General features: G+C 69.2%; 51 protein-coding genes and 1 pseudogene (2 of these 52 only partly in view). 31 read left to right on the forward strand and 21 right to left on the reverse strand.

Annotation, left to right across the window (positions count from 1 at the left end):
• Together ACPCUW_RS17970 and ACPCUW_RS17975 are read left to right on the forward strand one after the other, a co-directional pair.
• On the forward strand, window positions 1-611 hold the 3' portion of the coding sequence (locus tag ACPCUW_RS17970) for a hypothetical protein (RefSeq protein ID WP_423426020.1). It extends 520 nt beyond the left edge of the window; the window shows 611 of its 1131 coding nt (coding positions 521-1131); its start codon lies off the left edge, out of view; it ends in the stop codon at window positions 609-611.
• Between the two features lie 135 nt (window positions 612-746).
• Window positions 747-1256: a hypothetical protein gene (locus ACPCUW_RS17975; protein ID WP_423426022.1), complete on the forward strand. Its 510-nt coding sequence runs from the start codon at window positions 747-749 to the stop codon at window positions 1254-1256.
• Window positions 1257-1367: 111 nt separating this feature from the next.
• Here the strand turns inward: ACPCUW_RS17975 and ACPCUW_RS17980 are convergent, their stop codons facing one another.
• The 4 genes from ACPCUW_RS17980 to ACPCUW_RS17995 all read right to left on the reverse strand — a co-directional run bounded on the left by ACPCUW_RS17980 (window position 1368) and on the right by ACPCUW_RS17995 (window position 6262).
• Entirely contained in the window at window positions 1368-1742 is a 375-nt protein-coding gene (locus tag ACPCUW_RS17980; protein WP_063910789.1) for a cobalamin biosynthesis protein, read from the reverse strand.
• A gap of 112 nt (window positions 1743-1854) precedes the next feature.
• Window positions 1855-3480 carry a cobyrinate a,c-diamide synthase gene (locus tag ACPCUW_RS17985; protein ID WP_423426023.1) on the reverse strand — a complete coding sequence of 542 codons (1626 nt, stop codon included), beginning with the start codon at window positions 3478-3480 and terminating at the stop codon, window positions 1855-1857.
• 13 nt (window positions 3481-3493) lie between these two features.
• Window positions 3494-4108: a cob(I)yrinic acid a,c-diamide adenosyltransferase gene (gene cobO, locus ACPCUW_RS17990; RefSeq protein ID WP_030513141.1), complete on the reverse strand. Its 615-nt coding sequence runs from the start codon at window positions 4106-4108 to the stop codon at window positions 3494-3496.
• Between the two features lie 117 nt (window positions 4109-4225).
• Window positions 4226-6262 carry a magnesium chelatase subunit D family protein gene (locus tag ACPCUW_RS17995; RefSeq protein WP_423426025.1) on the reverse strand — a complete coding sequence of 679 codons (2037 nt, stop codon included), beginning with the start codon at window positions 6260-6262 and terminating at the stop codon, window positions 4226-4228.
• 202 nt (window positions 6263-6464) lie between these two features.
• Here ACPCUW_RS17995 and ACPCUW_RS18000 point away from each other — a divergent pair, with 202 nt between their 5' ends.
• Complete coding sequence (locus ACPCUW_RS18000; protein ID WP_423426026.1) at window positions 6465-7241, forward strand: EI24 domain-containing protein; 777 nt, start codon at window positions 6465-6467, stop codon at window positions 7239-7241.
• 75 nt (window positions 7242-7316) lie between these two features.
• Here the strand turns inward: ACPCUW_RS18000 and ACPCUW_RS18005 are convergent, their stop codons facing one another.
• Together ACPCUW_RS18005 and mqo are read right to left on the reverse strand one after the other, a co-directional pair.
• The gene (locus ACPCUW_RS18005) at window positions 7317-7766 is read right to left on the reverse strand and encodes a GNAT family N-acetyltransferase (protein WP_030513138.1); all 450 of its coding nucleotides are present in this window, start codon (window positions 7764-7766) and stop codon (window positions 7317-7319) included.
• 21 nt (window positions 7767-7787) lie between these two features.
• The gene (gene mqo / locus ACPCUW_RS18010; RefSeq protein WP_423426029.1) at window positions 7788-9305 is read right to left on the reverse strand and encodes a malate dehydrogenase (quinone); all 1518 of its coding nucleotides are present in this window, start codon (window positions 9303-9305) and stop codon (window positions 7788-7790) included.
• 191 nt (window positions 9306-9496) lie between these two features.
• Between mqo and ACPCUW_RS18015 the strand changes: the two genes are divergently transcribed.
• Window positions 9497-10510, forward strand: coding sequence for an alpha/beta hydrolase (locus ACPCUW_RS18015; protein WP_423426030.1), 1014 nt, complete (start codon window positions 9497-9499; stop codon window positions 10508-10510).
• Between the two features lie 88 nt (window positions 10511-10598).
• On the opposite strand, the gene ACPCUW_RS18020 is transcribed toward ACPCUW_RS18015, so the two are convergent.
• From ACPCUW_RS18020 to ACPCUW_RS18040, 5 genes are all read right to left on the reverse strand, one after another.
• Window positions 10599-11159: an alpha/beta hydrolase gene (locus ACPCUW_RS18020; RefSeq protein ID WP_423426031.1), complete on the reverse strand. Its 561-nt coding sequence runs from the start codon at window positions 11157-11159 to the stop codon at window positions 10599-10601.
• A gap of 142 nt (window positions 11160-11301) precedes the next feature.
• A complete protein-coding gene (locus ACPCUW_RS18025) occupies window positions 11302-12894 on the reverse strand; it encodes a cobyric acid synthase (RefSeq protein ID WP_423426033.1) in 1593 nt (530 codons plus the stop codon).
• A 1-nt stretch (window position 12895) separates the two neighbouring features.
• Window positions 12896-13759, reverse strand: coding sequence for a type I methionyl aminopeptidase (gene map / locus ACPCUW_RS18030; protein WP_062962466.1), 864 nt, complete (start codon window positions 13757-13759; stop codon window positions 12896-12898).
• 60 nt (window positions 13760-13819) lie between these two features.
• Window positions 13820-14251, reverse strand: a complete 432-nt coding sequence (locus tag ACPCUW_RS18035) for a hypothetical protein (protein ID WP_030513131.1) — start codon at window positions 14249-14251, stop codon at window positions 13820-13822.
• Between the two features lie 279 nt (window positions 14252-14530).
• On the reverse strand, window positions 14531-15145 hold the full coding sequence (locus tag ACPCUW_RS18040) for a TetR/AcrR family transcriptional regulator (protein WP_064903965.1): 615 nt from the start codon (window positions 15143-15145) through the stop codon (window positions 14531-14533).
• A 75-nt stretch (window positions 15146-15220) separates the two neighbouring features.
• Here ACPCUW_RS18040 and ACPCUW_RS18045 point away from each other — a divergent pair, with 75 nt between their 5' ends.
• A complete protein-coding gene (locus tag ACPCUW_RS18045) occupies window positions 15221-15775 on the forward strand; it encodes a peroxiredoxin-like family protein (protein WP_423426036.1) in 555 nt (184 codons plus the stop codon).
• Window positions 15772-16392 carry a YHS domain-containing protein gene (locus tag ACPCUW_RS18050; RefSeq protein ID WP_063014923.1) on the forward strand — a complete coding sequence of 207 codons (621 nt, stop codon included), beginning with the start codon at window positions 15772-15774 and terminating at the stop codon, window positions 16390-16392. The genes ACPCUW_RS18045 and ACPCUW_RS18050 overlap by 4 nt, the downstream gene beginning before the upstream one ends.
• A 15-nt stretch (window positions 16393-16407) precedes the next feature.
• Here ACPCUW_RS18050 and ACPCUW_RS18055 read toward each other — a convergent pair whose 3' ends face one another.
• Complete coding sequence (locus tag ACPCUW_RS18055) at window positions 16408-17166, reverse strand: pirin family protein (RefSeq protein ID WP_064903961.1); 759 nt, start codon at window positions 17164-17166, stop codon at window positions 16408-16410.
• Window positions 17167-17344: 178 nt separating this feature from the next.
• Here ACPCUW_RS18055 and ACPCUW_RS18060 point away from each other — a divergent pair, with 178 nt between their 5' ends.
• The gene (locus tag ACPCUW_RS18060) at window positions 17345-18208 is read left to right on the forward strand and encodes a helix-turn-helix domain-containing protein (protein ID WP_062962471.1); all 864 of its coding nucleotides are present in this window, start codon (window positions 17345-17347) and stop codon (window positions 18206-18208) included.
• Window positions 18209-18229: 21 nt separating this feature from the next.
• Here ACPCUW_RS18060 and ACPCUW_RS18065 read toward each other — a convergent pair whose 3' ends face one another.
• Together ACPCUW_RS18065 and ACPCUW_RS18070 are read right to left on the reverse strand one after the other, a co-directional pair.
• Entirely contained in the window at window positions 18230-19051 is an 822-nt protein-coding gene (locus ACPCUW_RS18065) for an ABC transporter permease (protein WP_082857051.1), read from the reverse strand.
• Window positions 19048-19881 (reverse strand): ABC transporter permease, encoded by an 834-nt coding sequence (locus ACPCUW_RS18070; RefSeq protein ID WP_423426040.1) that lies wholly within the window; start codon window positions 19879-19881, stop codon window positions 19048-19050. Before ACPCUW_RS18070 ends, ACPCUW_RS18065 begins: the two co-directional genes overlap by 4 nt.
• 180 nt (window positions 19882-20061) lie before the next feature.
• Between ACPCUW_RS18070 and ACPCUW_RS18075 the strand changes: the two genes are divergently transcribed.
• Together ACPCUW_RS18075 and ACPCUW_RS18080 are read left to right on the forward strand one after the other, a co-directional pair.
• On the forward strand, window positions 20062-20580 hold the full coding sequence (locus ACPCUW_RS18075; protein WP_063014929.1) for a peroxynitrite isomerase: 519 nt from the start codon (window positions 20062-20064) through the stop codon (window positions 20578-20580).
• Between the two features lie 167 nt (window positions 20581-20747).
• Complete coding sequence (locus tag ACPCUW_RS18080; RefSeq protein ID WP_156055460.1) at window positions 20748-20903, forward strand: hypothetical protein; 156 nt, start codon at window positions 20748-20750, stop codon at window positions 20901-20903.
• A gap of 117 nt (window positions 20904-21020) precedes the next feature.
• Here the strand turns inward: ACPCUW_RS18080 and ACPCUW_RS18085 are convergent, their stop codons facing one another.
• The 3 genes from ACPCUW_RS18085 to ispG (ACPCUW_RS18095) form a co-directional block, all read right to left on the reverse strand.
• Complete coding sequence (locus ACPCUW_RS18085; RefSeq protein WP_423426042.1) at window positions 21021-22826, reverse strand: penicillin-binding transpeptidase domain-containing protein; 1806 nt, start codon at window positions 22824-22826, stop codon at window positions 21021-21023.
• 81 nt (window positions 22827-22907) lie between these two features.
• A complete protein-coding gene (locus ACPCUW_RS18090) occupies window positions 22908-23768 on the reverse strand; it encodes a GNAT family N-acetyltransferase (RefSeq protein WP_082857053.1) in 861 nt (286 codons plus the stop codon).
• Window positions 23769-23876: 108 nt separating this feature from the next.
• Window positions 23877-25010, reverse strand: a complete 1134-nt coding sequence (ispG, locus tag ACPCUW_RS18095; RefSeq protein ID WP_423426136.1) for a flavodoxin-dependent (E)-4-hydroxy-3-methylbut-2-enyl-diphosphate synthase — start codon at window positions 25008-25010, stop codon at window positions 23877-23879.
• Between the two features lie 264 nt (window positions 25011-25274).
• On the opposite strand from ispG (ACPCUW_RS18095), the gene nfi reads away from it, so the two are divergent.
• The 6 genes from nfi to ACPCUW_RS18125 all read left to right on the forward strand — a co-directional run bounded on the left by nfi (window position 25275) and on the right by ACPCUW_RS18125 (window position 33712).
• Window positions 25275-26048, forward strand: coding sequence for a deoxyribonuclease V (nfi, locus tag ACPCUW_RS18100; RefSeq protein ID WP_423426044.1), 774 nt, complete (start codon window positions 25275-25277; stop codon window positions 26046-26048).
• Between the two features lie 514 nt (window positions 26049-26562).
• Window positions 26563-26823, forward strand: coding sequence for a three-helix bundle dimerization domain-containing protein (locus ACPCUW_RS18105; protein ID WP_423426045.1), 261 nt, complete (start codon window positions 26563-26565; stop codon window positions 26821-26823).
• Between the two features lie 12 nt (window positions 26824-26835).
• Window positions 26836-27759: a polyphosphate kinase 2 gene (ppk2, locus tag ACPCUW_RS18110; protein WP_423426046.1), complete on the forward strand. Its 924-nt coding sequence runs from the start codon at window positions 26836-26838 to the stop codon at window positions 27757-27759.
• A 31-nt stretch (window positions 27760-27790) separates the two neighbouring features.
• Window positions 27791-30586, forward strand: coding sequence for a cation-translocating P-type ATPase (locus tag ACPCUW_RS18115; RefSeq protein ID WP_423426048.1), 2796 nt, complete (start codon window positions 27791-27793; stop codon window positions 30584-30586).
• Between the two features lie 9 nt (window positions 30587-30595).
• Complete coding sequence (locus ACPCUW_RS18120; protein ID WP_423426050.1) at window positions 30596-32302, forward strand: SulP family inorganic anion transporter; 1707 nt, start codon at window positions 30596-30598, stop codon at window positions 32300-32302.
• 21 nt (window positions 32303-32323) lie between these two features.
• Window positions 32324-33712: a diacylglycerol/lipid kinase family protein gene (locus ACPCUW_RS18125; protein ID WP_423426052.1), complete on the forward strand. Its 1389-nt coding sequence runs from the start codon at window positions 32324-32326 to the stop codon at window positions 33710-33712.
• Here the strand turns inward: ACPCUW_RS18125 and ACPCUW_RS18130 are convergent.
• The gene (locus tag ACPCUW_RS18130; RefSeq protein ID WP_064908327.1) at window positions 33696-34919 is read right to left on the reverse strand and encodes a M50 family metallopeptidase; all 1224 of its coding nucleotides are present in this window, start codon (window positions 34917-34919) and stop codon (window positions 33696-33698) included. The two genes, ACPCUW_RS18125 and ACPCUW_RS18130, sit on opposite strands and share 17 nt — an antisense overlap.
• Before the next feature lie 21 nt (window positions 34920-34940).
• Entirely contained in the window at window positions 34941-36080 is a 1140-nt protein-coding gene (gene dxr, locus ACPCUW_RS18135) for a 1-deoxy-D-xylulose-5-phosphate reductoisomerase (RefSeq protein WP_423426054.1), read from the reverse strand.
• A 162-nt stretch (window positions 36081-36242) separates the two neighbouring features.
• On the opposite strand from dxr, the gene ACPCUW_RS18140 reads away from it, so the two are divergent.
• Window positions 36243-36527, forward strand: coding sequence for a DUF2631 domain-containing protein (locus ACPCUW_RS18140; RefSeq protein ID WP_104363070.1), 285 nt, complete (start codon window positions 36243-36245; stop codon window positions 36525-36527).
• A gap of 48 nt (window positions 36528-36575) precedes the next feature.
• On the opposite strand, the gene ACPCUW_RS18145 is transcribed toward ACPCUW_RS18140, so the two are convergent.
• Entirely contained in the window at window positions 36576-37310 is a 735-nt protein-coding gene (locus ACPCUW_RS18145; RefSeq protein ID WP_423426056.1) for a LysR substrate-binding domain-containing protein, read from the reverse strand.
• A gap of 193 nt (window positions 37311-37503) precedes the next feature.
• Here ACPCUW_RS18145 and ACPCUW_RS18150 point away from each other — a divergent pair, with 193 nt between their 5' ends.
• The 3 genes from ACPCUW_RS18150 (at window position 37504) to crcB (ACPCUW_RS18160) (ending at window position 39165) form a co-directional block, all read left to right on the forward strand.
• Window positions 37504-38151: a phosphatase PAP2 family protein gene (locus ACPCUW_RS18150; RefSeq protein WP_063014946.1), complete on the forward strand. Its 648-nt coding sequence runs from the start codon at window positions 37504-37506 to the stop codon at window positions 38149-38151.
• Between the two features lie 136 nt (window positions 38152-38287).
• Complete coding sequence (gene crcB, locus ACPCUW_RS18155; protein ID WP_423426058.1) at window positions 38288-38806, forward strand: fluoride efflux transporter CrcB; 519 nt, start codon at window positions 38288-38290, stop codon at window positions 38804-38806.
• Entirely contained in the window at window positions 38803-39165 is a 363-nt protein-coding gene (crcB, locus tag ACPCUW_RS18160) for a fluoride efflux transporter CrcB (protein ID WP_030513106.1), read from the forward strand. Before crcB (ACPCUW_RS18155) ends, crcB (ACPCUW_RS18160) begins: the two co-directional genes overlap by 4 nt.
• A 30-nt stretch (window positions 39166-39195) precedes the next feature.
• On the opposite strand, the gene ACPCUW_RS18165 is transcribed toward crcB (ACPCUW_RS18160), so the two are convergent.
• Complete coding sequence (locus tag ACPCUW_RS18165; RefSeq protein WP_423426062.1) at window positions 39196-40338, reverse strand: PucR family transcriptional regulator; 1143 nt, start codon at window positions 40336-40338, stop codon at window positions 39196-39198.
• A 179-nt stretch (window positions 40339-40517) separates the two neighbouring features.
• Between ACPCUW_RS18165 and hpnC the strand changes: the two genes are divergently transcribed.
• From hpnC to ACPCUW_RS18225, 12 genes and pseudogenes are all read left to right on the forward strand, one after another.
• Complete coding sequence (hpnC, locus tag ACPCUW_RS18170) at window positions 40518-41372, forward strand: squalene synthase HpnC (RefSeq protein WP_423426063.1); 855 nt, start codon at window positions 40518-40520, stop codon at window positions 41370-41372.
• A 2-nt stretch (window positions 41373-41374) separates the two neighbouring features.
• A complete protein-coding gene (hpnD, locus tag ACPCUW_RS18175; RefSeq protein ID WP_423426137.1) occupies window positions 41375-42277 on the forward strand; it encodes a presqualene diphosphate synthase HpnD in 903 nt (300 codons plus the stop codon).
• The gene (hpnE, locus tag ACPCUW_RS18180) at window positions 42274-43776 is read left to right on the forward strand and encodes a hydroxysqualene dehydroxylase HpnE (protein WP_423426065.1); all 1503 of its coding nucleotides are present in this window, start codon (window positions 42274-42276) and stop codon (window positions 43774-43776) included. Before hpnD ends, hpnE begins: the two co-directional genes overlap by 4 nt.
• Window positions 43773-44789, forward strand: coding sequence for a polyprenyl synthetase family protein (locus ACPCUW_RS18185; protein WP_423426067.1), 1017 nt, complete (start codon window positions 43773-43775; stop codon window positions 44787-44789). The genes hpnE and ACPCUW_RS18185 overlap by 4 nt, the downstream gene beginning before the upstream one ends.
• Before the next feature lie 2 nt (window positions 44790-44791).
• Entirely contained in the window at window positions 44792-46759 is a 1968-nt protein-coding gene (gene shc / locus ACPCUW_RS18190; RefSeq protein WP_423426069.1) for a squalene--hopene cyclase, read from the forward strand.
• A 478-nt stretch (window positions 46760-47237) separates the two neighbouring features.
• Complete coding sequence (gene ispH / locus ACPCUW_RS18195) at window positions 47238-48239, forward strand: 4-hydroxy-3-methylbut-2-enyl diphosphate reductase (protein ID WP_423426138.1); 1002 nt, start codon at window positions 47238-47240, stop codon at window positions 48237-48239.
• On the forward strand, window positions 48240-49241 hold the full coding sequence (gene hpnH / locus ACPCUW_RS18200) for an adenosyl-hopene transferase HpnH (RefSeq protein ID WP_030513098.1): 1002 nt from the start codon (window positions 48240-48242) through the stop codon (window positions 49239-49241).
• Between the two features lie 48 nt (window positions 49242-49289).
• Entirely contained in the window at window positions 49290-51083 is a 1794-nt protein-coding gene (locus ACPCUW_RS18205; RefSeq protein WP_423426070.1) for a 1-deoxy-D-xylulose-5-phosphate synthase, read from the forward strand.
• A complete protein-coding gene (gene ispG, locus ACPCUW_RS18210) occupies window positions 51080-52198 on the forward strand; it encodes a flavodoxin-dependent (E)-4-hydroxy-3-methylbut-2-enyl-diphosphate synthase (protein ID WP_423426071.1) in 1119 nt (372 codons plus the stop codon). The genes ACPCUW_RS18205 and ispG (ACPCUW_RS18210) overlap by 4 nt, the downstream gene beginning before the upstream one ends.
• A 110-nt stretch (window positions 52199-52308) precedes the next feature.
• On the forward strand, window positions 52309-54519 hold the full coding sequence (gene efeU, locus ACPCUW_RS18215) for an iron uptake transporter permease EfeU (protein WP_423426073.1): 2211 nt from the start codon (window positions 52309-52311) through the stop codon (window positions 54517-54519).
• 36 nt (window positions 54520-54555) lie between these two features.
• On the forward strand, window positions 54556-55791 hold the full coding sequence (efeB, locus tag ACPCUW_RS18220; RefSeq protein WP_030513094.1) for an iron uptake transporter deferrochelatase/peroxidase subunit: 1236 nt from the start codon (window positions 54556-54558) through the stop codon (window positions 55789-55791).
• Window positions 55792-55853: 62 nt separating this feature from the next.
• Window positions 55854-56972 (forward strand): annotated as a pseudogene (locus tag ACPCUW_RS18225) (MFS transporter) (it continues 169 nt past the right edge of the window).

The raw sequence follows: 56972 nt of genomic DNA on the forward strand, positions 1-56972 counted from the left end.
ACCCCGACGTCTGGATGGGGACCCGCGACCGGTCCTGGGGTATCCGGCCGGTCGGTGAGACCGAACCACCCGGGCGCGATGCGAGCGAACCGGCGGCCGGATTCTGGTGGCTGTATGTTCCGCTGCGCTTCGACGACTTCGCGATCGTGGTGATCGTGCAGGAGAATCCGGACGGCTTCCGCACCCTCAACGATGCCGTGCGGGTGTGGCCGGACGGGCGGGTCGAACAGCTCGGCTGGCCCCGCGTGCATATCGAATACCGTTCCGGCACACGCATTCCGGTGTCCGCGCGGCTCGATATGACCGCCGGCGACGGCTCGCCGCTCACCGTGGAGGTCCGCGCCCACACCTGCATTCCGCTGCATATCGGCTGCGGCTACGGCGGCGATCCGGATTGGCTGCACGGCCAGTGGAAGGGCCGCGACTGGTCGTCGAGCAGCAGCTACGACCTGACGGATCCGGCGGTGGCCGGGCGCATTCCGTGGGGTGTGATCGACCACGTCGGACAGGCACGGTGCGGCGACGCCGAGGGCTGGGGACTGTTCGAACACGGCAGCCTCGGCCGTCACGACCCCACCGGCTTCGCCGATTGGACCTCGGTCGCGCCGTAACTCGCGTCCGCTCCGCGTACCGCAATGTCGGGGCAGCTCCGCGTGGCGTATCCGATGTGAGCTGGATCTCAGGTACCCTCCGACGGATCGACGCCGGGCCGTCGGCCCGGGACGGCACAGCGAGAGGCAGGCACGATGAGCGGATTCCGTGTTTCGCGTGGTTCCTCCCAGGATTTCCCGGGCCCGGCGCTGTCTTCCGGGCGGGCGTGGCGCGCACGTACGCGTGCCGGGTTGGTCCTGGCCGCCGGTGCGCTGATGGGCGCGCTGCTTCCGGTCGTGGGAGCGGCCCCGGCCGGTGCGACGGTGGCGCCCACGATCTCGGTATCGATGTCCGGGTCGGCGCTGAGCCCGGTCAGCGGCGCGCTGGTGGGCTGCGCCCAAAACGCGGTGGCGACGGTACGCAACCCCGACGGCAGCCCCGTCACCCACGGCAACGTCGACTTCTTCAGTCACCTTTCCGGGATCAGCGGCAATATCGTCGGCACCGCGCCGGTGGTCAACGGGGTCGCCAGCATCGGCTGGGTGCCCGACCGGCCGGGCGAGCACGTCGTCAGCGCGGTGTACTACGACGGCCTGCCGGAACTGTCACCGGTCGCCGGATACACCATCGTCACGACGGCGGCCCTCGGCGGTGCCTGCGTGTAACGCACTTCCGGACAACAGCTTTCGCGACCACTCGGCCGAATCCGCACCTTTTGGGATTCGGCCGAGCGTCGTCGGAGCCTGCTCGCGGGGCCGCAACGGCCGGGCCCGTGTTCATACTTGCTCGGCGACAGCGACCGTGATCGTGCCGACGACCGTCTTGGGCACGATCAGCCGCCCGCGCCCTCCCCAGCGGCGCCACGCGAGAAGCGCGGCCGCTTCGGCGACACTGGGCGTGCCGATCGCGACCGCCGCGCGGTGACCCGGATGGGGGACGTCGACCCGGGCCAGTTCGTCCGCACCGAATCCGATCACCGGCACCCCGAATGCGGCGGCGGCCGCGACGGTTCCCGGCTCCTCCGCCCGCCGATCGATCGTCGCCAGGCATCGAATCGTGCTGTTCCCCAGAACTTTCCGCACGGCCGCCACAATGGCTTCCGCTGTGGGATCCGGCCGCGCCCCCAAACCCACGACCACCGCCTCGCTCATCGGGGCCCCCTCGCCCGGCCGCCGCAATGATCGTCGACCCGCCCGGCACGCCGCGACGCCGGATACAGCGGTCCGCCGGCGGCTCGTTCGGCCGGGAACTCGCCCATCGCCGTCACACGCCGGCGTGCGCCGCGTCGAACTGTTCGCATATCGCGACGAAACGAACTGTGGCCGTGGGGTTTCCGGCGGGATGAGTGTGCAGATAGGACGCATGCACCTGGTGGGCCACCGCACCTTCCCGGACCGCGGCGTCGTCGGTGCGCCATCCCCAGGCGGGTGGGTGCGATCCCGTGCTGACCAAGCGGGTGCGGTGGAATTCGTGGCCGCGCACGCGTTCTCCCGTGCGCCACAGCACCGAATCGGCCAATGCCACCGCATCCCGGTAGCCGAGGGTCAGGCGCGGTCCGAATTCGGCGGTGGCGTCAAGGACTCCGGCCATGCGGTGGCCGTCCAGCGAGCGGGTCAGATAGAGCAGGCCCGCGCATTCGGCATGAATCGGCATGCCTCGGGCGGCGGCCTCGGCGACCGCGGTCAGCAGTGGCGTATTCGCGGCCAGATCGGCGGCATGCTCCTCGGGGAAGCCACCGGGCAGGACCAAACCGCCTGTCCCCAAGGGCAATTGCTCGTGCAACGGATCGAAGACCGCGACCCGCGCTCCGGCCGCCACCAGCAGTTCCCGATGTTCGGCGTAGCCGAAGGTGAACGCCGGGCCGCCCGCCATCGCGATGATCGGCGCGGGCTCTCGCACTCCGCCGCCCGAGGCGGACATCGGTATCGGCGTCTCCGGCTCGCCCGACTCTTGCTGCCCCGCCGTCTCCGCCGAGATCCGCGACGTGCCGATCTCAGGCGCCGAGCTGTCAGACCTGCCGGCCGGACGCGCCGTGCTGTCAAAGGGCAGCGTTGATCCGGCGCGGCCGGTGTCCTCGCCCGGCTCCGGGCCGTCGAGGGCGGTCCGGCTCACGCCCGGACCCCGCCACTGTAGGTGCGGGGCCGCCGCGACTTCGCCGATCGGATCCCACGCGGGCCCGTCCACGTCGGCCGCGGCCAGTCGCGCGACCGCGCCCACATCGATGTGCGCGCCGACCAGTTCGGTCATGGCCTCGACCGCCGCATGCGCCGCGGAGCCGTGCTCGACCGCCGGGACGAGCCCGAGATGCCGTGCGGGAACCGATAATTCGTCCATTCGCGGCAGTGCGCCCAGCACCGGAAGGCCGACCCGGGCGCAGGCGCCGCGTAGCACCTGTTCGTGGCGCGGACTGCCGACACGGTTGAGGATCACGCCGCCGAGCCGGATACCGCTGTCGTAGGTCGCGAAACCGTGCAGCAGGGCGGCCAGGCTCTGACTGTGGCCGCGCGCGTCGACGACCAGCAGCACCGGCGCGCCGAGCAGCGCGGCGACCTGCGCGGTCGAGCCCTCGGCGATGGGGGCGGGGTTCTCGGCGTCGATCCGGCCGTCGAACAGGCCCATCACGCCCTCGACCACGGCCAGGTCGCAGCCCGCGCTGCCGTGCCGGTACAGCGGCACCACCCGCTCGGCACCGACGAGAACCGGATCCAGGTTGCGTCCCGGCCGCCCGGCCGCCAGGCCGTGATAGCCCGGATCGATGTAGTCGGGCCCCACCTTGAACGGCGCGACGCGATGTCCGGCGCGGCGCAGCGCTCCGATCAAACCGGTTGCCAGCGTGGTCTTTCCGCTGCCCGAGGCGGGCGCGGCGATCACCACGGCCGGAGTGGTCATCGGCCGGCCGCCGTCACCACTCGATACCTCGCTGGCCCTTGCGCCCGGCGTCCATCGGATGTTTCACCTTGCTCATCTCCGTGACCAGATCCGCCGCGTCGACCAGCGCCTGCGGTGCGTCGCGGCCGGTGATCACCACGTGCTGATTGCCGGGCCGGTTCCGCAGCGTCTCGACCACCTCGTCGACGTCCACCCACCCCCATTTCAGCGGATAGGTGAACTCGTCGAGCACGTAGAAGCGGTGCTGTTCGGCGGCCAGCCGGCGCGCGATCTCCCGCCAGCCGGCCAGGGCCGCCGCGGCATGGTCGTCCTCGCTGCCCTGTTTGCGGGTCCACGACCAGCCCTCGCCCATCTTGTGCCATTCCACCGGACCACCGGTGCCGGTCTCCTCGTGCAGCCGACCCAGGGTGCGGAAGGCGGCCTCCTCGCCGACCTTCCACTTCGCGCTCTTCACGAACTGGAAGACCGCGATATCGAAACCCTGGTTCCAGGCCCGCAGCGCCATCCCGAACGCCGCGGTCGACTTCCCCTTGCCGGGCCCGGTATGCACGGCGAGCACCGGCTGATTACGCCGCTGGCGAGTGGTCAGCCCGTCGTCGGGAATCGTCTCCGGAACGCCCTTCGGCATCGCTGCATCCTCCTGGTCGAGCACCTACGCATCACATTCGCACATCCGCGCACCCGCCCGGCCGCGCGGGTCCGGCCGTGCCACGATCGGAACGGTCGCCGATGGTGGCACGAGCGTTCACGCCGCCAGGTGATGCGGCAATCCGGACTTCACCGCGGCGGCGACCGAATCGCCGGTGAGCTCGCCGAGGCGCAGGTAGGTGGCGCGCAGCTCCCTGGCGAACTCGGCGGCCAGACCCAGCCGGACCATGCCGCCTTCACAGTCCACGACCACGCCGGCCACGCCGTCGCGGGCCAGCAGGCGGGCGGCCGCACGGGCCCGCGGGATCGGGTCGGCACCGCCGGTGGCGCGGCCGTCGGTGAGCAGCACGACCATCGCGCGGCGCTGCGGATCGCGGACGTGTTCGCGGGCCACCACCTCGCGCGCCTTCAGCAATCCTTGTGCCAGTGGGGTTTTGCCGCCGGTGCGCAGGCCGGCGAGGCGGCGCACCGCGATATCCACCGAGGAGGTCGGCGGCAGCACCAGTTCGGCCTCGCTGCCGCGCACGGTGATCACGGCGACCTTGTCGCGGCGCTGATAGGCGTCGCGCAGCAGAGCGACCACCGCTCCGGTGACGGCCGAGAGGCGGTCGCGGGCGGCCATCGATCCGGAGGCGTCGACGACGAACACCACCAGATTGCCTTCGCGCCCTTCGCGATACGCGCCACGCAGATCGGTCGCCTCGAGTGTCAGCGGGCCCTCGACGCGGCCACGGGCATGCTGATGCGGCGCGGCGGCGAACAGCGTGCCCAGCAGATGCAGGCCCGCGGAGGTGTCGGTGACCGATCGCACCACCCGGCCGTGCCGGGTGTGGGCGCGTGATCGGCGCCCGGGAGCACCCTCCCCGACTCCCGGTATCTCCCAGTGCGGCGGGCGGGCGGCGGATTTCGCCGGCGCCCCCGCACTGCCCTCGCGGGTGCCACCGCGCGGGCCGCCGCCCGGTGAGTCGGGGCCGTCGTCGTCGGGTCCCCGGTCGTCGGGGCCGCCGTCGGAACCGTTGTTCTCGGGGCCTGCGTCGGTGCCCGTATCGCCCTCGAACTCACGCTCGAGGTCGCTGTCCGAATCGGCTGCGCCGCTCGCAGACTCGTTCTCCGCACGGCTCTGCTCGGAGCGGGCCCGCTCGGCCTCCTGTTCGGCTTCCCGCATGGCGTCGTCGAGTTGTTCGTCGGTGATGCCCGGTTCGTCGAACGGATCGCGCCGGCGGCGATGCGGCAGCGCCAGTTCCGCGGCGATCCGCACGTCTTCGGCTGTCACGCAGTCACTTCCGCGCCAGGCGGCGTGGGCCGTCGCGGTCCGCGCCACCACCAGATCCGCGCGCATGCCGTCGACGTCGAAGGAGGCGCACAGTGCGGCGATCCGGCGCAGTTCGATATCGTCGAGCGCCACCTCGGCGAGGCGTTCGCGGGCGGCGAGAATGCGCTCGGCGACATCGCGATCGGCCGCGGCGTAGGCGGCGGCGAAGCCGTCGGGATCGGCCTCGTAATCGAGCCGGCGGCGCACCACCGCCATCCGCACGTCCACATCGCGCGAAGCCGCGACGTCGACGGTGAGGCCGAACCGGTCCAGCAGCTGCGGGCGGAGTTCGCCCTCCTCCGGATTCATGGTGCCGACCAGGACGAACCGGGCCGGATGCGAATGCGACACGCCGTCACGTTCGATATGCACCCGTCCCATCGCCGCCGCGTCGAGCAGGACGTCGACCAGATGGTCGTGCAGGAGATTCACTTCGTCGACGTACAACACACCGTGATGGGCCGCCGCCAGCAGTCCCGGTCGGAACGCCTGCTCCCCGTCGCGCAGCACCCGCTCCAGATCCAGCGATCCCACGACACGGTCCTCGGTCGCACCCACCGGCAACTCCACCAGGCGGGCCGGCCGCGGCCCACCCTCGTCGGTCACCGGCGGCAACAACTGCGCCAGCGCCCGCACCACGGTCGATTTCGCGGTCCCCTTCTCTCCGCGCACCAGCACGCCGCCGATCCCCGGATGCACGGCGCACAGAATCAGCGCCAGCTGCAGCTGCTCCTGCCCCACGACCGCCGAGAACGGAAACCCCGCCTCACCGTCACGATGCGCGGACACGGCCGATGCGGATTCACCTCGGAAATCGGACACGCCCCCACTGTATGCGCGCCCCATTCCGCCCCCGCACCGGGCTGCCCTGTCGCGCTACAGCCGCCGCCCCGCCGCGATCTGCCGCACCACCAGTGGCAACACCACATGCTCGGCCTCGAGCACCCGCGCGGCCAAGGTCTCGGCGGTGTCGTCCGCGAGCACCGGAACCTCCCCCTGCCCGCCCGCCGAATACGCTGGGCGGGTGCGGGATGTGGTGCGGGGCTTCGGATATCTGGTGCGGGGGCAGCGGTGGGCCGCGGCGCATCGGCGGGAGCTGGGGCTGGGGTTGCTGCCGGGGGTGATCTCGATGGCGCTGTATCTGGGATTGCTGGTGGCGCTGGTGTGGTTCGCGGGGGATCTGGTGGCGTGGGCGACGCCGTTCGCGGCGCACTGGACGTCGCCGTGGCCCGGGCTGCTGCGCGGCGGCCTCGCCGTGCTGCTGGTGCTGCTCGGGATGTTCCTGGCGGTGATCACGTTCACCGCGGTGACGCTGGTGATCGGCCAGCCGTTCTACGAGGCCCTGTCGGAACGGGTGGATCGGTCGCTGTCGGCCGACGGCCTGGCGCCGGAATCGGGACTGCCGCTGTGGCGCGAGGTGTGGATCGGGGTCCGCGACGGGGTGCGCATTCTGATCCGGGCGGCGGTGTGGGGCGTGGTGCTGTTCTGCGCCGGATTCCTGCCGGTCGTGGGGCAGACGGTGATCCCGGTACTCGGAGTCTGCGTGGCCGGGTTCTTCCTGGCTCAGGAACTGACCGCGGTCGCGATGCTGCGCCGCGGAATCGAGCTGCGCGAACATCTCACGATGCTGCGGTCACATCGAATGCTCGTGTGGGGCTTCGGCATTCCGCTGGCGGCCGCATTCCTCGTGCCGTTCGTGGCCGTCGTCCTCATGCCGGGCGCGGTCGCCGGCGCCACGATGCTCGCCCGCGAATTGTGTGGTGCGGACAGCGGTCCGGCGACGAATCCGTTGCGCGACTGACTTTCCCGCGACACGAGAGGGCCCCGCACCCGACGAAGGGGTACGGGGCCGAAATCTCCGTGGTGGATTCGCTACTCAGCCCCGGCGCATGGGGATGTGCGCGATCCCGTCCTCCTCGTACTCCTCGCCGTCGGGCTTGAACCCGTGCTTGGTGTAGAGGTCGACCAGATAGGTCTGGGCGTTCAAACGCACTGTCGCCGAACCGGCTTCGGCGATGGCGGCCTGCAGGACCCGGGTGGTGTAGCCGTGACCGCGCGCCTCGGGAGTGGTGCACAGCCGGCCGATGCGGAACGACTTCACGCCGTTGTTGTGCTCCTCCAGCAGCCGCAGGGTGCAGATGATCTCACCCTCGTCGTCGAGCCAGAAGTGGCGTGTCTCGGGGAGCAGATCGAGCCCGTCCAGTTCCGGATAAGCGCATTTCTGCTCCACGACGAACACTTCGACGCGCAGTTTCAACAGCTTGTACAGCGTCGCGGTATCGAGATCCGCGGCCCACGACCGTTTGAGCGCAACCGTTGACATCATCGCGTCTTGCTATCACATGATTCAGCTGTGCGCGACCCCTGCGGCGATCGGCGTGTTGCCGACCCGGCCGCTGCCGTTGAGATGCAGTGCCTTGGTGGACCAGTCCCACACCTCGTGGAACAGCGCTTGGTTCTCCGACAGCTTCACACCCAGCGACGGCACCATTTCCTTGAGTTTCGGTGTCCAGTCGGCGTATTCGCTCGGGAAGCAGCGCTGCAACACGTCGATCATCGCGCTGACACAGGTGGAGGCGCCGGGCGAGGCGCCGAGCAGTCCGGCGATGGAGCCGTCACCGGCGGTGATCACCGCGGTGCCGAGCTCCAGCACGCCGCCGACGCCCTTGCGCCGGATGATCTGCACGCGCTGACCGGCGGTGATCAGCTCCCAGTCGTGGCCGTCGGCGCGCGGGATGAACTCCTCCATGGTGTTCACCTTGCCCGACGGCGACTTCAGCAGTTCGCTGACCAGGTACTTGACCAGGCCGAGTTCGGTGACGCCGACACCCAGCATCGGGGTGACGTTGCCGGCCCGCACCGACTTGAGCAGGTCGCTGAACTTGCCGTCCTTGAGGAACTTCGGGGTCCAGCCGGCATAGGGGCCGAACAGCAGGCCCGGCTTGCCGTTGATGACCCGAGTGTCCAAGTGCGGCACCGACATCGGCGGCGCGCCGACGGCGGCCTTGCCGTAGACCTTGGCGTCGTGCTGGGCGATGAGCTCGGGGTTGGTGCAGCGCAGGAACTGGCCGCTGACCGGGAATCCGGCGAAGCCCTGGATCTCCTTGATGCCGGCCTTCTGCAGCAGCGGCAGCGCATACCCGCCCGCGCCGACGAAGACGAATTTGGCGTTGATCGTGCGCGAGGTGCGGGTGCGGGTGTTGCGGACCTTGACCGTCCAGCTGCCGTCGGACTGCTTGGACAGGTTGCGCACCTCGTTGCCGAACGCGATCTCCACGCCCGAGGAACCGAGGTAGGCCAGCAGCTGCTTGGTCAGCGATCCGAAGTCGATATCGGTACCGGTCTGGGTCCAGTTCAGCGCGACCGGCTCGGAGAAGTCGCGACCCCGGGCCATCAGCGGCAGGCGCCGGGTGAACTCGTCCGGGCTGTCGATGAATTCCATGCCCTCGAACAGCGGGTGCCGGGCCAGCGCCGCGTGGCGCTTGCGCAGATACTCCACGCCGTCGGCGCCGTGGCAGAAGCTCACGTGCGGAATGGGATTGATGAAGCCCGAGGGGTCGGCGAGCACGCCGTTCTCGGCGCCGTAGGCCCAGAACTGGCGCGACACCTGGAAGCGCTCGTTGATATCGATCGCCTTGGTGATGTCGACCGAACCGTCGGCGGCCTGCGGCGTGTAGTTCAGCTCGCACAGCGCCGAGTGGCCGGTGCCCGCGTTGTTCCACGGGTCGCTGCTCTCGGGCGCGGCCGCGTCCAGCCGCTCGAACATGGTGATCGACCAGTCGGGCTGCAACTGGCGAAGCAGTGCACCCAGGGTGGCACTCATGATGCCGGCACCGATGAGGACTACATCGGTCTTTTCAGTCATCGCAGCGTTCGGCACGGGGTGATCGACTTCCTTGTCCAGCGCGGGCACTTGGTGGGCGGGTAATGAGGTTACCCGCCGTTCACTTCAACTTGATTCTGCCCCTCACCATGCCCGTTTCCGAAACCCTCACACATGCACCTTCGGCACGGCTCGCCGTGCAGGCCCCTGAGCGGGTCGAATATCGTGAAGCTGTGACGAACGAGACGCCGCTGGCCCCGTCGACCACCCACGCCTGGCAGCCCGATGTCCTGGGCGAGGGATATCGGCAGCTGACCATCCCACTCGGCCCCGATCCCGACGGTGAGGGGGTCGTCGAGGCCACCCTGGTCCGCCACGAGCCCGACATCGCCGAGCCGGCCGCCGGCGCCGTGCTGTACGTGCACGGTTTCACCGACTATTTCTTCCAGAAGCACCTCGCCGAGCACATGAGTGCGCGCGGCTACCGCTTCTACGCCCTCGACCTGCGCAAGTGCGGGCGCTCCCGACGCCCCGGGCAGACCGCGCACTACGTCAGCGACCTGCGGCTCTACGACGCGGAACTGGACCGCGCGGTCGAGATCGTGCGCGAGGAGACCGGGTTGCCGGTGCTGCTGATGGCTCACTCCACCGGCGGTCTGGTGCTGCCGCTGTGGCTGAACCGCCGCGACGCCGCCGCCCAGGGCATCACCGGCCTGGTGCTCAACAGCCCGTGGTTCGATCTGCAGGGCCCGGCTTACTACCGCCACATCGGCACCGCCGTGATCGGCGGTGTCGGCCGGTTGCGCGCGATGACACGCCTGCCCGGCGGTGAGCTGAGCACCTACGGCGACAGCCTGCACACCAGCGTCTCCGGCGAATGGGACTACAACCTGGATTGGAAGCCGCTGGGCGGGTTCCCGGTCCATCTGGGCTGGTTGCGCGCCATCCGCAGGGGTCACGCGGAACTGCATCACGGACTCGACGTCGGCGTTCCGGCGCTGATCCTGCGGTCGAAGGTGACGAAGTTCATGCGCGAGTACGGCCCCGCCGCCGATGTGTCGGATGTGGTGCTCGACGTTCGCCAGATTCAGCGCTGGTCGGGATGTCTCGGCGGCCGCACGAACATCGTGCCGATCGAGGGCGCCCGCCACGACGTGTTCCTGTCGGCGCCGGAGGTGCGCGCACACGCGTTCACCGAACTGGACGCCTGGCTGGGCTGGTTGCGGGATTTCCGCGGCGCACACTGAATCACGTTGCCGCGCGGGGTGTTCGCCGATGCGTGCCGTACCGGCGGCGTCAGCGGCACCTTTGACGGGTGCTATCGCGAGCCGGCGCTCACCACAGACCGGAGCGCAGCACGATCTCGGTGGCGAATTCGTGATCGGCCTTGATCGGCACATCGGCGGTGTCGACCTGGGTGACGCGGAATTCGCCGAAGACGTGGCGACCGCAGGAATCGGCGACCGCGCGCGGCAGGTCCTCGGTGGCGATGACGGTGGTGGGCAGTTCCACGGCGGGGCAGGTGGCATCGGCGGCGGTCCCGTCCACGGCGACGGCCGGATGCGGCCGCCCGGCCACCACCAGTCCGACGAAGCGGCCGAAGCCGCGCGCGCCCAGCTGCCAGGCCAGTTCCGCGCCCGCGCCGTACCCGGCCAGGTTGGCCCAGGCCACGCCGAGATCGTCGAGGATCGCATACACCGCGGCCTTGTCCAGGCCGTCGATCGACTCCACCGTGACGGTGCGCAGATCGGAATTGTGCAGTCGCTCGCACACCTGGTCGTAGACGTCGGCCGGAGCTCCGGCGTCGGGTAGCAGCAGCACCGTATGCCTGGACTCCGGCCCGCCGACTCGTACGGTCCAGGCGCGGTCACCGACCGCGATTTGCCGGGTCTCCATGCCGATCCACGCTACACGGGAGCGGGCGGGCGCACGCCATGTCCTCGGCCACGTTCCTGGCCGGTGATGACTCGGATCGCAGCACTGTGAGGTGGGTGGCGCGGGCCCTGATTCGGCCCGCGGGCACACCCGGCGGCCGTGCTCAGCGGCCCACGGTCACCGAGGGCAGCCCCGGGGGCGCCCCGCCGCTGATCAGCCGCTCGAGAGCCGCGACGTCGAGGTGTTTCTCGATGAGGTCGGCGAGCAGGTCCAATTGCGCGGTCCGCACCGCCTCCACACTCGTGTCCGGCGCGACGGCGAATCCGGTGCGCCCGGCCTGCTCGGCGGCCTCGCGCAGCCAGGCGCGGCGGAACTGGTCGGATTCGAGCAGTCCGTGCAGGTGAGTGCCCCGTACCGCATCGCGCACACTGCCTTCGGCGACGCCGCCGGGGTCGTCGTCCGAGCCGGCTCCGGCTACCTCGACCCAGGCCGGATCGCCGCTGCGCCGGACGCGGCCGTGGTGAATCTCGTAGCCCGACAGAGACATTCCGGCCACCGCGCCGCCGGTGGTCGCGCCTCGGCCGGCGCTGCGGCGCAGGACCTTGGGTTCGGTGAACTCGATATCGAGGTCGAGCAGCCCGAGGCCCGCGACCTGCCCGGCCGAGGACTCGACCTCGTCGTCGATGCGGCGACCCAGCATCTGATATCCGCCGCAGATCCCGAGGACCGGCTTGCCCGCCGCGGCGTGCGCGCACACGGCATCGGCGATTCCGGTGCGGCGCAACCAGTTCAGGTCCGAGACCGTGGATTTGCTGCCGGGCACGACGACGACGTCGATTCCGGCCAAGCGCGACGGATCGCTCACCCAGCGCACCGAAACCCCCGGCTCGCACGCCAGCGCCTCGATATCGGTGGAATTGGAGATGCGCGGCAGTCGGATGGCGCCGACGGTCAGCCATTCGGTGCCCACCGGCGGGCGAGGCCGCCCGACCGGGGCGTCGGCGACGGTGCCCAGAGAGTCCTCCGCGTCGATCCACAGCTCGTCGCTGAAGGGCAGGACACCGAGCGTCGGGCGGCCGGTGAGCGCGGTCAGCTGCTCCAGGCCCGGGCGCAGCAACTCCACGTCGCCGCGGAACTTGTTGACGATGTAGCCCGAGATCAGCTGCTGATCCTCGGGGTCGAGAATCGCCACGGTGCCGAACAGATGTGCCAGCACCCCGCCGCGGTCGATATCGCCTACCAGCAGCACCGGCAGCTCCGCCGCGCGCGCGAGACCCATATTCGCCAGATCCGTTGCGCGCAAATTGATCTCGGCGGGCGAGCCGGCGCCCTCGCAGATCACGACATCGAAGTCGGCGCGCAGGGCGGCCAGTTCCCCGGCGACGACCTCGCGCAACCGACGCCGGTGCCGGAAATAGTCGCGGGCTCCCACGGTGTCGACGGCGATGCCCCGCACCACCAGTTGCGAGCGGCGATCGCTGCCGGGTTTGAGCAGGACCGGATTGAACCGCACGCTGGGTTCGAGTCCGCAGGCGCGCGCCTGCAATGCCTGCGCCCGGCCGATCTCGCCCCCGTCCAGGGTGACGACCGAATTGTTGGACATGTTCTGCGCCTTGAACGGCGCCACCCGCACGCCGCGCCGCGCCAGCATGCGGCAGATCCCGGCCACCACCACGCTTTTGCCGGCATCGGAGGTGGTGCCGGCGACCAACAGCGCGCCGTTCACCGCATCACCGCGACGGCCACACCCGCGCATCTCATGGGAGCGTGAGGATTTCGGCGCCTTCCTCGGTCACGACCAGCGTGTGCTCGAATTGCGCGGTCCACTTGCGGTCCTTGGTGACGACGGTCCAGCCGTCGTCCCAGATCTCGTAATCGATGCCGCCGAGGTTGATCATCGGCTCGATGGTGAAGGTCATGCCCGGCTCGATGACCGACTCGATGGCGGGCTGGTCGTAGTGCAGGATCACCAGGCCGCTGTGGAAGGTGGGGCCCACGCCGTGGCCGGTGAAGTCGCGGACCACGCCGTAGCCGAAACGGTTCGCATACGACTCGATGACGCGCCCGATCACGTTCAGCGCCCGCCCCGGTCGCACCGCCTTGATGGCCCGCATGGTGGCCTCGTGGGTGCGCTCCACCAGCAGCCGGGCCTCCTCGTCGACGTCACCGGCGAGAAAGGTGGCGTTGGTATCGCCGTGCACACCGTTGATGTAGGCCGTGACGTCGATATTGACGATGTCGCCGTCCTCGATCACGGTGGAGTCCGGAATGCCGTGGCAGATCACCTCGTTCAGCGAGGTGCAGCAGGATTTGGGGAAGCCCTTGTAACCCAGCGTCGACGGGTAGGCGCCGTGGTCGCAGAGATATTCGTGCACGACCGCGTCGAGGTGATCGGTGGTGACGCCCGGGGCGACGGCTTTACCGGCCTCCTGCAGCGCCTGGGCGGCCAGCTTGCTCGCCAGCCGCATCTTCTCGATGGTCTCCGGCGTCTGCACCCACGGCTCGCGACCCTCGTTGACGGTCTTCTTCCAGGCGTACTCCGGCCGTTCGATCGAGCGCGGCACCTCGCGGACGGGCGAGAGCGTTCCGGGGACGAGCGGCTTGCGGGTGCGCACAGACATGCATTCAGACTATCCGCCCCCGGAGGCGCCCACGGCGGCGACGCCCGCTGTGCGCTGCGGTTACCGGGCGGGCGGCGTGGCGACGCCGCTGACGAGGTCGGTGTAGCCGTCGACCAGTTCGGCGAGGTGGTACCAGTGCTTGTGGGTGGTGTCGCTGCGGGCGCCGTCGCGGTCGATGGCGCGGTTGGCGGCGACCCAGCTGCCGGCCATGCGGTCGACCATCGGCCCGAGGACATCGGTGCGCAGCGCGACGCCGGTGCGATAGCCCGGCAGTTCGCGTTCGACCCATTCGTTGATGTCGTCGATGAGTTCACCGCGGCGGCAGTCGATTTCCGCGATGAGAATCGGGTCGGCGATCTGCGCGCGCCGGGTGTGCAGCTCGGCCAGCGCCCGGGCGGATCGCAACAGTTCGCGGTCCTGGAATCGCCGACCTTGGAAGGCGCACAACAATTGCGGGGCTGCTGGTAACGCACTGGCAATCGAAGTCGTCATCGTCGCACCGTCATCACTGATCTCCGGATTTCGCTCGTCCGTAGTTCGGATCGAATGTGGCGAATCTAAGGGTAGATCGGATTCTGCTCTTGCATATGCAAGAACGCAAGATTGCGTCTGCATTGCCGGAATCACGGTGTGGTCACAGTCTTCCCGAACAAGGATACGCCTGCGACGTGCGGTGATGTCTCGAGAACGACTGTGCCGGCAATCATTTCACGGGGCTGCCGTGGGTGGCCGGAACCCGCGACGGCGCGTCGGCGAGCTCCCGCGGCCCGCTCAGTGCGGCGCTAAACCACGCAAAACGATCTCCATACCTTCTCGAAATTCCTCCTCGGCCGAGATTTCCCGGGCCTGCGTGGCGGTTTCGATGAGATAGGGATAGTCGGCCGAGGGCAGCGACGCGATCGCCGCGGTACCGGCCCCGCCGATCGCCGCATAGTGTTCGTTCTCCAGACAGCCGAGCAGGAAGGCCACCAGCGTCCGCTGAGCTATCACTCGCTCCCGCCCCGTGAAGCCGCCGGCGGTGAGGGCGGCGAGGGTGGCGTCCATCCAGCGCAGCGCGGCCGGACTCGCGTGCCGATGCCGCGGCACCAGCGGAGCCGTCGCCGGGTGCGCCGCGACCGCCGCCCGCATCCGCTCTAGCAGTAACGCCAGTTGCGCCCGCCACGGCGCGTCGACGGGGGTGGACACGTCGACCTCACCGAGCACCCGATCGACGATCAGCACTTCGAGGGCCTCACGGTCGGCGACGTAGCGGTACAGCGCCATGGTGGCCATGCCCAATTCGGCGGCCACCGCACGCATCGTCAGCCCGGGCAGACCCGCGCGGTCGATGACCGCCAGGGCTGCCGCCGACAGGTCCGCGGTGGTCAGCGAGCGAGGACGGGGCACGGATTGACAGCGTACAAGATACGCGCATACTGGTTCGTAGGCGTACTAGGTACACCTACGTAGTGAGGAGCATTAATGTCGCCACCCACCACCGTCGCGAGCCGGACCCTGACCGCGGTCACCGGCACCGAGATTCCCGTCCCGGATCCCGACCGCCTGATCCACCTGCAATTCCGCCGGTTCGCCGGATGTCCCATCTGTCACCGGCATCTGCGCAGCTTCGTCACCCGACACGCCGAGATCGCCGCCGCCGGCATCCGCGAGGTCGCCGTATTCCATTCCCCGGCGGACGAATTGACCGACTACGCCGCCGATATCCCGCTGGAGCTGATCGCCGATCCGGACAAGGCGCTGTATCGCGAATTCGGTGTGGAATCCGCACCCCGCGCACTGCTGCATCCGCGGGCGTGGCCGGGTATCGCGCTGGCGGTCGGCAGCGCCGTCGGCCCGATGGCACGCGGCGAACAACCCACGCCCCGCGGCACGCCGCAGGGCGGTCGCCTCGGCCTGCCCGCCGACTTCCTCATCGCCTCCGACGGCTCCATCGCCGCCGCCCATTACGGCTCACACACCGACGACCAATGGTCGGTCGACGAATTGCTCTCCTACGCAAAGGAATTCCGCTCATGATGACCATCGAACTGTTCGTCTCCGGGTCCACACCGACGCGCGAGCGCCGCGCCGCCCTGGCCGAACGCATCCTGCACGCCCTGACCACCGGCGAATCCGCACCCGAGCAGGTCCTCGCTCGCGCCCGGGAGTTGACCCACGTGCTGATCCACACGCCGGAGGTGTGGGCGACCGGCGGTCCCGATCCCTCGACCGCACCGCGTTATCTGGCCCGCGTGACGGTGCCCGGGTCCTGGAGCAACACGGAAGGATTCGGCGCGCACCTGATCGCGGCGATCACCGAGGCCGTCGCCGCGACCGAACCGGATCCGGACCGGCTGTCCCGGGACCCGCATTGCCTGGTGCAGATCATCGGCCTGCGCGAGGGCAATGTCGGCACGCTGGGACATGCGACCTCCGGAACCGAGATCACCCGGCTGATCACCCAGGACTACCACCCGGCCGAGGATCACCGGGACGTGCCCGACGGCCATGTGATCGATCCGGTGTGCGGTATGACCGTGGAGTGGGCGACCGCGCGCTTCACCCTGACGCACGACGGTGTCGACTACGCCTTCTGCGCGCCGGGCTGCCGGAAGGCCTTCGCCGAGGAGCATTCGATCACCGCAGGCGGCTGAACCGGTCCGGCCGGATCAGCTCGTACTCGCGTGCATCTCCCAGATCAGCACCTCACTCGGCGCCACGGCCGTGATGCGCTGCCCGCCGGTGCCCGTGGTGCGTACCGCGTCACCGGCGGACAGGGTGGTCCGCTCGTCCGGGCCCTCGAAGGCGACTGTTCCGCGGGCCACGAAGACATGACCGAACGGCGCCTCCGGCACCAGCACCGAACGGCCCGGGTCCAGCCGTGCGACGTGGAAGGCCGCGTAGCGGTTGCCGAGGGTGATCGCCGTCTCGGCGCGATGGCGAGGTATTCCGGATGCGACGGTGACCAGCTCGTTGCGTGACAGGTCGGCCTCGACGTCGGATTCCTGATAACCCGGCGCGCGGCCGGCCTCGTCCGGCGGTATCCACATCTGCACCACGTGCAGGTTCGCCCGCTCGCCGTACCCCGCACCGTTGCGTTCGGAATGCAGGATTCCGGTTCCCGCGCTCATGCGCTGGGCCAGGCCCGGACGGATCAGGCCCGAGTGCCCCTCCGAATCCTGGTGCACCACAGTGCCTTCCAGCACCCAGGTCACGATCTCGGTATTCAGATGCTGATGGGTGTCGAAACCGGCACCGGCCTCGACGACATCCTCGTTGTGCACCAGCAACATTCCGTGCGCATGGGCGGCGAGATCGAAATTCCCGGTCGCGGGAAACGACTGCCGGGAATCGAGCCATTCGTTCCGCCAGCCGTATCGCTGGCCGGATCGTACGATCCGCACCGCCTCCGCTGCTGTCGGCGCCATGGCGATCGACCTCCGTTCCACCCGTGTTCTCCTGCTGCAATCCCCGGGCAATCGTGGATATTCCCGGGTGGGAACGACCGCGCCGGAACCCGCGGGACGGGCGGTATGCTCGCCCGACCGTTCCCGAATCCGTGGAACGTGCTCGAGCGTCCCGAATCTCACGAGGAGTACGCGCGCGATGGCAGGTAAACGCACGGTGCTGACGGTTCAGTTGCGGCGGTTGGCCGCACTGCTGTCGGAGATGCGTGAGCAGGCGGGGATCAGCAAGGAGGTGGTCAGCGCCCGCACCGGCATCAACGTCACCACGCTCTACCGGATCGAAACCGCGCAGGCGCGCCCGCAGCGGCGCACCCTCACCGCGATGCTCGACCTGTACGGCATCGGCGAACCGCAACGCTCCGACGCGGTGCAGTTGCTCATGGAAGCGCAGAAACCGGGCATGTCGCGGCCGTTCGAGGCGGCCGTCTCGGAGGTCTACGCCGCCTACATCAATTTCGAGACCGAGGCGCTGTCGGCGCGACTGTTCCAGACCTCGTTCATCCCCGGCCTGTTGCAGACCGAGCGCTACGCGTGGGCGGTCCTGGATACCGCGATGCCCAAGGTCGAGACGTCGGTGATCGAACAGCGCCTGCGGGCCCGGGTGGAGCGTTCGAAGGTGCTGACCCGCGACGGTAATCCCCTGGAGTTGTGGGTGGTCCTCGACGAGGCCGCGATCCGGCGGGTCGTCGGCGGGCCCGAGGTGATGCGCGAACAGTTGCTGCGGCTCACCGAGGACACCGACAAGCGCAATGTCATCCTGCAAGTGCTCCCGTTCGGCGCGGGTGCGCACCCGGCGATGGTCGGCTCCTTCGTCGTCCTCGACTTCCCCGATCCGGCCGACCCCGAACTGGTCTACGTCGAGGGGATCGCCGGCGACGATATCGTGGAGGGCCACAACGAGATTCGTCGCTTCGGCGTGATGTTCGACCAGCTGCGCGCGATGGCCCTGAGTCCGCGCGACTCCGCGGAGATGATCAACGAGATCGCCGAGGGCCTGCGCTGAGCGATGCCGGCGCGGCGCCGGTCACTGCCGGCTGGCGCGCCGGAATCCGACCGCCGCCGGCACGGCGAAGACGACCATCGCACCGACCGACCATCCCACCGTCGCCCACAGCGGCCCGCGCGCCGGCTCGCCGAGCGCCAGCGCGCGCATCGAGTCGATCGCCGTGGACATCGGCTGGTGTTCCACGATCGGCTGTGCCCAGCCGGGATAGGCCTCCAGTGGAACGAATCCGGTGCTGAAGAACATCAGCAGCGAGGAGCCGAGCGAAATGGCCTCCACCACGAACGTCTTCGCCGAATACACCGCGACGGCCGTCACCATCGTGGCGAATCCCAGTCCGTAGAGCAGCGGCACGCCGAGCACCGCGAGCGCGGCGGCCGGACGATGGAACCGGAAACCGAGCGCCATACCCACCGCGAACAGCACCACCGTGCACAGCACGATCCGGGCGACCTCGGCGAGCAGCCGCGACAGCAGTCCCGAGGCGCGATGGACCGGCAGCGCCCAGAAGCGGCCCAGCAGACCCGCATCCCGTTCGCGGCCGAGCGTCACCGCCCCCGCCAGCGATCCCGACATCACCGACACCACGGTCACCATCGGAACAGAACCGTAGAGCGCGTCGACGCCTGAGAACGAGGAGATCTGCCGACCGAGCACCGTATTCAGCATCACCAGCAGCAGCGCCGGGAAGACCAGGATCTGCGCCGTCGTGAGCGGATCGCGGCGCCAGCGCCGCAACAGCCGGCCGGTCTGCACCAGGGTCTGCGGCAGCAGATATCGCCAGCGCTCGGTATCCACCTGCACGGTCGCCAGTTCGCGCACCGCGGTGTCCGCCCGCGTCATCGCTGCCGCCGCACGGCCAGCACCACCGAACCGCCGCCGAAGACCAGCAGCCCGGCGGCCGTCCACACCACACCCGGTCCGACCGTCGACCGGTCCACCGCTGTCGCGAAACCCGGCTGGTCACCCGCGAGCGCCCGCATCGCGTCGACGAATTGCGACACCGGCTGATTCCGCGCGAAACCCTGGATCCACGGCGGGAATTGGGAGGCCGGCGCGAACCCGGTGGACACCATGCCGAGGATCAACTGCGGCAGCATCAGCACCTGGGTGGTGGCCTCCGGCGATTTCGACAATGCCCCCAGCAGATCGCCGAACAGTCCCAGCATCAGCCCGACCGACACCGCGAACAGGCCGAAGCCGACTGTTTCCCAGAAGCTTCCGCCGAACCGGAAGCCGATCACGTGCGCGGCCAGCAGCGCCGCCACCAAGGCGATCGTGATGCGGTATCCGGTGGCGGCGGTGCGGGCGACCAGCGGCGCGATCGGCGGAATCGGCATGGTCGCCAGCCGGGCGTCGAGACCGTCGCGGGCGTCGACCGCCGCGCGCAGCGCGGCCGCGGTCGCGCAGAACGACACCGCCTGCATGACGATCATCGGCATCAGGAACTGGGCGTAGCTGCTCGCGCCGTGCCCGGCGAAGCTCATCACCCGATTCAGCGGAACGTAGAAGCCGACGGTGAACACCGTCGGCGCCAGCACCGCGGTGAGCACCTCACCGTTGCGCAGCGAGGGCCGGATCTGGCGGCGGGTCAGCACCCAGCACGGCAGCCACCAGCCGCGCAGCACGGCATGCGTGCCCCGCCGCGGCACCGGCTGGATTCGCACTGTCATTGCCTGCTCCGTTCGCACGCGGTCGGCATCCGTCCATCACACCAGACACCGGGCCGCCGCCGCGCGATCTCGGCGCGAGCGGGGCCCGATTCGCGGTGTATGTCGCGGCTTACCCCGTCTCGTCCCGGACGAACCGGACTCTGCCGCGTGGTCGTCCCACCCTCGGCACCGCGGGGAACTATGCTGTGCGCCGTGCTCGAACCCCAACCCGCCGTCGCGCCCCATCCGGATATCGCCCATCTGGCTCCGCTGCTGGGCACCTGGCGGGGCTCCGGCCACGGGGAGTATCCGACCATCGAGCCGTTCGACTATCACGAGGAGATCCGATTCGGCCACGTCGGCCGGCCGTTCCTCACCTATCGGCAGCGCACCCGCCACGCCGGCGACGGCCGCTCGCTGCACGCCGAAACCGGCTACCTGCGCTCGACCGGCGCGGACCGGGTGGAGCTGATCCTCGCGCACCCCACCGGTATCACCGAGATCTGCGAGGGGCGCATCGCGGTCGTCGAGGACGGACTGCGGCTCGAGCTCGATTCCACTCATATCGGCACCTCGAGTACCGCGAAATCGGTCACCGCGCTGGGCCGCTCGATTCATCTGTCCGGGGACACGATCGACTACAAGCTGCGAATGGCGGCCGTCGGGCAACCGACGCAACATCATTTGTCGGCCAGCTTGCGCCGAGCTGAACAGAATTAAGAATTGACGGTATAACCAGGCTTTTCGTGGTCTCTTCCGCTGCGGGTTCCGGCGCAGGGGGTTGTCGGCGCGCGGCTCTCCGGTTTACGGTTTTCCGGGTCGGCTAATAGTCGGCGAACCGATGGTTCGATGCCAGTGGCTCTCACTCACCGATAAGGGAGAAGACCATGAAGCGTTCGACGCTCACGCTGATCACCGCGGGGATGATCCTCGCCGGGACCGGGGCCGTGGAGATTCTGGGAGACGGTTCGGCCGGGGCGTCACCCCCGACCGAGCACGCGACCTCGGCCACCGTCGGTGGAACGGAGGTGCAGGGACAATAAACGGCTCACGAACGTCACCGCTTTCACCCCCGTGACCGGACGCCACCGAGCGTCCGGTCACGTGTATTCAGGGGGCTCCCGAAAATCTTCGTCCGCACGGCGCGCACACGCCCCGGCTCAGGCACTCCCCGGTGGCAGAGCAGCCAGCATATCCCTGGTGACCGCGACCGCATTGTCCGAACTCCCGCCGCGGACCAGCAGCGTCGCCCACGCGAGATCGCCGCGATAGCCGATGAACCACGAATGCGATCCGCCGTCGACCTCCGCCTCACCGGTCTTGCCGAACACCTCGCCCTGGTCGGCGATCCGCTCGGCGGTACCGCCGGTGACCACCTTGCGCATCATCGCCTGCAGGCCCTCCACCACCTGCGGCGACAGGCTCGGCCGGTCGCCGTGGACGGCCGTCTCGTGCCCGGAGATCAGATACGGCGTCGGCGCCGACCCGTGCGCGACCGTCGCCGCCACCAGCGCCATGCCGAACGGGCTGACCACCACCCTGCCCTGGCCGATCCCGTCCTCGGTGCGAACCACCTCGTCGTCGGCGCGCGGCACCGAACCCGACACGGTCGGCAACCCGGCCACGGTGTAGTCCGGGCCCACCCCCATCCGCGCCGCCGCGTCGGTCAGGGCCGCACCGGGCAGTTCGCTGGCCAATTTCGCGAAGGCCGTATTGCAGGACCGCTCGTACGCCGTCGACATCGGCACATCGCCGAGGGAGAACAGGTCGTAGTTGGGAATTGTCCGCTCCCCCACCACGATTCGGCTCGGACACGGCACGACGGTATCCGGATTCGCGATGTCCGCGGTCATCGCGGCCGCGGCGGTGACGGTCTTGAAGGTGGAGCCGGGCGGATACAGTCCGGTCGTCGCGACCGGCCCGTCGGTGTCGGCGGCCTCGTTCTGCGCCACCGCGAGGATCGCTCCGGTGGAGGGCTGGATCACCACCATCATGGTCTGCTCGCGGCGCGGGTCGACGGCCCGCTGCGCGGCGTTCTGCACGGTGCGGTCGATACTCAGCGAGAACGACGGGGCCGGTTGCGGCGCAACCTCTTTCAGCACATCGGTATCGACGCCGTCGGCATTGACGGTGACCACACTCCAGCCCGCCTTGCCGTCGACCTCGTCGATGACGGTCTTGCGGATCTGCGTCATCAGATCGGGCGCGAAATGCCGGTCGGTGGGAAGCAGATCCCACTGCCGGTCGGTGGTCACTCCGGGCAGGCCCAGCAACTGTCCGCTGACCTGGTCGAATTCCCAATCGCTGAGGCCCAGGACGAGAGTGGGACCGTGTTGTTTCCGGGCGGCGGCCAGGATCGCGTCGGTGGTCAGGGTGTCGTCGAACTGTTTGAGCGCGGCCGACAGCGCTCCGGCCACATAGCCCGGATCCGGGGCGTCGGACACCGCGAACGAAATCCGGTGCACGACCCCCGGAACCAGGACGTCGCTGCCGGATCGTTCGTTGACCCGGGCCCGCGGAGCCGCAGTGGTGCGCAGGTGCAGGCTTTGGGTGTCACCCAGTTTCGGATGGATGTCCGAGGCGCTCCAGCGCACCTTCCACTGCCCGTCGCTGCGCCCCATCTGCAACTGGCCGGAGTAGCTCCAGGCGCGGTCCCTCGGCAGTGTCCACTCGTAGGTGTAGTCGACGGTGGCGGTGTCGCCGGTGACGCGCGCGGATCCGGTGTGCGCGGTCAGGTGCTGCGCCTGCAGGTTCTGCCACGCCGAAGCCAATGCCGCCGAGGCCTTCTCGGGCTGCGTGGTCAGATCGGCGGCGTGCGCCGCGTCCTGCCGGGCGAAGGCGGACAGGAAGGAGTCGGCGGCGGCGACCGGACCCTGCGGTCCGGAGGAACACGCGCTCGCCGTCACCACGACGGCGGCGGCCGCACCCAGCACCAGTGCGCGCGGCGCACATCTCGACTTCCACATTGCCACCGATGGTAGCCAGCCGGTCGCTGGTAAACGTTGCGACACACTGGTTTTGCACAGTAAGCGGGGAATCCCGCGCGCTCAGTCCACGAGGATCGTCGCGAATGTCGCGACCTGATGGAAGCCGACCTTGGCGTACGCGCGGCGGGCGACCTCGTTGTAGGAGTTCACGTACAGGCTCGCGGTGCGCCCGGCCGCGACCACCGCGTCGGCGACCGCGGCCGTCCCGGCGGTGCCGAGACCGCGACCCCGCCACTGCGGATGGACCCACACGCCCTGGATCTGACCGGTCCGCCGCGACATCGCCCCGACCTCGGCCTTGTAGACGACCTGGCCGTCCTCGAAGCGCGCCCACGCGCGGCCCGCCTCGATGAGGCTCGCCACCCGGCGCCGGTATCCGCGCCCGCCGTCGCCGGCCCGCGGATCGACGCCGATCTCCTCGGTGAACATCGCGACCGCGGCGACCAGATACCGTTCCAGCTCGTCGCTGCGCACGCGACGCACCTTCGGATCGGGAATGGCGCGGGCGCGGCCGTCGAGGGCCAGCAGCGGCTGATCGGCGCGGATCTCACGCGGCGGACCCCACCGCTGTTCCAGCGTCTCCCACAGCGGCAGCGCCAATTCCTGGCGGCCCACCACCGAGGAGCACACCCGCGGCCACCGGGCCGCGCGGTCGGCGAAGGCCCGCATATCGTCGGTCGTTCCGCGCAACGGCACCAGATTGGCGCCGGAGAAACACAGCGAATCCGCCGGGGTACGCCGCGTCCACAATTCCCCGCCGCCGCGGTTGTCCAGGCCGTATTCCTGCAGACGCGCGGCAACCATGCACCCGGCCACCGGATCGGTGTCCAGCACTTCCAGCACCTGCGCCAGATCGCGATCCGCGAGCTGACGAGCACCGGAAATCCGTGACCGGCGCGACGGTTCCAGCACACTCCGCACGCTCCCAGCCTGCCATGAACGACGCCTGCGTGCGGGGGCTTTGCTCGGCTCCAAGGGCAGAATGCGCCCGGCGCGCAACACGCCCGCTCCCCTGTCCGCGTCCGGCGGTCAGCCGACGGTCACGACGGGCTCGCCGTTCTCGGCGCCGGTACCCATCTCGTCGGCGATGCGCATGGCCTCTTCGATCAGCGTCTCCACGATCTGGTGTTCCGGCACGGTCTTGATGACCTCGCCCTTCACGAAGATCTGGCCCTTGCCGTTACCGGAGGCGACACCCAGATCGGCCTCACGAGCCTCACCGGGACCGTTGACCACACAGCCCATGACCGCCACCCGCAGCGGCACCTCGAGACCCTCCAGACCCGCGGTGACCGCGTTGGCGAGGGAGTAGACGTCGACCTGCGCACGTCCGCAGGACGGGCAGGACACGATCTCGAGTTTGCGCGGACGCAGATTCAGCGACTGCAGGATCTGCCCGCCGACCTTGACCTCCTCGGCGGGCGGCGCGGACAGCGAGACCCGGATGGTGTCGCCGATGCCCTCGCTGAGCAGGGCGCCGAAGGCCACCGCCGATTTGATCGTGCCCTGGAAGGCCGGCCCGGCCTCGGTGACGCCCAGGTGCAGCGGGTAGTCGCACTGTGCGGCCAGCTGCCGGTAGGCCTCGACCATGACCACCGGATCGTTGTGCTTGACCGAGATCTTGATATCGCCGAAGCCGTGCTCCTCGAACAGGCTCGCCTCCCACAGCGCCGACTCCACCAGCGCCTCTGGGGTGGCCTTGCCGTATTTCTCGAGCATGCGCTTGTCCAGCGAGCCCGCGTTCACGCCGATCCGGATCGGGATCCCGGCGGCACCGGCGGCCTTGGCGACCTCCTTGACCCGGCCGTCGAACTCCTTGATGTTGCCCGGATTGACGCGCACGGCGGCACAGCCGGCATCGATCGCGGCGAAGATGTAGCGGGGCTGGAAGTGGATGTCCGCGATCACCGGGATCTGCGACTTCTTCGCGATCATCGGCAGCGCGTCGGCGTCCTCCTGCCGCGGGCAGGCCACGCGCACGATGTCACAGCCCGAGGCGGTCAGTTCCGCGATCTGCTGCAGCGTGGCGTTCACGTCGTGGGTCTTGGTCGTGGTCATCGACTGGACGGAGATGGGGTGATCACTGCCCACTCCCACCGTGCCCACCATCAGCTGGCGCGTCTTACGCCGCGGTGCGAGGACCGCCGCCGGTGCGGCCGGCATCCCCAGGGTGATGGCTGTGCTCACGTTCGGCTGCCTACTTTCGTCTGCGTCTGGTGCACCCGTTCGTTGCCGAGTCTAGTGCGGGCGGTATGAGAGCGACCTGTGAGAGCACCGACACCCCGGCCGGTGAACCACGCACTCATGGTGCGCCACCACCGCCGAACGACTGTGACCAGGACAGTACCGTCGCCGGGCCGAGCTGCCCGGCACACCCGGTATGCCCGGTCATCCGCGTTTTTCCGCCCGGATGCCGAGGTGGTTACCGTGGACGAGCCGAAGACCGGCAAGCACCGTCGCGTTCAGGAGGATTCACCGGATGTACATCCCGCGACCACGTGTCGGGCGGCGCTGACCGTGCGCCTGGCGATGACTCCCGAACTGCCCGCCGACCCGGAAGCGGCTGCGGCACTGCAGGAACGATTGCGCGATTCGGTGCTCACCCACGACCCGCGGCCGCCGAGCTTTCGCACCGTCGCGGGCCTGGATTCGGCCTACGACGAGTCCGGCGCGGTCGTCGCCGCCGTCGTGGTCCTCGATCTCGACACGATGGCGACCGTCGACACCGCCGTCGCCCGCGGCAGGACGCGGTTTCCGTACGTGCCCGGCCTGCTCGCGTTCCGGGAACTGCCGACCACCCTGGCCGCGCTGGAACGCCTCGAGACTACGCCCGACCTGCTGGTCTGCGACGGCCAGGGCATCGCCCACCCGCGGCGCTTCGGGCTGGCGTGCCATCTGGGGGTGCTGACCGGCCTGCCGTCGATCGGCGTCGCCAAGACGGTGTGGGGTCGATGCGACGAGCCCGATGCCGCGCGGGGTTCGGTATCCGACATCACCGTGGACGGCGAGGTGGTCGGCCGGGCGCTGCGCACCCAACCCGGGATCAAACCGGTGTACGTGTCGGTGGGCCATCGCATCTCCCTCGACACCGCATGCGCCCAGGTTCTCGCGCTCGCACCGAAGTACCGCCAGCCGGAAACCACCCGCCGCGCCGACCATCTGTGCCGAACACTGTTGCGCGACACCGTCGCTCGCGGCTAGGGAAGCGCCCCGGCACAGCGGGCGAGGAGCGCTGGGTGGCAGCATCGAGCCAGCCTACGAATACGGCCATTGGCAACTTCATCGCTAATTAACGATTCACGTTGCGCGGACCCGCGAGATTCGCCGAACGCCACCGCCACCCGGAGCGACGGACATCAGTGTCCGGGCGGCGCCAGAGTCGAATGTCACCTCGTTTCAGATATTCGTTCTCGAATTGCGATCGCGCCTGATGCGGTCGATTGTTTTCCGTTTCGTCGTACCCGATCGAAGTAGCCGAAATCCGATCACGATTCGCCGATCGCCACCGGACGGGAACCCTTTACTCCGAACCGCGTCGGCCGCGTCCGATCGCCACGAACACTGCATTTCAAGACGAACACCGCAGATCAGACGGCACGACAGGGGAACGGCCACCGGAGGTGGATATGACGAATCACGAAAGAGCAAGGCGCGGTCGCATTTCGCGCCCGATTCGTGCCTTGACGACCATCGCCGCCGGGCAGACGATAGACCGATGACCGGCGATGAGGAATTGATTCAGGTCGAACAAGTCATCGAGCGAATGATCGCGTGTCACCCGTCCGTCCCACCCGGGGACATAGAACTCATCGTGCGCGACATCCACAAGCGCTTCTCCGACGCGCGAGTACACGACTTCGTCCCTCTCCTCGTCGAGAAGGCAGCCCGGCAAGCGATCAGCATCCGGGCCGCAGGAACACCGGCACCCGCGTCTCGCACCCGTCCGCGCGGCACGCGCGCAGTGACGGTCATCTGAGGGGACGAGTACGTGGGGAAGAAGTCCCGCCACGGCAAGCGCCGGGCCGACACCCCGGGGAACACGCTCACCGAGCGTTCCCACCGTCCGCCGCGAAGCTCGGCGGAGCTGTCCGGCGCGCAGGAATCCGCGGCGGCGAGGTCGAACGAGCCGATATCGAACACGCCGATGTCGAACAAGGAGTACCGGCGGCTACTGCGGCCGCTGCAGGCCGAACTGGTCGCACTGCAGGAGTGGGTGAAAGCCTCCGGCGCGCGGATCTGCCTCGTCTTCGAGGGCCGCGACACGGCCGGTAAGGGCGGAGTCATCAAGGCCATCACCGCGCGCGTGAGCCCGCGGGTGTTCCGGGTCGTCGCCCTGCCCGCCCCCACCGAGCGGGAGAAGTCGCAGATGTACATCCAGCGCTATCTGCCGCATCTGCCGGCCGCCGGCGAGGTCGTCATCTTCGACCGCAGCTGGTACAACCGGGCCGGCGTCGAACGGGTGATGGGTTTCTGCACCGACGAGCAGGCCCGGCACTTCCTCGAGCTGATTCCGACGGTGGAACGCGAGATCGTCGACTCGGGCGTCATCATGCTGAAGTACTGGCTGGAGGTCGGTCAGGACGAGCAGACGCGGCGGCTGCAGAGCCGCATCGACGACCCCCGCAAGACCTGGAAACTGTCGGATCTGGATCTGCGCTCCTACAGCCGCTGGTACGACTATTCGCGGGCACGGGACGAGATGTTCCACTTCACCGACACCGGCTGGGCGCCCTGGTATATCGCGGCCACCGACGACAAGAAGCGCGGCCGGCTCAACATCATCAGTCACCTCCTCGGCCGGATCGACTACGAGCCGCTCGATCGGCCGCAGGTCGTGCTACCGGATCGGCAGAGCGCGAACGGCTATCGCGTCCCACCGCAGCCGCTGCACTGGATTCCGACGCCGTACTGAGAGTTGCGAGCCGAGGGAGAGGACGAGCGTTATGGCGGACACACAAGCGGTGCCCCGGAATCCGTCCGCCGGTGCACCGGCACCCGAACCTGCCGATTGGCACGCCCGCGACGCCGACGCGGTGGTGGCCTCGCTGTCCTCGGACCGGCACGCCGGACTCACCACCGCCGCGGCCGAGCAGCGGCGTAAACGCTACGGCCCCAACGAAATAGCCGCCGAGCCCGCACCGGCGCCGTGGGCCGTCGCGCTGCGACAGCTCCGCGATCCGATGAACCTGATGCTGGTCGCCGTGGTGGTGGTCAGCGTCGTCATCGGCGAGATTCCGACGGCCGTCGTGGTCGGGGTGCTGGTCGTGCTCAACGTCGTACTCGGCACGCGACAGGAACTCGTGGCGCGCGCGAGCGTGGACGCGCTGGCGAAGATGCAGTCCCCGCAGGCGCGGGTGGTGCGCGACGGAGTGCTGACCCAGCTCGACGCGCTCGAGCTGGTGCCCGGCGATATCGTCCAGCTCGAAGCGGGCGATATCGTCCCCGCCGACGGCCGGCTCGTCACCTCCGCGACGCTGGAGACCCAGGAGGCGGCGCTCACCGGTGAAAGCGCCCCCGTGGCCAAGGATCCCGGCACTCTCGCCGCCGCGGACCTACCGCTCGGCGACCGCGGCGACATGGTCTATCAGAACACCTCGGTCACCCGGGGGACCGCCACCATGGTGGTCACCGAAACCGGGATGAACACCGAGATGGGCCGGATCGCGTCCATGCTGTCGGCGGTCCCCCCGTCGAGATCACCGCTGCAGCGTGAACTGGATTCGCTGACGAAGCTGCTCGGGGTGATCGCGTGGACGGCGGTGGCGATCATCGTGGTGATCGGTGCGCTGCGCGGCCAGGATGTGACAGCGATACTGCTGCTGGGCATTTCGATGGGCGTCTCCGCGATTCCCACCGGGCTGCCGACCTTCGTCCAGGCGATGCTGGCCTACGGCGCACGCCGCCTCGCCGACGCCAAGGCCGTGGTCAAGAACCTCACCGATGTCGAGACGCTGGGCGCGACCAGCGCGATCAACTCGGACAAGACCGGCACCCTGACCATGAACCAGATGACGGTGCGATCGCTGTTCTTCCACTGCCGCTGGTACGGCGTGACCGGAGAGGGCTACAGCACATACGGAACGGTCACCGAGGCCGCGGGCGAAGGCGTCCCGGATTTCAGCCTGCTCGCCTATGGTCTGTGCCTGGACAGCGACGCCACCGTGTCCGACACCGGAGAGGTGGTCGGCGATCCGACCGAAGCGGCGCTGGTGGTACTGGCGGCCAAGCTCGGCATCGACGCTCCGCTCACCCGCCGCGCCTACCCGCGCATCGCCGCGGTGCCCTTCGACTCGGCCTACAAATTCATGGCCACCTTCCACCATCTGCGCGTCGACGATCGGACTCGATTCGTCGAATTGGTCAAGGGCGCACCGGATATGGTCCTGGCCCGCTGCGCGAGCGCCTACCGCCCCGGCCGCACGGAGGTGCCCATCGACGAGGCGCGCGCCGAGATCACCGCCGCGATGCACACCATGTCGGAGCAGGGCCTGCGCGTTCTCGCCTTTGCCGTCCGGATCCTCGACGGCCGGGTGGACGCCGCGCGGGCCGATCCCATGTCGCTGGTCGAGAATCTCACCTTCGTCGGCATGGTGGGTATCATCGACCCGCTGCGGCCCGAGGCGGTCGATTCGGTGCGCATCGCCCACGAGGCAGGGATCGACGTGCGCATGATCACCGGCGACCACGCGATCACCGCCGCCGCGATCGGAGCCGAACTCGGGCTGGGGCCGGGGGTGGTCGGCGGCGCGGAACTACAAGCCATGACCGACGAGCAACTGGCCGAGGCGCTGCCGAATCTGCACGTGTTCGGCCGCGTGACCCCCGAGGACAAGCTGCGGCTGGCCGGCGTGATGCAGCGCGGCGGCGCGGTGGTGGCGATGACCGGTGACGCGGTCAACGATGCCGCCGCGTTGAAGAAGGCCGATATCGGCGTCGCGATGGGTTCGGGCAGCGAGGTCACCAAACAGGCCGGCAAAATGGTGCTCACCGACGACAACTTCGGGACGCTGATCACCGCGATCCGCCTCGGCCGGGCCATCTACGACAAGATCGTGTCCTACATCCGGTATCAGATGTCGAAGCTGTTCTCCCTGGTGCTGCTGTTCTTGGTGGCCAGCATCTTCGACATCAACCACGGCGTCGCGCTGACCCCGCTGATGGTGCTGTTCCAGCACTTCTTCATCACGCTGTTCCCGGTCGCCGTCATCATGACCGACCCGCCGCCGGCGAATCTGATGAACAAGCCGCCGCGCGATCCGGCGATGCCGATCGCCAACCGGACCGCGTTCGCGCAGTGGCTGGCCTACGGTGTGCTGCAGTTCGCGGTCGCCCTTGCCGCCATGCTGCTGGCTCCCGGCGAGATGAGTACGGACACCGCCTCGGTGCCGATGACGACGACCTTCGTGGTGCTGTCACTGGGTTCGGTCCTCGCCGGGCTCGCGATGCGTCGCGATCCCGAATCCGGTTTCACCGCACCGGTTCTCGGTGCGCTGAAGATCTTGTCGATCCCGGTCGTCGTCACCGTGCTTGCCGTGGAATCGGGTTTCCTGCAGGATCTGCTGATGACGACATCGCTGACGGGTGGCCAGTGGCTGGCCTGTCTCGGCTGGTCGGTGCTGATCCCGATCGCGATCGAGGCGGAGAAGGCGCTGCGGCGCAGGCGCATCCGCCACAGCGCACCGCAAATTCCGCTCGACACTGCGGCCGCGGTGACGCCGCTGCGCGCCCGGGCGCACTGAGGCGCGGCCGTGGGCTGGCGAGACAGTATCGGCCGGCTGCCCGGAATCGCGACCGCGCGTGGATATCACCGTGACTGGCTGCGCGCGGATGTGACCGCGGGCCTCGTCCTGACCGCGCTCCTGATTCCCGCGGGCATGGGCTACGCCGAAGCCGCCGGGCTGCCCGCCTACGCCGGCCTGTACGCGACCATCGTTCCGCTGCTCGCCTACGCCGTGGTCGGCCCGTCGCGAATCCTCGTACTCGGCCCCGACTCGTCGCTGGCCCCGCTGATCGCGGCGGCGGTGCTGCCGCTGGCGGCCGCCGGTGATCCCCGCAGCGCCCTCGCGCTGGCGGTCGTACTGGCCGTACTCGTCGGCCTCATCCTGCTCGTCGGCGGTTTCCTGCGCCTCGGATTCGTCACCGAACTGCTGTCCAAACCCATCCGGCTGGGATATCTGAATGCCATCGCGCTGATCGTCGTCGTCGGGCAGGTGCCCAAACTGCTGGGATTCTCGGTCGAGGAGACCGGTCTGCTCGCCGAGATCGCGGCCATCGTCCGGGCGGTCTTCCACTCCGGCATCGAACCGGTCGCAGCGGCCGTCGGCATCGGATCACTCGCCGTCATCGTGATCTTCCGGATGTGGCTGCCGATCGTGCCGGGTGTGCTCGTCGCGGTCGTCGCCGGCATCGTGATCTCCGCGGCCGCCGGGCTCACCGACGAGATCGGGATGGTCGGCGCGTTGCCCGAGGGCCTGCCGCTGCCCTCGGTCGGCGGGGTCGGCCGGCACGAGGTCGCTCGCCTGATCGGGCCCGCGGCGGGTATCGCGCTGATCGCCTTCGCCGACAGCGGCGTCCTGTCGCGCACGTTCGCCTCGCGCCACGGCGAGGACGTCGACGGCAGTACGGAAATGAAAGCGATCGGGGTCGCCAATGTGGCCGGCGGGCTGTTCGGCGGATTTCCCGTGTCCGCCAGCGGCTCTCGCACCCCCGTCGCCGAACAGAACGGTGCGCATACGCAATTGGCGGGTGTGGTCGGAGCGGCCGCGGTGTTGCTGTTCGTCCTCATCGCCCCCGGACTCACGGCCTACCTTCCCGACGCGACGCTCGCGGCGGTGGTGATCGTCGCGGCCACCGCGTTGATCGATGTGCGCGGCCTGGTCCGGATGTGGCGGATGAGCACGGTGGAATTCGGCCTCGCCGTGGCCGCGTTCCTGGGCGTCGCGCTGGTGGGCGTCCTGCAGGGCATTCTGGTCGCGATCGGGCTGTCGTTCGTCGCGGTGGTCGCGCGGGCCTGGCAGCCGTACCGCACCGAACTCGTCGCCACCGCGGACCGGCCGGGTTTCCACGACATCGAACGCCACCCCGAGGGACACCGCTTCCCCGGCCTGGTGCTGGTGCGTTTCGACGCGCCCCTGTTCTTCGCCAACGGCCAGATCTTCGACGACTACGTGCGCTCGCTCGTCGCGCGGGCTCCGTACCCGGTCGAATGGGTGGTCGTCGCCGCCGAACCGATCACCGGCCTCGACACCACGGCCGTCGACGAACTCGTCGATCTCGACCGGTACCTCGAGGGCCGCGGGATCCGGCTGGCCTTCGCGGAGATGAAAGGGCCGATCAAGGACACGATCATCCGCTTCGGCGTCGGCGACCGGTTCGACGCGACGCATTTCTACCCCACCGTCGACGCAGCGGTCGATGCCTTCCAGCACCGATCCGATCACACGACCGATACCTGAGCCCCCGGGACGAGGCCTGCCATGAACCACATCTACGCCGAAGAGCCACCCTCGCACCGCCGATCCGGAGACGCAGCGAACGACGGCGGCCGCTCGCCGCGCGCCCGATCACGCTGGGCGCGAACAGCATTCGTCTTCGCCGGTGCGGCCGTCGTGGTGCCGGTCGTATTCGCCGACGTGCTGGGTACCCTCGCGCTGCTGATCGTCGGTGCGGGCGGGGTGGTGGTGACGGTGGCCGCGCTGTACTGGTTCGTGAGCGACCGTGGGGCGATTCGGTGGGTGTCGGCGATCGTGGCGGTGGCGGCGCCGATCGTGGTTCTCGTCATGTTCGTGCGCACGGGCCTGCTGTGGGTCGTGCTGGTGGCGGGCGCGCTGGCCTTCGCGTCCATGTTCTGTGCCCGCGCCGCGCTGCGGCCGGGTGAGGCCCACACGACGGCGATCGAATACTCCGCGCCGCCACCGCGACGACCGTTCCTGATCATGAATCCCCGCTCCGGGGGAGGGAAAGTCGCGAAGTTCGATCTGCGGCGCCGAGCCGAAGAGCTGGGCGCAGAGGTTGTGCTGATGGAGGGCCGCGTCGATGTCGCCGCCCTGGCTCAGGAGGCCGTCGAACGAGGTGCGGACCTGCTGGGCGTCGCGGGCGGCGACGGGACCCAAGCGCTCGTGGCCGGGGTCGCCGCCGCGCACGACCTGCCGTTCCTCGTGCTCAGCGCGGGCACGCGCAATCATTTCGCGCTGGACCTCGGGCTCGACCGCACCGATCCGGCGACCGGGCTCGACGCCTTGCGCGACGGCGTGGAGATGCGCGTCGACCTCGGCCGGATCAACGGCCGGCCGTTCGTCAACAACGCCTCGTTCGGCGTCTACGCCGAGATCGTGCGCAGCCCCGCCTATCGCGACGACAAGACCGCGACCGTCCTGCGCCTGCTGCCCGATCTGCTCGCCGGCCACAGCGGGACCCCGCTGGTGGCGCGTATCGGCGCCACCACGGTCACCGGCCCGCAGGCGGTGCTGGTGAGCAACAACCCCTACGGCACCAGCGATCTCGCCGGGCTGAGCCGCCGCGACCGCCTCGACCGCGGCGTGCTCGGGGCGGTCACGGTCTCGGTCTCCGATACCCGCGCGGCATTGGGTCTGATCCGTCGCACACACAGCCACGGACTGACCCAGCAGACCGCATCCGAAGTCGTCGTCGAGGCCGAGAGCTCACCGATCCCCGTCGGCGTCGACGGGGAATCGCTGCTCCTCGACACACCGGTGCGATGCGTCGTGGAACCCGGCGCGCTGCGCGTGCGCGTACCGCGCAACCGCCCCGGAACCCGCCCTGCCGCAGCCGCTCTGGACTGGCTGCGCCTGCGCGATCTGGCGCTCGGTCGCGCGAGCGCCGAATCCGCTACGGGAACAGCTTGATCGGGTTCACGATGTCGGCGACCAGGGTGAGGATCATGTACGCCCCGCCGATCACCACCACCACGTAGGTGGCGGGCAGCAGTTTCAGGTAGTCGACCGGAGCGCCGTTGGGCAGGCCCTTGCGGTTGCGCCACATGTTGCGCAGCTTCTCGAAGATCACCACCGCGATGTGGCCGCCGTCCAGCGGGAGCAGGGGCAGCAGGTTGAACGCGCCGAGGAAGAAGTTCAGGCTGGCCAGCACCAGCACGAACGCACCCCACAGCCCATGTTCGGCGGTTTCGCCGCCGATCTTGCTGGCGCCGTAGACGCTGACCGGAGTGTCGGCATCGCGCTGGCCGCCGGTGACCGCATGCCAGAGGCTGACCACCTTGCTCGGCATCTGCGCCAGCGAGGCGAACGTGCGGCCGAACATGTCACCGGTGAATGCCACCGAGGCCGGAACCGCGGAGATCAGGTTGTGCTTCACGGGACCGTAGAAGTCCTGTGCCACACCGACTTTGCTCACGTACACCGGCGTGGTGACGCGCTCGGAACTGTCGGTGGACTTCAGCGGATAGGTCGCCACCCGCTCCGGGGTCACCGGAATCTGCAGGGTCTGATCGTCACGTTTCACCGTGTAGACGACCGGGCCGTTGGCCTTCTCGGTGATCGAGCGGAAGTCGTTCCAGGTCTTGACGGGCTTGCCGTCGATCGCGGTCACCAGATCGCCGCGCTTCAGCCCGGCGCGTTCGGCCGGGCCGGGGCCGGTGCACTTCTGCATCGACCCGTCGGGGTTCTGCGCGGGCACGCAGCCGGCCGGGTAGATCTGGGTGGCCGGCGGCGAATCCAGCCGCGGCAGCCCCCAGGCCACCGCGAGCAGCATGATCAGCAGGAAGCCCAGGATGAAGTTCATCGCGATGCCGCCGAACATCACCACCAGCCGCTTCCAGGTGGCCTGCCGGTACATCGCGCGATGCAGGTCCTCGGGTGGAACCTCGTCCAGCGCGGTCATCCCCGCGATATCGCAGAAACCGCCCAGCGGCAGCGCCTTGAGGCCGTATTCGGTCTCACCGCGGCGGAACGAGAACACCTTCGGCCCGAAGCCGACGAAGTAGCGGCGCACCTGCATGCCGGTGGCCTGCGCCGCCCACATGTGGCCACATTCGTGTAGCGCCACCGATACCGTGATGCCGAGGGCGAACAGCACGAATCCGATCGCGAAGCCCATGCGGTATGGAACCCTCCTGAATCAGTTGCTCACGAGCGTGCGCGCACGCTGTCGCGCCCACGCATCCGCCGCGAGCACCTCGTCCAAGGTACTGGGTTCCGCGGCCCAGCGGTCGGCCGACTCGACGACCCGCGCGACCGTGCGCACGATATCCGGGAATCGCAGCGCACCGTCGAGGAATGCCTGCACCGCGATCTCGTTGGCGGCGTTGTACACCGCGGTGACGCTGCCACCGGCCTTACCCGCCGCGCGAGCCAGCTCGACCGCCGGGAAGACCTCGTTGTCGACCGGTTCGAATTCCCAGGTGAACGCGGTGCCGAAGTCGATCGGGGCGAGGGTGCCCGGCACCCGGTCGGGCCAGCCCAGGGCCAGTGCGATCGGCAGCTTCATATCGGGCGGGCTGGCCTGGGCGAGGGTGGAACCGTCGGTGAAGGTCGCCATCGAATGCACGATCGACTGCGGATGCACCGTGACATCGATCTTGTCGTAGTCGATCCCGAACAGCATGTGCGCCTCGATCAGTTCGAGGCCCTTGTTCACCAGCGTGGCCGAATTGAGGGTGTTCATCAAACCCATCGACCAGGTGGGATGAGCCTTGGCCGCGTCGGGGTCCACCGATTCCAGCATCTCGGCGGTCCAGCCCCGGAACGGGCCGCCGGAGGCGGTGAGCACCAGCCGCGCGACCTCGTCGGCGCGCCCGCCGCGCAGACACTGCGCCATCGCCGAGTGTTCGGAGTCGACCGGGACGATCTGCCCGGGAGTGGCGGCCCGGGTCACCAGACTGCCGCCCGCCACCAGTGATTCCTTGTTGGCCAGGGCCAGGCGCCGCCCCGATTCCAGAGTCGCGAGCGTCGGGCGCAGCCCGAGCGCGCCGACCAGGGCGTTGAGCACCACGTCGGCGTCGGTGCGGCGCACGAGTTCGGTCACCGCGTCCGGACCGGCCAGGCCCACACCGAGTTTCGCGGCGGCGGCCGGATCGGCGACGGCCACGTTGTCGGTACCGGTGGCGCGGATCTGCTCGGCCAGCAGGTCGGTATTGCCGCCGCGCGCGGCCAGTCCGACCACCTGGAATCGGTCCGGATTGGCGGCGACGACCTCCAATGCCTGGGTGCCGATGGAGCCGGTGCTGCCCAGCAGCAGAACTTTCACGATGTCGGACACGCACTCATTGTCCACGGTGAATCGCCGCGCACGTCACCCCGCTGGCTACGACGCCCGGTCGTATGCAAACATATTCTCGACAGTCACCTTCACGACCTGCGGACCTCACGGTGCACTCCGCGCACCCGAACCGCAGCGAACACGGAAATGATGGGAGCGAACGTGGCCGCCACGGAACTGGAACCCGCCAAGAGCGCCGGCGTCGTCACCAAGGTCGATCCCGCCGAGGTTCCCTCCGCCGCCTGGGGCTGGAGTGGTGAATCGCGGCGCACCTTCCGTATCGCCGGATGGGTCGTCTTCCTGATCCTGCTGGCCATGCTGTTCGAGAACCAGCAGGGCCACACCTCGGGCACCGGCTACACCGGATACATCTTCCTGATCGGTTTCGCCGTCGCGCTGGCGGGCATCCTGATCCGCGATTCGATCATCCGGCGCAAGCCGCGCTGAATCACCGTCGCGTAGCGCATCATTCGACCGGCCGCTGAGGTGCTGACCTCAGCGGCCGCGTCGTTTCCGCGGGCCGCCGGCCTTGCCCGCCCGTCCCGGCTTCGCCGCGCCGCCCCGGCGTGCGGCCGGTTTCGCACCGCCGTCGCCTCGGCCCCTACCGCGCTGCGCCGCAACACCTTCGGCGCGCGCACCGGAATCCTGCCGGCCGCGCCGATCGCGTTCACCGGCGGTCCGGGAACTGCGTGCCGTGCGCCCGCGCACGACGCCGATGAATTCCTCGGCGAGTTCGACCGCGTCCTCGATCGGCCACGACAGCGCGACCTGGGTCGGATCGACATCGGTGAGCGGACGATAGATCAGGTCGCGGCGGTGATGCAGCCGTGCCAGCGACTGCGGCACCACCGCCGCCCCGCCGACCGCGGCCACCAATTCGACGGTGTCGCCCACCGCGTCGAGATCGGTCGCGTCCTGCATCCGCTCGCCCTCCAGATCGGCCAGGCTCACCTCGTCGAACAGCCCGATCGGATGATCCTTCTGCACCACCGCCACGGCGACCTCGTGGTAGAGCGGAATCGCGTGCAGCCCGGCCCGATCGATCGGTAACCGGACGAAGCACATGTCGACCCGTCCCCGCGCCAGTACGTCGCGCTGCTGTGCCTGCGGCACGGCGATCAACTCGAGCGGGACATCGGGGAACCGTTCGGCCCACACCCGCGCCCACTTGGCGACGGTGACGCCCGGGACGTAGCCGATGCGCAGCGCGGCGGGAGCAGACTCGGTCATGCGGTCAGCGTATGGCACCGGGCGGGCCGGTTCGGCATCCACCGCGAACCACGGCGACCCGATACGCGATCCAGGTGACGCGGAGTTCGACGGCAGTGGTCGAAACCGTGCCCACCGGGCGAACACGGTAGAAATGATCGAGTACGTTTCCCATCCTTCCCCGGCGTCCCGGGCAGACCAGATCGGATATGCGTTGACGACCCCCTCCCCGGCCCCGATGGCATCCGGCGGCCCCGGATTCGATCGGCCGCTGTTCACCACCATCACCGATTTCGCCGACCACACCCGGTGGCTCAACGACGCGATGCTCTGGTGGACCGACGCCGGTTTGGCGGTGTTCGCGGTGCTGATGGTGATCGGCTGGTGGCAGGCCCGGCGCCGCGACGACCGGTCGATGGCGCTGGCGCTGCTGGCTCCGGTCAGTGTGGTGGTCGCCTATCTGGTCGCCGAGGTGGTGAAGGTGATCGTCGCCGAACCACGCCCGTGCCGGGGCGTGCCGACCGCCTACATCATCGAAACCTGTCCGGTGCCGAGCGACTACTCGTTTCCCAGCGGTCACACCACCACCGCCGCGGCGACCGTCGCGGCGCTGTATCTGCTGAATCGGCGGCTGGGCTGGATCACGGCCGTCTTCGCGGTCGTACTGGCCTTCAGCCGGGTCTATGTCGGCGGTCATTACCCGCACGACGTCGTGGCGTCGGCGATCCTGGCTATTCCGGTCGCCGCTGCCGTCAGTCTGCTGCTGGCCCGCCCCGCCACGGCGGTGGTGACGCGCATGCGGTCCTCCGCACTGGCGCCGCTGGTCGCCGACGCCTCGACGGCGCCGGCATCCCGGATGTGAGCCTCACGCTATTCTGTCCGACGTGGCGGTGGGGCTCGCCACTTCGGCGCCGCGGCCGGAGCAACCGTGATCGGACGATCGCCAACAGTCCCTACTCGAGGTACCACCATGTTCGTGTTCGAGTAGGAGTCCGTCGTTGACCGAGCTACGCCGTGAGGAGCCCCGGCCCGGCGAATCCGCCGACCGGCCCGTCGATCCCGATATCGATCTGCACGTCCCGTCGCAACGCCGCGAACTGCTTCGCGAACACGGCGCGGTGCTGGCGGTGATCGGGCTGGGTGGCGGATTGGGCGGTCTGTCCCGCTACGGCCTCACCCAGCTCCTGCCGACACGCCCCGGGCAGTTCCCGTGGGGCACATTCACCGAGAATGTGCTCGGCTGCCTCGCGATCGGCGTGCTGATGGTGCTGATCACCGAGGTCTGGTCGGCGCATCGACTGGTGCGGCCGTTCCTCGGGGTCGGATTTCTGGGCGGGTTCACCACCTTCTCCACCTACGCCGTCGAAATCCGTAATCTGCTGCAACCCGGTTCGGCCGTGACGGCGTTCGTCTATCTGGCCGCTACCCTGCTGAGCGCGCTGCTCGCGGTCCTCGCCGGGGTGACGCTGGCGCGAATGACGCTGCTCCGCAAGATGATTCGAGGAGAGGCACGATGACCGTCGTCCTGGTCTTCGCCGGTGCGGTGCTCGGCGCCCCGGCCCGCTACCTCACCGATCGGTTCGTCCAGGCACGCCACGACAGTCTGTTTCCCTGGGGCACGCTGACGGTCAACATCGTCGGCTGCCTGATTCTGGGCGCGCTCACCGGCGGTGCGGCCGGCAGCCCGGTGCTGGCGTTCGCGGGCACCGGATTCTGCGGGGCGCTCACCACCTACAGCACCTTCGGTTACGAGACCGTCCGGCTGCTCGAGCAGCGCTCCGTGTTCTACGCCGCGATGAACGTGGTGATCAGCGTGATCGCCGGACTCGGCGCCGCGCTGCTCGGCTATGCCGTGACGCACGCGCTGGTCGGCTGAGATCTCGCGGATATCGCCGATATCGCGGACTCAACCAGCGCGTCCGCGCGGCTGATCCCAGACCAGCGCCAGATACATCCGGGCTCGCTCGCGCGGCGAATCCAGGCGCTCCCCGAGCAGGTCGTGCAGCCGGTCCATGCGGTAGCGCACGGTCTGCGGGTGAATGTGCAGATCGTCGGCGACCGCGTGCCGGTCGCCCATGTTCCAGAGCCAGCTGCGCAGCGTTTCGACCAGCCGGTCGCGCTTACCGTCGGGCAGTTCCCGAAGTGGTTGCAGCACTTGGGCACGCAGCGTTTCCAGCAGCCATTCGTCGCGATTGGCGATGATGGTGTCGAGTTCGTCGGCGACCACCACCGGCGAGCCGGACAGCACGCCGGCCTTGCGCAACCGCAGCGCGGTGCGGGCGATCCGCATACCGGTCGGCAGCAGGTCCAAGGTGAGCGGATGACCGATCACCGCGTCACAACCCCGCAGCGCGGCGATCAGCCGGGTGATCCGCCCGCCCAACATCGGACTCGGCACGATCGCCCCGACCGCGTCGTCACGCCGGATCGGCAGGCAGTGACCGCCGAGATGTTCCACCACGCCGCAGGAGCGCGCATCGGCCGGATCGGCGAGCACCACCGCGACCTCGGGGGGCAGCTGCCAGCCCGCGCGTTCGGCGGCCAACCGGATTCCGACGGTGTCGGAACGGCCGGAAAGCAACATTTCCGCCAATTCCTCGCGGTGCCGTTCCCGGGCCGCGCTGGAGGCGGACTGTTCGAGCACATAACCGTGCGCCGAGGCCGCGGAGAATTCGTCGACGAAGGCGAAAACGGCCTCCGCCAGCACCGCGAGCACCTCCGGACCGAGATCGAGTTTCAGCGCCGTTTCCGCGACGTGATGCCAGGCGGCGCGGGCGCCGACCTGGTAGGCGCCGAGCAGATCGGACAGGTCCGCGCCGTCGTGCAGTTGCTGGCGGCCCACCTGTTCGAAGACCAGCTGCGTCGGCGGCGGGACGCCCTCACCAGCGGAATCGCCTGTGCGGGGACCGTGTTCGGCCAGGTCCAGGAGCCGATGGACGAACAACACCCCGACCTCGGCGACCTCCGGGCGATGGTCGTCGAGATAGCGCGCGTAGTCGGGCCACTCCGCGGCGAGCAGATCACGGACCTCGTCCAGGAGATCGGGCATCCTAGCGTCGAGTTCCTCCGAAAGCTGCTCCAATGCCTCCGGTGTTATCGGAATTTCATTATGGGAATCGCTCATTCGAGTCCTTTCCGACTCGATTATCTTCCGGATACAAAAAACACCAACCGGAATCACCTCGACGGTTGAAGATTTGAGCCCTGTGTTGCGTTCACCATCGAAACATGGACGCAGCGACAGCCCCGGCCCGCTGGCTGCAGGCCCGTGAAAAGGAAGAGAACTTTCCCGTCGCGCTGCGGTGGTTGCCGCGCGAACCACGCCGACACCTGCACGCGGTCTACGCAGCCACCAGGTTAATCGACCAGCTCGGCGACGAAGCCCCCGGCGATCGTGTGTCGCAACTGCTGACGCTGCGTGCCGACCTCGCCGGTCTCTACCAGGGTCGCACGCCCGACGATCCGGTGCTCCAGATGCTCGCCCCCACCGTGGCGGCGTGCGATCTGCCGCAGGAGGCGTTCCAGGAGCTGATCGAGGCCAATCTGCTCGATCAACGCATCGGCCGCTACGCCACCTTCGAGGATCTGCTGGGCTACTGCCGGCTGTCGGCGAATCCGGTGGGCCGCCTGGTCCTGGCGGTCTTCGACCAGTCCACACCGGACACGCTGGCACTGTCGGATCGGGTGTGTTCGGCACTGCAGGTGCTCGAGCACTGCCAGGACGTGGCCGAGGACCACGCGGCCGGACGCATCTACCTGCCGCAGGACGATCTGGCCGCGGCCGGGGTGCCGGAAGCGGCGCTGGCCACCGGCGGACCGGGTGATCCGGCATGCCGGGCGGTGGTCCTGACCCAGGTCGAACGCTGCGAAGCGATGCTCGGCGAAGGAGCTCCGCTGGTCGCCCGGCTCACCGGATGGGCCCGGCTCGCAGTCGCGGGATATCTCGCGGGCGGATGCGCGACCGCGAAGGCGCTGCGCGCGGCCGAGGGCGACGTGTGGACCCAGCCGGTGCGGCCCCGCCACGTCGACACCGTGGCCTCGATGGTCACGCTGCTCGGCAAGGCCACGGTGGTGCCGCAGTGAGCATCATCGCGACCGGCCCGACCACCGCGGCGGCCTACGAGACCTGTGAACGGATCACCCGCACCGAGGCCAAGAACTTCTACTACGGCATCCGGCTGCTGCCCCCGGAGAAGCGCACGGCACTGTGCGCGCTCTACGCGCTGGCCCGCCGCATCGACGATATCGGCGACGAGCAGGGCGAACCGGCCGCCAAAACCGAGGCGCTGACCCTGTTGCGCAAGGAATTGGACAAGGTCACCGGCGACGCCGGCACCGACGATCCGGTGTTGTTCGCCGTCGCCGACACCGCGCGGCGCTATCCGGTGCCGCTGGGCGCGTTCGGCGAACTGATCGACGGTGTGCAGGCCGATGTCGACGGCGTCACCTACACCGACTTCGACGAGTTGACCCACTACTGCCGGTGCGTGGCCGGGGCGGTGGGCCGCCTGTGCCTGTCGATCTTCGGCTCCGGCGGTGATCCGTGCGCGCCGCTGTATGCCGATCAGCTGGGAATAGCGTTGCAGCAGACCAACATTCTGCGCGATATCCGCGAGGACCTCGGCAACGGCCGGGTCTATCTGCCCCGGGACGAGTTGCTGCGCTTCGGCGTCCGGCTCGAACTCGACGCCGGTGGGGCGCTCGACGATCACAACGGCGGACTGGCCGCGCTGATCCGCGCCGGCGCCGAACGCGCCGAGAACTGGTATTGCCTGGGACTGCGGCTGATTCCGCATCTGGACGGCCGCAGTGCCGCCTGCTGCGCGGCGATGGCGGGCATCTACCGGCGGCTCAACGAGCGCATCCGCGCCAATCCGGTGGCCGTCTACGACCGGCGGCTGTCGTTGAGCGCACGGGAGAAGACCCGCGTCGCCTCCGGCGCCCTGCTGCAGTACTCGATGACGGCATTCGGGTGGAGCCCGCGATGACGGCGCGGGTGGCCGTGGTGGGCGGCGGGCTCGCGGGGATCACCGCGGCTCTGCGCTGCGCGGACGCCGGATATGCGGTGCGGCTGTATGAATCCCGGCCCTGGCTGGGCGGGCTGACGCATTCGTTTCCCCGTGGCGATCTGTGGATCGACAACGGACAACACGTCTTCCTGCGGTGCTGCGACCGCTATCTCGCACTGCTGGATCGGCTCGGCATGCTGGATGCGGTGCACCTGCAGCCGCGCTTGGACATACCCGTCTCCGGCGGTGGCCGCGCGGGCAGGTTGCGGCGGCTGCCGTTGCCGGCGCCGTTGCATCTGAGCTGGGCGCTGCTGCGCTATCCGTGGTTGTCGCAGGGCGCGCGGGTGCGGTTCGTCCGGGCCGCACTTGCTCTGCGGGCGGTCGATCCCGCCGATCCACGGACGGACACCACCAGTTTCGGGGACTGGTTGCGTGCGCACGGCCAGGATCGCGACGCCGTGGACAGTCTGTGGGATCTGGTCGGCATCGCCACCCTCAACGCGCGCGCCGACGACGTATCGCTGGCGCTGGCCGCGACCGTCTTCCGGATCGGCCTGCTCACCGATGCCGATGCCGCCGATATCGGGTGGTCGCGGATCCCGTTGCGGCAGTTGCACGGTGAGGCCGCGCTGACCGCCCTCACCGCGGCCGGGGTTACGGTCGTCCACGAGCGAGTCACGGCCGTCCGGCGAGTAGCGAACGGGTGGGCGGTGTGCACCCGGTCCGGCGACTGCGCCGCCGACGCCGTCGTCTCGGCCGTGCCCCCTGCCGCGGCTCAGGCGCTGTTGCCCGCCGACGCGGTGGATCTGCCCGCGAATTGGGCTGCGAGCCTGGGCAGTTCGCCGATCGTCAACATCCACGTGGTCTACGACCGGCAGGTGATGAACGAATCCCTGCGAGCGGGGGTCGGCTCGGTCGTGCAGTGGGTTTTCGACCGCACCGACGCCTCGGGATTGCGCGCGGCGGGTCGCCGGAGCGCGGACGTCACCGACGGGCCACAAGACAGTTCGGCGCCGGTCGCGGCAGCCGCACCGAGCCCGTCGGTGGCACCTGCCCGGTTTCCCGCCGGCGCGCAATATCTGGCCGTCTCCGTCTCCGCCGCCGACGCATTCGTCGATCGCCCCGTCGCCGAGCTGCGCCGGGAATTCCTGCCCGCCCTCGAACAGTTGCTGCCCGCCGCCCGCGCGGCGCAGGTGGTCGACTTCTTCGTCACTCGCGAACGCCATGCGACGTTCCGGCCCGCACCGGGCAGTGCGCGGCTGCGGCCGCCCGCGGCCACCGCGTTGCCCGGCCTGGCGCTGGCCGGAGCGTGGACCGACACCGGCTGGCCCGCGACCATGGAGGGCGCCGTGCGCAGCGGGGAATCCGCTGCGGCCGAGATCATTTCGCATCCGTCGGGGCGTCGGCCCCGCGCCGGTGCCGCCGAGCGCACCGGTATGCCCGAACCCCGCACGCGGATATCGGAGGTGATCAGATGACGGTAACCATCCTGTCTACGGTCGACGCCGACGGCCAGGCCGTCCGGTCGGCGCTGTCCGACGCCGTCGGGCGGCTCGACGACGCGATCCGGCCGGTGGTCGCCTATCACCTCGGTTTCTGCGACGAACACGGCCGTCCGGCCGTCGCCGACAGCGGCAAATCGGTGCGGTCGCGGCTGACCATGCTCGCCGCCCACGCCGCCGGCGGCGACGAGCTCTGTGGGGTTCCGGGCGCGGTGGCGGTCGAACTCGTGCACAACTTCTCGCTCGTGCACGACGACCTGATGGATCGCGACGCCACCCGCCGGCATCGGCCCACGGTCTGGGCGGTGTGGGGCGATCCGGTCGCCGTGCTGGCCGGCGACGCGATGCTCTCGCTGTCGCACGAGGTGCTGCTCGATTCCGGGTCACCGCACGCGGTGGCGGCGGCCCGGCTGGTCGGGAAGGCGACCCAGGATCTGATCATCGGCCAGGCCGCCGACGTCGACTTCGAACACCGCAACGACGTGACCCTCGCCGAATGTATCCGCATGGCCATGGGCAAGACCGCGGCGCTGCTCTCGGCGAGTGCCGCGGTCGGCGGTGTGCTGGCCGGGGCGCCGCCGGCGACGGTCGGGGCGCTGCGCACCTACGGCGACAACATCGGTCTCGCCTTCCAGCTCGTCGACGATCTGCTCGGCATCTGGGGCGATCCGGCGGTGACCGGCAAACCGGTGTTCTCGGATCTGCGTTCGCGCAAGAAGTCGCTCCCGGTCACCTGGAGCGTGGAATCCGGCCGCCCGGCCGGTCAGGCGCTGGCACAGTGGCTCGCCCAATCGGGCGAACCGAGCGAGAACGATCTGCGGGCCGCCGCCGACATGGTCGAGACCGCCGGTGGCCGGCGCTGGGCCCGCGCCGAGGCCCGGCGGCGGGTGCGCACCGCCCAGCAGGCTCTCGCCGCGGTCACCATCACCCCCGAATACCGCCGGGAGCTTTGTGACCTGGCCGATTTCATCGTGGAACGGAGTGCATAGGAATGACAGTCACCCAAACCGGCAATGCGGCAGCGAACCGGCGGGCAGCGGTCGATCCGGCGCACGGCGCCGACGAACTGAGCACGGTCCGCTCGGCCACCGACGCGGCGGTGCGGCTGCTGCGCTCGTCCCAGCACGAACAGGGCTGGTGGAAGGGCGAATTGGCGACCAACGTGACGATGGACGCCGAAGATCTGCTGCTGCGGGAGTTCCTCGGCATCTCCACCCCGGACGTGACCGAGCCGGCGGCACGCTGGATCCGATCACAGCAGCGCGCCGACGGAACCTGGGCGACCTTCCACGGCGGCCCCGGCGATCTGTCGACCACCGCCGAAGCGTGGGTGGCGTTGCGACTCGCCGGTGACGACCCGGCCGCGCCGCATATGCGCGCCGCGGCCGCATTCGTGCGCGCCGAGGGCGGGATCGAGGCGTCGCGGGTCTTCACCCGAATCTGGTTGGCGCTGTTCGGCTTGTGGTCCTGGGACGATCTGCCGAATCTGCCACCCGAACTCGTGCTGTTCCCGTCCTGGTTCCCGCTCAACATCTACGACTGGGGATGCTGGGCCCGCCAGACCGTGGTGCCGTTGACCGTGGTCGCCACGCTGCGGCCGTGCCGCCCGCTGCCGTTCGGCATCGACGAATTGCGTACCGGCGCGCCCCCGGCCCGCCGCGCGCCGATCACCTCCCTCGCCGGAGTGTTCCAGCGCGTGGATACGGTGCTGCACACCTACGCGCGGCTGCCGTTGAATCCGCTGCGCGATGTGGCGATGCGGCACGCCGCGGAGTGGATTCTGGCCCGCCAGGAGGCCGACGGCGGCTGGGGCGGAATTCAGCCGCCGTGGGTGTATTCGCTGCTGGCACTGCACCTGCTGGGCTATCCGCTCGATCATCCGGCGATGCGGGCGGGCATCGCGGGCCTGGACGGATTCGTCGTCCGCGAACAAACCCCGGACGGTGAGGTACGGCGGCTCGAGGCCTGCCAGTCACCGGTGTGGGATACCGCGCTGGCGACGGCCGCGCTGCTGGACAGCGGGGTGGCGCCCGACGACCCAGCGGTGCTGCGGGCCACCGACTGGCTGCTGGGTGAGCAGATCACCGCCGGCGGCGACTGGCAGGTGCGCCGGCCACATCTGGAACCCGGGGGCTGGGCCTTCGAATTCGCCAACGACGTCTACCCCGACACCGACGACACTGCCGAGATCGTCATTGCGCTGCATCAGGTTTCGCATCCGGATCGCCCGCGGCTGGATGCGGCGATCGAGCGCGCGGTGCGCTGGACGGTCGGCATGCAGTCCGCCGACGGCGGGTGGGGCGCCTTCGACGCCGACAACACCTCGATCCTGCCGACGAAACTGCCGTTCTGCGATTTCGGCGCCGTCACCGATCCGCCTTCGGCCGATGTGACCGCGCACGTGGTGGAGATGCTGGCGGTCCTCGGCCGCGGCGGTGATCGCGCATGCCGCCGCGGTGTGCGCTGGCTGCTCGACCATCAGGAGTCCGACGGTTCCTGGTTCGGACGCTGGGGCGCCAACCACGTCTACGGCACGGGCGCGGCGGTTCCGGCGCTGGTCGCGGCTGGTACGAGTCCGCGGTCGACGGCGATCCGCGCGGCGGTGCGCTGGCTGGAGGCCCATCAGAACGCCGACGGCGGATGGGGTGAGGATCTGCGCTCCTATCGGGACCCGGAATGGGTCGGCCGCGGCGACTCCACCGCCTCGCAGACCGCGTGGGCCCTGCTGGCCCTGCTGGCCGCCGAGGAACACGACTCCCCCGCCGTGCGCCGCGGCATCGACTGGCTGGTGCGCACGCAGCGACCCGACGGCGGCTGGGACGAGGACCTGTTCACCGGCACCGGCTTCCCCGGCGATTTCTACATCAACTACCACCTGTACCGCTTGGTGTTCCCGGTCTGGGCGTTGGGGCGGTACCTGCGGCGGCGAACGGCCACCGCCGAGCGAGACGGGAGCTGACGACATGCCCCGCCCCGGAACCGTCTGTGCCCCGTTGCGTTCGGAGTGGGCAGCACTGCGTGGTGCCGCCACGGCGCCCGTGGTGCACACCGGGCGCGGTCCGCGGCGGCGCTACGACGCCGCGGCGGCGGGACCGGTCGCGGTGGCGGGAGTCGCGGGTGCGCTGACCACGGAGCTGCGCCCCGGTGATCTCGTGGTGGCCAGCGAGATCCGGCGCAACGGCACCGAATTGCACAGTCCCGCAGCGGTATTGCTGCACGGCGAACTTCTGCGCCTGGGGCTGCCCGCACGGCTCGGACCGGTGTATTCCGCCGAGCACGTGGTCACCGGCCGGGCGCGCGCCGAACTGGCGGAGACCGGTGCGCTCGCGGTCGACACCGAAACCGCGTTCCTCGCCGCCGAAGCCCCCGACGGGCAGGCCGTCGCGCTCCGGGCGATCGTCGACACCCCCGACGCGCCGCTGCTGCGCCCCGGCACGATGTGGCGCGGAATACGGGCACTGCGTTCGCTGCGGGCGGCCGCGCCGGCGCTGGACCGATGGTCGTCGGCAACCGGCGAGCGCGAGATCCTGCTCGCCGGGCCACGCTCGTTCTGCGCCGGGGTCGAGCGGGCGATCGAGATCGTCGAGCAGGCGTTGCTCCGCTTCGGCGCCCCGGTATACGTGCGGCGTCAGATCGTGCACAACTGCCATGTGGTGCGCGAATTGGCCCGGCACGGAGCGGTTTTCGTCGAGGAGCTCGATCATGTGCCCGAAGGCGCGGTGGTCGTGCTCGCCGCGCACGGCGTGACCCCGGACGTCCGCCGCCAGGCCGAACGCCGCCGCCTGCGCGTGGTCGACGGCACCTGTCCCCTGGTGTCGAAGGTACACGCGGAGGTGCGCACCTTCGCCGCCGCCGACAAGACCGTCTTCCTGATCGGTCACGCCGACCACGAGGAGGTGGTAGGCACCCGCGGCGAGGCGCCCGGCAATGTGATCGTGGTCGCCGATCCGGAAGCGGCCGCCCGGGTGTCGCCACCGGATCCCGATCGGGTCGCCTACGTCACGCAGACCACCCTGGCCGTCGCGGAGGCCGAGGCCACGGCCGATGTTCTGCGGCAACGGTTTCCGGCCTTGAGCGGGCCGCGCAAGGACGACATCTGTTATGCCACCACCAACCGCCAGGAGGCGGTGCGGGCGGTGGCCCGGGAATCGGACCTGGTGCTCGTGCTGGGTTCGCGTAACTCCTCCAATTCGCTGCGGCTGGCCGAGGTCGCCGCGGCCGAGGGTGTGGCGGCACATCTGGTGGAGGACGCCGGCGAGGTCGAATTGGACTGGCTGGCCGGCACCCGCCGCATCGGCGTCACCGCCGGTGCGTCGGCACCGCCGCATCTGGTGGACGACCTGGTCGAGGCCCTGTCCGGGCTCGGCGCCCTCCGGGTCCGCCACACCACCGTGACCGAAGAGAGTGTTCGATTCAACCTGCCTCGGGAGGTGAGCTGAATGGCCATGCCATTCCGTCAATCCGTACGTCTGGGAGCGTATCTCGCAAAACAGAAGCTGTTGCGCCGCGAGAAGTTCCCCATCCTGGTCGAATTGGAGCCGTTGTTCGCCTGCAATCTGAAATGCGCGGGCTGCGGCAAGATTCAGCATCCGCATACGCTGCTCAAACAGCGCATGCCGGTCGAACAGGCCGTCGGCGCGATCGAGGAATGCGGCGCCCCGATGGTCTCGATCGCCGGTGGCGAACCGCTGATGCATCCGCAGATCGACGAGATCGTGCGGCAACTGCTCGACCGTAACAAGATCGTCTTTTTGTGCACGAACGCGGTACTGCTGCCCAAACATCTGCACAAGTTCACCCCGCACCGCAATTTCGCGTGGATGGTGCATCTGGACGGACTGCGCGAACGCCACGACGCCTCGGTCTGCAAGGACGGCGTCTTCGATCAGGCCGTAGCGGCGATCCGCGAGGCCAAGGCCGCCGGATTCCGGGTAATGACGAATACCACCTTCTTCGATCTGGATTCGCCACAGGACGTGATCGACGTCCTGGACTATCTCAACGACGAGCTCGAGATCGACCACATGCAGATCGCACCCGGTTACGCCTACGAGAAGGCCCCCGATCAGGAGCATTGGCTCGGGGTGAAGCAGACCCATCAGCTGTTCGCCAAGGCCTTCGCCGACGGACGCCGCAAGAAGTGGCGGCTGAATCATTCCCCGCTGTACCTGGATTTCCTGGAGGGCAAGGTCGACTTCGACTGCACCGCCTGGGCGATTCCGTCGTATTCGCTCAAGGGATGGCAGCGGCCGTGCTACCTGCTCGACGACGGCTATGTCGCCACCTATCGGGAATTGATCGACGACACCGACTGGAACGCCTTCGGCCGCGGCAACGATCCACGCTGCTCGAATTGCATGGCGCACTGCGGCTACGAGCCGACCGCGGTGGTCGCGACCCTGGGTTCGCTGAAGGAGACGATCCGCGCCGCCGTCAGCTGAGCCGAATCGACACCGGGTCGAATTCCCACACCGGAAGGTGAGCCACGCATGAAACCCTCGCCGCGCGGGCCGGACCCGCTCGCCGCCCTCACCGGACCCGACGCACTGGCCGCGTTGTCCGACGACGAACTGCCCGCGCTGGCGCAGCGGTTACGCGATCGCCTCGTCGAAACCGTCGCCGGAACCGGCGGGCATCTCGGCGCCAGTCTGGGGACGGTGGAGCTGACCATCGCGCTGCATCGCGTCTTCCGTTCGCCCACCGATGTTCTCGTCTTCGACACCGGACATCAGAGTTATGCGCACAAGTTGCTCACCGGGCGATCGCACACCTTCGACACACTGCGGCAGGCGGGTGGGATCGCGGGGTATCCGAACCGCACCGAATCCGCGCACGACTGGGTGGAGAATTCCCACGCCTCGGTCAGCCTGGCGTGGGCCGACGGCATCGCCAAGGCCTTCCAGCTGCGCGGCGAACACGAGCGCCGGGTGGTGGCGGTGGTCGGCGACGGCGCGCTGACCGGCGGTGTGGCCTGGGAAGGCCTGAACAATCTGGGCGCGGGCGGGCGCCCGGTCGTGGTGGTGCTCAACGACAACGGGCGCTCCTACGATCCGACCGTCGGCGCGCTGGCCGGGCATCTCACCGGACTGCGCGACGGCGACACCGTCTCCGGAAATCTGTTCGACGCCTTGGGTTTCACCTATCTGGGCCCGGTGGACGGCCACGACATCGGCGCACTGTGCACGGCCCTGCACAAGGCCGCCGAACTGGCCAAACCGGTTGTCGTGCACGCGGTGACGGTGAAAGGCCGCGGCTTCGGCCCGGCCGAGGCGGACGAGGCCGACCGCATGCACGCGTGCGGGGTGATCGATCCGGTCACCGGTGTGCCGCGCAAACAGCCCGCCCCCACCTGGACCGATATCGTCGAATCGGAACTGGCCGCCATCGCCCGCGACCATCCGGAGGTGGTCGCCATGACCGCGGCGATGCGCTTGCCCACCGGACTCGGCGAATTCTCCCGCGGCGCACCGGAGCGGGTGTTCGATTCCGGTATCGCCGAACAACACCTGCTGGCCTCAGCCGCGGGCCTGGCGGCGGCCGGTATGCATCCGGTGGTGGCGGTGTACTCGACCTTCCTCAACCGCGCGATCGATCAGGTACTGCTCGATATCGCGCTGCACGAACTGCCGGTCACACTGGCCTTGGACCGCGCCGGCGTCACCGGTCCGGACGGCCCCAGCCATCACGGGATGTGGGATCTGGCGCTGCTCACCTGCGTACCGGGGATGCGGATCGCGTGCCCACGCGATCCCGGCCGGGTCCGCGCACTCCTGCGCGAAGCCGTCGCCACGGCCGGGCCCACCACCGTGCGTTATCCGAAAGCCACTGCCGGAGACAATATTTCGCCGCTGGCACGGATGGACGGGATGGACATTCTGTACCGCGGGCCGCGCAGTCCGCTCGATATTCTGCTGGTGGCGGTCGGTCCGATGGCCGGGCCGTGCCTGCGCGCGGCGGAACTACTGGCCGACAGCGGTTTCGGCGCCACCGTCATCGACCCGCGCTGGGTGTGGCCGATCAATCCGGGGCTACCGGCGATCGCGGCGCGGCATCGGCTCACCGTCTGTGTGGAAGACGGTATCGCCGCCGGCGGGATCGGCTCCCATCTGGTCCACGCGATTTCCCGCGACCCCGACGCCGCTCCTGTTCGCGCGCTCGGCCTGCCCACCGCATTCATCCCCCACGCCTCCCGCGACAGCATCCTGGCCGAGTACGGACTGACCGGCGAGGGCATCGCCGCGGCCTGCGCGGAATGGTTACCCGCGACCGAGAGGATCCGATGACCGCCGTATTCCTGTCCGAGCCCGCGGCTCCGACGCTGCGACCGCGCCGGGAGAGCCGGCGCATCCAGGTCGGCTCGGTGCCGGTGGGCGGCGGCGCACCCATCTCGGTGCAGTCGATGACCACCACCGTCACCGCCGATGTCGAGGCGACGCTGCGCCAGATCGCCGAATTGACCGCTGCCGGTTGCGATCTCGTCCGCGTGGCGGTGCCCACCCAGGACGACTGCGCGGCACTGCCGACGATCGCCCGCCGCTCGGCCATCCCGGTGATCGCCGACATCCACTTCAATCCACGCTACGTCTTCGGCGCCATCGATGCCGGTTGTGCCGGAGTGCGGGTGAATCCGGGTAATATCCGCACCTTCGACGACAAGGTCCGCGAGATCGCCGCCGCGGCGGGTGCGGCGGGGGTGCCGATCCGCATCGGCGTCAACGCAGGTTCCCTCGATCGGCGCATCCTGGACCGGCACGGCGGTCGCGCCACGGCCGCCGCACTGGTCGAATCGGCGCTGTGGGAGGCGAGGCTGTTCGAGGAGCACGGTTTCGCCGAGCTGAAGATCTCGGTGAAACACAACGATCCGCTGACGATGATCCAGGCCTACCGGCTGCTCGCCCAGCGTTGCGACTATCCGCTGCATCTCGGGGTCACCGAGGCGGGTCCGCCGCTGCAGGGCACCGCGAAATCGGCCACCGCGTTCGGGATCCTGCTGTCCGAGGGGATCGGCGACACGATCCGGGTCTCGCTGTCCGCGCCGCCGGTCGAGGAGGTCAAGGTCGGTCACCACATCCTGGCCGGGCTCGGGCTGCGCCCCCGCACCCTCGACATCGTGTCCTGCCCGACCTGCGGCCGCTGCCAGGTCGACGTCTTCAAGCTCACGAAGAAGGTCGAGGCGGCCTTCCGGGATTTCCCGGCGCCGCTGCGCGTCGCGGTGATGGGTTGCATCGTCAACGGTCCGGGGGAGTCACGGGAAGCCGATATCGGGGTTTCGGCGGGCAATCACAAGGGTCAGATCTTCGTCCGCGGCGAGGTGGTGCGGACGGTACCGGAATCGATGATCGTGGAGGCGCTGCTCGAGGAAGCGCTGGCACTGGCCGAGGAAGCGCAGGAGGGATAGCCTCGGCAAATCCGGACATTACTCGCATACCACCCCATCTGCGGTAACGGTTACTCGCTACAGGCATGCAGGATTGGACCTGTGGTATAGGTATGCCTTACCTTTGGACGGTGAGCTGGGCCGAGGCTGTACCGAATCTACTGATCTGCCTGCGGGAGGGCCTCGAGGCGGGCCTCGTGGTGACGATCCTGCTGGCTGCCGTGCGCAAAACATCGACCCCCCAGCGCCCGGTCTCCTCGACCCCGGTCTGGCTCGGCCTGCTCGGCGCGGTATCGGTGGCGGCCAGCTTCGCGGCGGTGCTCACCTATTCGACGAGCGTGCTCTCCAACTCCGGCCAGGAAATCGTCGGCGGCACCCTGAGTGTGATCGCGGTCGCCCTGGTGACGGCCATGGTCTTCTGGATGCGGCGCACCGCCGCGTCGCTGTCGGGCCAGCTTCGCGGTGAGGTCGCCCGCGCCACGGCGATCGGCGCGGGAGCGCTGGCCATCACGGCCTTCATGGCCGTCGGGCGCGAAGGCCTGGAATCGACGCTGTTCGTGTGGACCGCGGTGAAGGCCTCCGGCACCACCGTCGCGCCGCTGATCGGCGCCGCACTCGGGTTCACGGCCGCGGTGGTGCTGTGCTGGCTGCTGTATCGGCAGTCGGTGAAACTCAACCTCGGCGTGTTCTTCAACCGCACCGCGCTCGCGCTGATCGTGATCGCCGCCGGCGTGCTGTCCTACGGTCTCGGCGATCTGCAGGACGCCGGAATTCTGCCCGGCCGCCACTGGGTCGCGTTCGACCTGTCGGCGCATATCGACCCCAACTCCTGGTGGGTCTCGATCATCACCGGCATCACCGAACTGACGCCGCGGATGACCGTCTTGCAGGTCGTGGCGTGGGTGGTCTACCTGGCGGTGGTGATCCCGCTGTTCGTCCGAGCGGGACGCCAGGCGCCCGCAAAGGCCCCGGCGAAGGCGGCGCAGCCGGCGGCCGCGGCGCCCGTGACGGCTACCGCCGCGGCGAGTGGCGGGGGCGCCACACCGGCCACCGGGGCGACCGGCCAGGGTCCGCGAAACACAGCGTCGGCGCCTCTCCCGGCGGCAGCGACAACGTCGACATCGGCTCCGGCCGACTCCGAGCACACGCCCGACTGGTGGGAGCGGGTCGCCGGACCTCGACCCTTGTTGGTGGGCGCGGTGCTGGTGGTGGTTCCCGCGGTGGCCGCCGGGGTGGCGATCGCGCTGCTGCCGTCGAGCGGCTCCGGTAAGGCGCAGGCGGTGTCGGTCACCGACAGTTCGTGCGCCTCGGAATGGAAGTCCGGGCGGGCCGGGACGCAGACATTCGAGGTGCAGAACAAGACGTCCAAGGCCGGGGAGATCAACCTGGTCAACTCCGGCGGCGCGGTCGTCGGCGAGATCGAGACGATCGGCCCGGCCACGACCGCCAATCTGACGGCGACCTTGACCAGCGGCAGCTACACCATGCAATGCCTGATGTCCGGCAAACCGGTGACTTCATCGGCGGCAGTGCAGGTCAGCGGTGAGGCGGGCGAGACCCCGCCGGCCGTCAAACGCGTCACCGAGGACGATCTGCGCGGGCCCAACGACGCCTATCAGGCGTATGCCGCCGGCGTGCTGACCCGGCTCTCCGGCGCCGTCACCGCCATCGGCAACGATCTGCGCAGCGGTAATATCGCTGCGGCACAAGCGGATTGGCTGAACGCCCAGCTGGAATGGGAACGGGTCGGCGCCTCCTACAACAGCTTCGGTGACGCCGGCACCGCGGTCTCGGGTCTGCCCGACGGCCTGCCGGGTGGGGTGAACGATCCCGGATTCACCGGTCTGCACCGGCTGGAGTACGGCCTGTGGCACGGCCAGCGGCCGGATCAGTTGCTGCCGGTGGTCGATCGGCTCGGTGGCGATATCACGAACATCCGCAAGAATCTCGGCAGCGACGACCTCGCCGGCGATCCGAAGAAGCTCCCGCTGCGCGGGCACGAGATTCTGGAAGACGCCCTGCGCGACCATATTTCGGGCATCGACGACCAAGGCGCGGGAGCCGCGTATCCGATGACGCTCGCCGACATCGACGTGACTCGCGCGGTCCTCGATCAGCTCGGCCCGCTGATCGACCCGCGGGCGCCGCAGCTGCGCGCCACCCTGCGCACCCGTCTCGACGACTTGCAGGCCGCCCTGCTCGCCACCCAGGACCACGGGCACTGGCAGTCGCCCGACCGGACCCCGCCGGCCGCCCGGCAAGCCGTCAACGCGCGCCTCGGCGCCGCCCTCGAGGAACTCGCCAAGGTGCCGCGATTGCTCGAAGTGCCGATCTCCCACTGACATGCCGAACCACCGACCGACCAGTAAGGCTTCACGATGAACGTCAGCCGCCGCCGCTTCCTCTCCGGCGCCGCCGCCGGTGCCGCCGGAACCGCGCTGACCGCGGGCATCCTCGCCGAGGGCGCCCGCAAGGACGCCGACGCCGCCACCGTGGGCACCCCGAAGGCCGAGGCGAGCTACCCCTTCCACGGTGAACACCAGTCCGGCATCCTCACCCCGGGCCCGTCGGCGAAACAGAATGCCGCCTGCTTCGCCGCCTTCGACGTCACCACCACCCACCGCGCGGAACTGGTGGAGGCGATGAAAACCCTCACCGCACGCGCCCGCTTCCTCACCGCTGGCGGCGCCCCGACCGACCTCGGGCTCGGCCAGCCTCCCTCCGACAGCGCGGTGCTCGGGCCGGAGGTCATCGCCGACGGGCTCACCGTCACCACCGGTGTGGGCGCGAGCCTGTTCGACGGCCGCTTCGGGCTGGCCGCGGCCAAACCCGCCAAACTCACGCCGATGCGGACCTTCCCCAACGACACCCCGGATCCGGCCTGGATGCACGGCGACCTGCTGATCCAGCTGTGCGCGCATCACCCCGACACCGTCCATCACGCGCTGCGCGACATCACCCGCCAGACCCGCGGCGCACTGCAGCTGCGCTGGAAGATCGACGGCTACAACTCCCCGCCGCGCCCCTCCGGCACCGGCCGGAACCTGCTGGGCTTCAAGGACGGAACGGCCAACCCCACCGGCGCCGACGCCGAATCGCTCATCTGGACCGACGGCGGCGGCGAACCCGAGTGGACCCGCGGCGGCACCTATCAGGTGGTCCGGCTGATCCGCATGCTCGTCGAATTCTGGGACCGGGTCTCGATCAACGAGCAGGAGAACATGTTCGGACGCCGACGCGACTCCGGCGCCCCGCTCGACGGCAATCAGGAATTCGACACCCCCGACTACGCCGCCGACCCCGAGGGTTCGGTCATCCCCCTGGATTCCCATATCCGGCTGGCCAATCCGCGCACTCCGGAAACCGCCCGCCAGCAGCTGGTCCGCCGTTCCTACAACTACGACCTCGGCGTGGAGCGCAACGGCAACATGGCCTCGGGCCACATCTTCACCTGCTTCCAGCAGGACGTCGCCCGCCAGTTCGAGGCCATCCAGACCCGGCTGATCAACGAACCTCTCACCGACTACGTCCAGCCCTTCGGCGGCGGCTACTTCTTCGCCCTGCCGGGGGTGCGTGACGAGAAGGATTGGTACGCACGGGCTTTGCTGAGCTGAGCGGTGAGCGCGCCCGCGAACCCGATTTGACTGGCCGGCCGCGAATGCGCAGAGTACGGATGATGATCGCCCCTGCCGACGTCGCCACCGCGACCGTACGCAAGGTGACGATTCGGCTGGTGCCGTTTCTGTGCCTGCTCTACTTCGTCAATTACCTGGATCGGGTGAACGTGGGTTTCGCCGGGCCCAGTGGGATGAAGACCGACCTCGGCATGTCGGAGACCGCGTTCGGATTCGCCTCGGGCATCTTCTTTCTCGGCTATCTCGTGCTGGAAGTGCCGAGCAATCTGGCGCTGCACCGGTTCGGTGCGCGGCGCTGGATCGCCCGCATCATGCTCACCTGGGGCATCGTCGCCACCGCGATGACGTTCGTGCCCAACGAGACGGTCCTCATCGTGCTGCGCTTTCTGCTGGGCGTGGCGGAGGCCGGATTCTTCCCGGGCATTCTGCTGTATCTGACCTTCTGGTTTCCCCAGCGCTACCGGGCCCGTATCGTCGCCCTGTTCATGACCGCGGTGCCACTGTCGACCGCTCTGGGATCCACACTGTCGAGCCTGCTCATCGAGTACGGGGACAACGTCTTCGGGCTCAGCGGCTGGCGGTTCATGTTCCTCGTGCAGGGCCTGCCGGCCTTGCTGCTGGCGGTGGTGACCTGGTTCTACCTCACTGATCGGCCGGAGCAGGCCCGCTGGTTGTCGGCCGAGGAAAGGAGCTGGCTGGCAATCGAACTCACGGCGGAGCAGCGCTCGGTTCAGCGCACCGAACACTGGACGGTGCGCCGATCTCTGACCCATCCGCGCATACTCGGACTGGCCGCGATCTACGCGGGCATCGTCTACGGGCTCTACGCCCTCGGCTTCTTCCTGCCCACCATCGTGGCCGGATTCCAGCAGCAGTACGGGACCCACTACTCGGTGGTGCAGCGTGGCCTGATCACCGCTGTGCCCTATGTGATCGGCGCGGTCGCGATGGTGTGGTGGGGCCGCCACGGCGATCATCGGCGGCCTCGCCATTCCGGTCGCGTTGTACCTGGACAATCCGTTCGCGGCGATGTCCGCGGTCACCGTCTGCGCCGTCGGTGTGCTCGCCGCGCTGCCCACCTTCTGGGCCCTGCCGAGCGCATTCCTGTCCGGAGCCGCCGCGGCCGGCGGGATCGCCCTGATCAATTCGCTCGGCAATGT

Source organism: Nocardia sp. AB354, from assembly GCF_049538315.1.
Lineage (GTDB): Bacteria > Actinomycetota > Actinomycetes > Mycobacteriales > Mycobacteriaceae > Nocardia > Nocardia nova.

What these genes read in the sequence shown, in the direction of transcription:
- ACPCUW_RS17975 (WP_423426022.1), top strand. Translation starts at nt 747, where the DNA reads ATGAGCGGATTCCGTGTTTCGCGTGGTTCCTCCCAGGATTTCCCGGGC.
- ACPCUW_RS17980 (WP_063910789.1), bottom strand. Translation starts at nt 1,742, where the DNA reads ATGAGCGAGGCGGTGGTCGTGGGTTTGGGGGCGCGGCCGGATCCCACA.
- ACPCUW_RS17985 (WP_423426023.1), bottom strand. Translation starts at nt 3,480, where the DNA reads ATGACCACTCCGGCCGTGGTGATCGCCGCGCCCGCCTCGGGCAGCGGA.
- cobO (WP_030513141.1), bottom strand. Translation starts at nt 4,108, where the DNA reads ATGCCGAAGGGCGTTCCGGAGACGATTCCCGACGACGGGCTGACCACT.
- ACPCUW_RS18005 (WP_030513138.1), bottom strand. Translation starts at nt 7,766, where the DNA reads ATGATGTCAACGGTTGCGCTCAAACGGTCGTGGGCCGCGGATCTCGAT.
- mqo (WP_423426029.1), bottom strand. Translation starts at nt 9,305, where the DNA reads ATGACTGAAAAGACCGATGTAGTCCTCATCGGTGCCGGCATCATGAGT.
- ACPCUW_RS18020 (WP_423426031.1), bottom strand. Translation starts at nt 11,159, where the DNA reads ATGGAGACCCGGCAAATCGCGGTCGGTGACCGCGCCTGGACCGTACGA.
- ACPCUW_RS18025 (WP_423426033.1), bottom strand. Translation starts at nt 12,894, where the DNA reads ATGCGCGGGTGTGGCCGTCGCGGTGATGCGGTGAACGGCGCGCTGTTG.
- map (WP_062962466.1), bottom strand. Translation starts at nt 13,759, where the DNA reads ATGTCTGTGCGCACCCGCAAGCCGCTCGTCCCCGGAACGCTCTCGCCC.
- ACPCUW_RS18035 (WP_030513131.1), bottom strand. Translation starts at nt 14,251, where the DNA reads ATGACGACTTCGATTGCCAGTGCGTTACCAGCAGCCCCGCAATTGTTG.
- ACPCUW_RS18045 (WP_423426036.1), top strand. Translation starts at nt 15,221, where the DNA reads ATGTCGCCACCCACCACCGTCGCGAGCCGGACCCTGACCGCGGTCACC.
- ACPCUW_RS18050 (WP_063014923.1), top strand. Translation starts at nt 15,772, where the DNA reads ATGATGACCATCGAACTGTTCGTCTCCGGGTCCACACCGACGCGCGAG.
- ACPCUW_RS18055 (WP_064903961.1), bottom strand. Translation starts at nt 17,166, where the DNA reads ATGGCGCCGACAGCAGCGGAGGCGGTGCGGATCGTACGATCCGGCCAG.
- ACPCUW_RS18060 (WP_062962471.1), top strand. Translation starts at nt 17,345, where the DNA reads ATGGCAGGTAAACGCACGGTGCTGACGGTTCAGTTGCGGCGGTTGGCC.
- ACPCUW_RS18065 (WP_082857051.1), bottom strand. Translation starts at nt 19,051, where the DNA reads ATGACGCGGGCGGACACCGCGGTGCGCGAACTGGCGACCGTGCAGGTG.
- ACPCUW_RS18070 (WP_423426040.1), bottom strand. Translation starts at nt 19,881, where the DNA reads ATGACAGTGCGAATCCAGCCGGTGCCGCGGCGGGGCACGCATGCCGTG.
- ACPCUW_RS18075 (WP_063014929.1), top strand. Translation starts at nt 20,062, where the DNA reads ATGCTGTGCGCCGTGCTCGAACCCCAACCCGCCGTCGCGCCCCATCCG.
- ACPCUW_RS18080 (WP_156055460.1), top strand. Translation starts at nt 20,748, where the DNA reads ATGAAGCGTTCGACGCTCACGCTGATCACCGCGGGGATGATCCTCGCC.
- ACPCUW_RS18085 (WP_423426042.1), bottom strand. Translation starts at nt 22,826, where the DNA reads ATGTGGAAGTCGAGATGTGCGCCGCGCGCACTGGTGCTGGGTGCGGCC.
- ispG (WP_423426136.1), bottom strand. Translation starts at nt 25,010, where the DNA reads ATGCCGGCCGCACCGGCGGCGGTCCTCGCACCGCGGCGTAAGACGCGC.
- ACPCUW_RS18105 (WP_423426045.1), top strand. Translation starts at nt 26,563, where the DNA reads ATGACCGGCGATGAGGAATTGATTCAGGTCGAACAAGTCATCGAGCGA.
- ACPCUW_RS18115 (WP_423426048.1), top strand. Translation starts at nt 27,791, where the DNA reads ATGGCGGACACACAAGCGGTGCCCCGGAATCCGTCCGCCGGTGCACCG.
- ACPCUW_RS18125 (WP_423426052.1), top strand. Translation starts at nt 32,324, where the DNA reads ATGAACCACATCTACGCCGAAGAGCCACCCTCGCACCGCCGATCCGGA.
- ACPCUW_RS18130 (WP_064908327.1), bottom strand. Translation starts at nt 34,919, where the DNA reads ATGGGCTTCGCGATCGGATTCGTGCTGTTCGCCCTCGGCATCACGGTA.
- ACPCUW_RS18145 (WP_423426056.1), bottom strand. Translation starts at nt 37,310, where the DNA reads ATGACCGAGTCTGCTCCCGCCGCGCTGCGCATCGGCTACGTCCCGGGC.
- crcB (WP_030513106.1), top strand. Translation starts at nt 38,803, where the DNA reads ATGACCGTCGTCCTGGTCTTCGCCGGTGCGGTGCTCGGCGCCCCGGCC.
- ACPCUW_RS18165 (WP_423426062.1), bottom strand. Translation starts at nt 40,338, where the DNA reads ATGCCCGATCTCCTGGACGAGGTCCGTGATCTGCTCGCCGCGGAGTGG.
- hpnC (WP_423426063.1), top strand. Translation starts at nt 40,518, where the DNA reads ATGGACGCAGCGACAGCCCCGGCCCGCTGGCTGCAGGCCCGTGAAAAG.
- hpnE (WP_423426065.1), top strand. Translation starts at nt 42,274, where the DNA reads ATGACGGCGCGGGTGGCCGTGGTGGGCGGCGGGCTCGCGGGGATCACC.
- ACPCUW_RS18185 (WP_423426067.1), top strand. Translation starts at nt 43,773, where the DNA reads ATGACGGTAACCATCCTGTCTACGGTCGACGCCGACGGCCAGGCCGTC.
- shc (WP_423426069.1), top strand. Translation starts at nt 44,792, where the DNA reads ATGACAGTCACCCAAACCGGCAATGCGGCAGCGAACCGGCGGGCAGCG.
- ispH (WP_423426138.1), top strand. Translation starts at nt 47,238, where the DNA reads ATGTGGCGCGGAATACGGGCACTGCGTTCGCTGCGGGCGGCCGCGCCG.
- hpnH (WP_030513098.1), top strand. Translation starts at nt 48,240, where the DNA reads ATGGCCATGCCATTCCGTCAATCCGTACGTCTGGGAGCGTATCTCGCA.
- ACPCUW_RS18205 (WP_423426070.1), top strand. Translation starts at nt 49,290, where the DNA reads ATGAAACCCTCGCCGCGCGGGCCGGACCCGCTCGCCGCCCTCACCGGA.
- ispG (WP_423426071.1), top strand. Translation starts at nt 51,080, where the DNA reads ATGACCGCCGTATTCCTGTCCGAGCCCGCGGCTCCGACGCTGCGACCG.
- efeB (WP_030513094.1), top strand. Translation starts at nt 54,556, where the DNA reads ATGAACGTCAGCCGCCGCCGCTTCCTCTCCGGCGCCGCCGCCGGTGCC.